Annotated in this window: 56 protein-coding genes (2 of these 56 only partly in view); 22 read left to right on the forward strand and 34 right to left on the reverse strand. The window is 70.2% G+C overall.

What is annotated here, in order from left to right; genetic code table 11:
* Positions 1 to 415, reverse strand: partial view of a cytochrome ubiquinol oxidase subunit I gene (locus ABZX12_RS08485; protein ID WP_355691094.1) — the start only. 986 nt of this gene lie to the left of the window's left edge; the window shows 415 of its 1,401 coding nt (coding positions 1-415); it begins with the start codon at positions 413 to 415; its stop codon lies off the left edge, out of view.
* Between the two features lie 128 nt (positions 416 to 543).
* Here ABZX12_RS08485 and ABZX12_RS08490 point away from each other — a divergent pair, with 128 nt between their 5' ends.
* Positions 544 to 3,231, forward strand: coding sequence for a GNAT family N-acetyltransferase (locus ABZX12_RS08490; protein ID WP_355691096.1), 2,688 nt, complete (start codon positions 544 to 546; stop codon positions 3,229 to 3,231).
* Between the two features lie 31 nt (positions 3,232 to 3,262).
* Here the strand turns inward: ABZX12_RS08490 and ABZX12_RS08495 are convergent, their stop codons facing one another.
* The 4 genes from ABZX12_RS08495 to ABZX12_RS08510 form a co-directional block, all read right to left on the reverse strand.
* Complete coding sequence (locus ABZX12_RS08495) at positions 3,263 to 3,619, reverse strand: hypothetical protein (RefSeq protein WP_355691097.1); 357 nt, start codon at positions 3,617 to 3,619, stop codon at positions 3,263 to 3,265.
* The gene (locus tag ABZX12_RS08500) at positions 3,616 to 4,590 is read right to left on the reverse strand and encodes a hypothetical protein (RefSeq protein ID WP_355691099.1); all 975 of its coding nucleotides are present in this window, start codon (positions 4,588 to 4,590) and stop codon (positions 3,616 to 3,618) included. Before ABZX12_RS08500 ends, ABZX12_RS08495 begins: the two co-directional genes overlap by 4 nt.
* A gap of 119 nt (positions 4,591 to 4,709) precedes the next feature.
* Entirely contained in the window at positions 4,710 to 6,455 is a 1,746-nt protein-coding gene (locus ABZX12_RS08505; protein ID WP_355691101.1) for a GAF domain-containing protein, read from the reverse strand.
* Between the two features lie 47 nt (positions 6,456 to 6,502).
* The gene (locus tag ABZX12_RS08510; protein ID WP_355691102.1) at positions 6,503 to 6,949 is read right to left on the reverse strand and encodes a pyridoxamine 5'-phosphate oxidase family protein; all 447 of its coding nucleotides are present in this window, start codon (positions 6,947 to 6,949) and stop codon (positions 6,503 to 6,505) included.
* A 165-nt stretch (positions 6,950 to 7,114) separates the two neighbouring features.
* Here ABZX12_RS08510 and ABZX12_RS08515 point away from each other — a divergent pair, with 165 nt between their 5' ends.
* Both ABZX12_RS08515 and ABZX12_RS08520 read left to right on the forward strand, forming a co-directional pair.
* A complete protein-coding gene (locus ABZX12_RS08515) occupies positions 7,115 to 7,699 on the forward strand; it encodes a hypothetical protein (protein ID WP_355691104.1) in 585 nt (194 codons plus the stop codon).
* A 16-nt stretch (positions 7,700 to 7,715) separates the two neighbouring features.
* The gene (locus ABZX12_RS08520; protein ID WP_355691105.1) at positions 7,716 to 8,417 is read left to right on the forward strand and encodes a CBS domain-containing protein; all 702 of its coding nucleotides are present in this window, start codon (positions 7,716 to 7,718) and stop codon (positions 8,415 to 8,417) included.
* A 10-nt stretch (positions 8,418 to 8,427) separates the two neighbouring features.
* Here ABZX12_RS08520 and ABZX12_RS08525 read toward each other — a convergent pair whose 3' ends face one another.
* Complete coding sequence (locus ABZX12_RS08525; RefSeq protein WP_355691107.1) at positions 8,428 to 8,712, reverse strand: hypothetical protein; 285 nt, start codon at positions 8,710 to 8,712, stop codon at positions 8,428 to 8,430.
* Between the two features lie 343 nt (positions 8,713 to 9,055).
* Here ABZX12_RS08525 and ABZX12_RS08530 point away from each other — a divergent pair, with 343 nt between their 5' ends.
* Positions 9,056 to 9,382 carry a hypothetical protein gene (locus ABZX12_RS08530; RefSeq protein ID WP_355691109.1) on the forward strand — a complete coding sequence of 109 codons (327 nt, stop codon included), beginning with the start codon at positions 9,056 to 9,058 and terminating at the stop codon, positions 9,380 to 9,382.
* Complete coding sequence (locus ABZX12_RS08535; protein ID WP_355691110.1) at positions 9,379 to 9,606, forward strand: hypothetical protein; 228 nt, start codon at positions 9,379 to 9,381, stop codon at positions 9,604 to 9,606. The genes ABZX12_RS08530 and ABZX12_RS08535 overlap by 4 nt, the downstream gene beginning before the upstream one ends.
* Before the next feature lie 174 nt (positions 9,607 to 9,780).
* On the opposite strand, the gene ABZX12_RS08540 is transcribed toward ABZX12_RS08535, so the two are convergent.
* From ABZX12_RS08540 to ABZX12_RS08565, 6 genes are all read right to left on the reverse strand, one after another.
* Positions 9,781 to 10,500 carry a GAF and ANTAR domain-containing protein gene (locus ABZX12_RS08540; protein ID WP_355691112.1) on the reverse strand — a complete coding sequence of 240 codons (720 nt, stop codon included), beginning with the start codon at positions 10,498 to 10,500 and terminating at the stop codon, positions 9,781 to 9,783.
* Positions 10,493 to 11,425: an ANTAR domain-containing protein gene (locus ABZX12_RS08545; protein ID WP_355691113.1), complete on the reverse strand. Its 933-nt coding sequence runs from the start codon at positions 11,423 to 11,425 to the stop codon at positions 10,493 to 10,495. The genes ABZX12_RS08540 and ABZX12_RS08545 overlap by 8 nt, the downstream gene beginning before the upstream one ends.
* Before the next feature lie 9 nt (positions 11,426 to 11,434).
* Complete coding sequence (locus ABZX12_RS08550; protein ID WP_355691115.1) at positions 11,435 to 13,306, reverse strand: CheR family methyltransferase; 1,872 nt, start codon at positions 13,304 to 13,306, stop codon at positions 11,435 to 11,437.
* Positions 13,306 to 13,935 (reverse strand): chemotaxis protein CheB, encoded by a 630-nt coding sequence (locus ABZX12_RS08555; protein ID WP_355691117.1) that lies wholly within the window; start codon positions 13,933 to 13,935, stop codon positions 13,306 to 13,308. The genes ABZX12_RS08550 and ABZX12_RS08555 overlap by 1 nt, the downstream gene beginning before the upstream one ends.
* Before the next feature lie 83 nt (positions 13,936 to 14,018).
* Positions 14,019 to 16,412 (reverse strand): glycosyl hydrolase family 65 protein, encoded by a 2,394-nt coding sequence (locus ABZX12_RS08560; protein ID WP_355691118.1) that lies wholly within the window; start codon positions 16,410 to 16,412, stop codon positions 14,019 to 14,021.
* Between the two features lie 29 nt (positions 16,413 to 16,441).
* The gene (locus ABZX12_RS08565) at positions 16,442 to 17,194 is read right to left on the reverse strand and encodes a glucose 1-dehydrogenase (RefSeq protein ID WP_355691120.1); all 753 of its coding nucleotides are present in this window, start codon (positions 17,192 to 17,194) and stop codon (positions 16,442 to 16,444) included.
* A 425-nt stretch (positions 17,195 to 17,619) separates the two neighbouring features.
* On the opposite strand from ABZX12_RS08565, the gene ABZX12_RS08570 reads away from it, so the two are divergent.
* The 3 genes from ABZX12_RS08570 to ABZX12_RS08580 are packed head-to-tail and all read left to right on the forward strand — an operon-like array spanning position 17,620 to position 20,008.
* Positions 17,620 to 17,991 (forward strand): VOC family protein, encoded by a 372-nt coding sequence (locus ABZX12_RS08570; protein WP_355691122.1) that lies wholly within the window; start codon positions 17,620 to 17,622, stop codon positions 17,989 to 17,991.
* Positions 17,988 to 18,866 carry a universal stress protein gene (locus ABZX12_RS08575; protein ID WP_355691124.1) on the forward strand — a complete coding sequence of 293 codons (879 nt, stop codon included), beginning with the start codon at positions 17,988 to 17,990 and terminating at the stop codon, positions 18,864 to 18,866. The genes ABZX12_RS08570 and ABZX12_RS08575 overlap by 4 nt, the downstream gene beginning before the upstream one ends.
* A gap of 5 nt (positions 18,867 to 18,871) precedes the next feature.
* Positions 18,872 to 20,008: an acyltransferase family protein gene (locus ABZX12_RS08580; protein WP_355691125.1), complete on the forward strand. Its 1,137-nt coding sequence runs from the start codon at positions 18,872 to 18,874 to the stop codon at positions 20,006 to 20,008.
* 14 nt (positions 20,009 to 20,022) lie between these two features.
* On the opposite strand, the gene ABZX12_RS08585 is transcribed toward ABZX12_RS08580, so the two are convergent.
* From ABZX12_RS08585 to ABZX12_RS08600, 4 genes are all read right to left on the reverse strand, one after another.
* Positions 20,023 to 20,622, reverse strand: coding sequence for a CBS domain-containing protein (locus tag ABZX12_RS08585; RefSeq protein ID WP_355691127.1), 600 nt, complete (start codon positions 20,620 to 20,622; stop codon positions 20,023 to 20,025).
* A 143-nt stretch (positions 20,623 to 20,765) separates the two neighbouring features.
* Complete coding sequence (locus ABZX12_RS08590) at positions 20,766 to 20,933, reverse strand: hypothetical protein (RefSeq protein ID WP_355691129.1); 168 nt, start codon at positions 20,931 to 20,933, stop codon at positions 20,766 to 20,768.
* A gap of 27 nt (positions 20,934 to 20,960) precedes the next feature.
* On the reverse strand, positions 20,961 to 21,278 hold the full coding sequence (locus tag ABZX12_RS08595; RefSeq protein ID WP_355691131.1) for a rhodanese-like domain-containing protein: 318 nt from the start codon (positions 21,276 to 21,278) through the stop codon (positions 20,961 to 20,963).
* 15 nt (positions 21,279 to 21,293) lie between these two features.
* Positions 21,294 to 22,370: an MBL fold metallo-hydrolase gene (locus ABZX12_RS08600; protein ID WP_355691133.1), complete on the reverse strand. Its 1,077-nt coding sequence runs from the start codon at positions 22,368 to 22,370 to the stop codon at positions 21,294 to 21,296.
* A 105-nt stretch (positions 22,371 to 22,475) separates the two neighbouring features.
* On the opposite strand from ABZX12_RS08600, the gene ABZX12_RS08605 reads away from it, so the two are divergent.
* On the forward strand, positions 22,476 to 22,733 hold the full coding sequence (locus ABZX12_RS08605) for a metal-sensitive transcriptional regulator (protein WP_355691135.1): 258 nt from the start codon (positions 22,476 to 22,478) through the stop codon (positions 22,731 to 22,733).
* A gap of 102 nt (positions 22,734 to 22,835) precedes the next feature.
* Positions 22,836 to 25,394, forward strand: a complete 2,559-nt coding sequence (locus ABZX12_RS08610) for a cation-transporting P-type ATPase (RefSeq protein ID WP_355691137.1) — start codon at positions 22,836 to 22,838, stop codon at positions 25,392 to 25,394.
* On the opposite strand, the gene ABZX12_RS08615 is transcribed toward ABZX12_RS08610, so the two are convergent.
* From ABZX12_RS08615 to ABZX12_RS08625, 3 genes are read right to left on the reverse strand one after another with little or no spacing between them, the layout of a single operon-like run.
* A complete protein-coding gene (locus tag ABZX12_RS08615; RefSeq protein ID WP_355691139.1) occupies positions 25,347 to 26,183 on the reverse strand; it encodes a MerR family transcriptional regulator in 837 nt (278 codons plus the stop codon). The two genes, ABZX12_RS08610 and ABZX12_RS08615, sit on opposite strands and share 48 nt — an antisense overlap.
* Positions 26,184 to 26,198: 15 nt before the next feature.
* A complete protein-coding gene (locus tag ABZX12_RS08620) occupies positions 26,199 to 26,960 on the reverse strand; it encodes an ABC transporter permease (protein WP_355691140.1) in 762 nt (253 codons plus the stop codon).
* On the reverse strand, positions 26,957 to 27,733 hold the full coding sequence (locus ABZX12_RS08625) for an ATP-binding cassette domain-containing protein (protein WP_355691141.1): 777 nt from the start codon (positions 27,731 to 27,733) through the stop codon (positions 26,957 to 26,959). Before ABZX12_RS08625 ends, ABZX12_RS08620 begins: the two co-directional genes overlap by 4 nt.
* A gap of 187 nt (positions 27,734 to 27,920) precedes the next feature.
* Between ABZX12_RS08625 and ABZX12_RS08630 the strand changes: the two genes are divergently transcribed.
* Both ABZX12_RS08630 and ABZX12_RS08635 read left to right on the forward strand, forming a co-directional pair.
* Positions 27,921 to 28,349, forward strand: coding sequence for an RNHCP domain-containing protein (locus ABZX12_RS08630; protein WP_355691143.1), 429 nt, complete (start codon positions 27,921 to 27,923; stop codon positions 28,347 to 28,349).
* A 54-nt stretch (positions 28,350 to 28,403) separates the two neighbouring features.
* The gene (locus ABZX12_RS08635; protein ID WP_355691145.1) at positions 28,404 to 29,876 is read left to right on the forward strand and encodes an alpha/beta hydrolase; all 1,473 of its coding nucleotides are present in this window, start codon (positions 28,404 to 28,406) and stop codon (positions 29,874 to 29,876) included.
* Positions 29,877 to 29,882: 6 nt separating this feature from the next.
* On the opposite strand, the gene ABZX12_RS08640 is transcribed toward ABZX12_RS08635, so the two are convergent.
* Positions 29,883 to 30,428 carry a sigma-70 family RNA polymerase sigma factor gene (locus ABZX12_RS08640; RefSeq protein WP_355691146.1) on the reverse strand — a complete coding sequence of 182 codons (546 nt, stop codon included), beginning with the start codon at positions 30,426 to 30,428 and terminating at the stop codon, positions 29,883 to 29,885.
* Positions 30,429 to 30,529: 101 nt separating this feature from the next.
* Entirely contained in the window at positions 30,530 to 31,135 is a 606-nt protein-coding gene (locus ABZX12_RS08645; RefSeq protein ID WP_355691148.1) for a hypothetical protein, read from the reverse strand.
* Between the two features lie 116 nt (positions 31,136 to 31,251).
* Between ABZX12_RS08645 and ABZX12_RS08650 the strand changes: the two genes are divergently transcribed.
* Positions 31,252 to 32,667, forward strand: coding sequence for a PepSY domain-containing protein (locus ABZX12_RS08650; protein WP_355691150.1), 1,416 nt, complete (start codon positions 31,252 to 31,254; stop codon positions 32,665 to 32,667).
* Positions 32,668 to 32,729: 62 nt separating this feature from the next.
* Here ABZX12_RS08650 and ABZX12_RS08655 read toward each other — a convergent pair whose 3' ends face one another.
* Complete coding sequence (locus ABZX12_RS08655) at positions 32,730 to 33,470, reverse strand: MerR family transcriptional regulator (RefSeq protein ID WP_355691152.1); 741 nt, start codon at positions 33,468 to 33,470, stop codon at positions 32,730 to 32,732.
* A gap of 47 nt (positions 33,471 to 33,517) precedes the next feature.
* Between ABZX12_RS08655 and ABZX12_RS08660 the strand changes: the two genes are divergently transcribed.
* Complete coding sequence (locus ABZX12_RS08660; protein ID WP_355691153.1) at positions 33,518 to 33,787, forward strand: hypothetical protein; 270 nt, start codon at positions 33,518 to 33,520, stop codon at positions 33,785 to 33,787.
* Positions 33,788 to 33,805: 18 nt separating this feature from the next.
* Positions 33,806 to 34,828 carry a LacI family DNA-binding transcriptional regulator gene (locus ABZX12_RS08665; RefSeq protein ID WP_355691154.1) on the forward strand — a complete coding sequence of 341 codons (1,023 nt, stop codon included), beginning with the start codon at positions 33,806 to 33,808 and terminating at the stop codon, positions 34,826 to 34,828.
* Here ABZX12_RS08665 and ABZX12_RS08670 read toward each other — a convergent pair.
* Together ABZX12_RS08670 and ABZX12_RS08675 are read right to left on the reverse strand one after the other, a co-directional pair.
* Positions 34,805 to 37,600, reverse strand: coding sequence for an alpha-glucuronidase family glycosyl hydrolase (locus ABZX12_RS08670; RefSeq protein ID WP_355691156.1), 2,796 nt, complete (start codon positions 37,598 to 37,600; stop codon positions 34,805 to 34,807). The two genes, ABZX12_RS08665 and ABZX12_RS08670, sit on opposite strands and share 24 nt — an antisense overlap.
* Positions 37,601 to 37,614: 14 nt before the next feature.
* Positions 37,615 to 39,855, reverse strand: a complete 2,241-nt coding sequence (locus ABZX12_RS08675; RefSeq protein ID WP_355691158.1) for a family 43 glycosylhydrolase — start codon at positions 39,853 to 39,855, stop codon at positions 37,615 to 37,617.
* A gap of 230 nt (positions 39,856 to 40,085) precedes the next feature.
* Here ABZX12_RS08675 and ABZX12_RS08680 point away from each other — a divergent pair, with 230 nt between their 5' ends.
* Positions 40,086 to 41,636 (forward strand): gluconate transporter, encoded by a 1,551-nt coding sequence (locus ABZX12_RS08680; protein WP_355691159.1) that lies wholly within the window; start codon positions 40,086 to 40,088, stop codon positions 41,634 to 41,636.
* Here ABZX12_RS08680 and ABZX12_RS08685 read toward each other — a convergent pair.
* Positions 41,633 to 42,604 (reverse strand): cation diffusion facilitator family transporter, encoded by a 972-nt coding sequence (locus tag ABZX12_RS08685; RefSeq protein WP_355691161.1) that lies wholly within the window; start codon positions 42,602 to 42,604, stop codon positions 41,633 to 41,635. The genes ABZX12_RS08680 and ABZX12_RS08685 overlap by 4 nt on opposite strands.
* A 67-nt stretch (positions 42,605 to 42,671) precedes the next feature.
* Between ABZX12_RS08685 and ABZX12_RS08690 the strand changes: the two genes are divergently transcribed.
* Positions 42,672 to 42,998 carry a metalloregulator ArsR/SmtB family transcription factor gene (locus ABZX12_RS08690; protein ID WP_355691163.1) on the forward strand — a complete coding sequence of 109 codons (327 nt, stop codon included), beginning with the start codon at positions 42,672 to 42,674 and terminating at the stop codon, positions 42,996 to 42,998.
* On the opposite strand, the gene ABZX12_RS08695 is transcribed toward ABZX12_RS08690, so the two are convergent.
* From ABZX12_RS08695 to ABZX12_RS08705, 3 genes are read right to left on the reverse strand one after another with little or no spacing between them, the layout of a single operon-like run.
* Positions 42,995 to 43,657 carry an urease accessory protein UreD gene (locus ABZX12_RS08695; RefSeq protein ID WP_355691165.1) on the reverse strand — a complete coding sequence of 221 codons (663 nt, stop codon included), beginning with the start codon at positions 43,655 to 43,657 and terminating at the stop codon, positions 42,995 to 42,997. The two genes, ABZX12_RS08690 and ABZX12_RS08695, sit on opposite strands and share 4 nt — an antisense overlap.
* Complete coding sequence (gene ureG / locus ABZX12_RS08700) at positions 43,641 to 44,357, reverse strand: urease accessory protein UreG (RefSeq protein ID WP_355691167.1); 717 nt, start codon at positions 44,355 to 44,357, stop codon at positions 43,641 to 43,643. The genes ABZX12_RS08695 and ureG overlap by 17 nt, the downstream gene beginning before the upstream one ends.
* A complete protein-coding gene (locus ABZX12_RS08705) occupies positions 44,350 to 44,904 on the reverse strand; it encodes an urease accessory UreF family protein (RefSeq protein WP_355691169.1) in 555 nt (184 codons plus the stop codon). The genes ureG and ABZX12_RS08705 overlap by 8 nt, the downstream gene beginning before the upstream one ends.
* Positions 44,905 to 44,991: 87 nt before the next feature.
* Here ABZX12_RS08705 and ABZX12_RS08710 point away from each other — a divergent pair, with 87 nt between their 5' ends.
* Entirely contained in the window at positions 44,992 to 45,120 is a 129-nt protein-coding gene (locus ABZX12_RS08710) for a hypothetical protein (protein ID WP_355691171.1), read from the forward strand.
* A 77-nt stretch (positions 45,121 to 45,197) separates the two neighbouring features.
* Here ABZX12_RS08710 and ABZX12_RS08715 read toward each other — a convergent pair whose 3' ends face one another.
* The 5 genes from ABZX12_RS08715 to ABZX12_RS08735 all read right to left on the reverse strand — a co-directional run bounded on the left by ABZX12_RS08715 (position 45,198) and on the right by ABZX12_RS08735 (position 49,926).
* Entirely contained in the window at positions 45,198 to 46,895 is a 1,698-nt protein-coding gene (locus ABZX12_RS08715) for an urease subunit alpha (RefSeq protein ID WP_355691173.1), read from the reverse strand.
* Positions 46,888 to 47,298, reverse strand: coding sequence for an urease subunit beta (ureB, locus tag ABZX12_RS08720; RefSeq protein ID WP_355691175.1), 411 nt, complete (start codon positions 47,296 to 47,298; stop codon positions 46,888 to 46,890). Before ureB ends, ABZX12_RS08715 begins: the two co-directional genes overlap by 8 nt.
* A gap of 11 nt (positions 47,299 to 47,309) precedes the next feature.
* Positions 47,310 to 47,612 carry an urease subunit gamma gene (locus ABZX12_RS08725; protein WP_355691177.1) on the reverse strand — a complete coding sequence of 101 codons (303 nt, stop codon included), beginning with the start codon at positions 47,610 to 47,612 and terminating at the stop codon, positions 47,310 to 47,312.
* 190 nt (positions 47,613 to 47,802) lie between these two features.
* Positions 47,803 to 49,440: a hypothetical protein gene (locus tag ABZX12_RS08730; protein ID WP_355691179.1), complete on the reverse strand. Its 1,638-nt coding sequence runs from the start codon at positions 49,438 to 49,440 to the stop codon at positions 47,803 to 47,805.
* A gap of 102 nt (positions 49,441 to 49,542) precedes the next feature.
* Positions 49,543 to 49,926: a MarR family transcriptional regulator gene (locus ABZX12_RS08735; protein ID WP_355691180.1), complete on the reverse strand. Its 384-nt coding sequence runs from the start codon at positions 49,924 to 49,926 to the stop codon at positions 49,543 to 49,545.
* A gap of 101 nt (positions 49,927 to 50,027) precedes the next feature.
* Here ABZX12_RS08735 and ABZX12_RS08740 point away from each other — a divergent pair, with 101 nt between their 5' ends.
* The 4 genes from ABZX12_RS08740 to ABZX12_RS08755 all read left to right on the forward strand — a co-directional run bounded on the left by ABZX12_RS08740 (position 50,028) and on the right by ABZX12_RS08755 (position 54,066).
* Entirely contained in the window at positions 50,028 to 51,089 is a 1,062-nt protein-coding gene (locus tag ABZX12_RS08740; protein WP_355691181.1) for a substrate-binding domain-containing protein, read from the forward strand.
* A 34-nt stretch (positions 51,090 to 51,123) separates the two neighbouring features.
* The gene (locus ABZX12_RS08745; RefSeq protein ID WP_355691183.1) at positions 51,124 to 51,936 is read left to right on the forward strand and encodes an alpha/beta hydrolase; all 813 of its coding nucleotides are present in this window, start codon (positions 51,124 to 51,126) and stop codon (positions 51,934 to 51,936) included.
* A 24-nt stretch (positions 51,937 to 51,960) separates the two neighbouring features.
* Positions 51,961 to 53,157: an L-2-hydroxyglutarate oxidase gene (gene lhgO, locus ABZX12_RS08750; protein WP_355691184.1), complete on the forward strand. Its 1,197-nt coding sequence runs from the start codon at positions 51,961 to 51,963 to the stop codon at positions 53,155 to 53,157.
* Positions 53,158 to 53,250: 93 nt separating this feature from the next.
* Complete coding sequence (locus ABZX12_RS08755; RefSeq protein ID WP_355691186.1) at positions 53,251 to 54,066, forward strand: amino acid-binding protein; 816 nt, start codon at positions 53,251 to 53,253, stop codon at positions 54,064 to 54,066.
* 1 nt (position 54,067) lies between these two features.
* Here ABZX12_RS08755 and narI read toward each other — a convergent pair whose 3' ends face one another.
* A protein-coding gene (gene narI, locus ABZX12_RS08760) for a respiratory nitrate reductase subunit gamma (protein WP_355691188.1) crosses the window boundary here: on the reverse strand, positions 54,068 to 54,710 show its 3' portion. 71 nt of this gene lie beyond the right edge of the window; the window shows 643 of its 714 coding nt (coding positions 72-714); the start codon falls outside the window, past its right edge; the stop codon is at positions 54,068 to 54,070.

The following is a 54,710-nucleotide window of genomic DNA, read 5'->3' on the forward strand; positions in this document are numbered from 1 at the left end:
ACAGTTGTGTGCCGATGGCAACCAGCCAGATCGACGCCAGGTGCACCTTCTTCGGCAGCCGGTCCCAGCCGAAGATCCAGAGGCCGAGGAACGTCGACTCGAGGAAGAAGGCGAGCAGCCCCTCGATCGCCAGCGGGGCGCCGAAGATGTCGCCGACGAACTTCGAGTAGGCGCTCCAGTTCATGCCGAACTGGAACTCCTGCACGATGCCGGTGACGACGCCCATCGCGAAGTTGACCAGGAACAGCTTTCCCCAGAACTGGGTGAGCTGCCGGTACTTGACCTTCCCGGTCCGGTACCAGGCCGTGTGCAGACCGGCCACGAGCGCCGACAGGCCGATGGTGATCGGCACGAACAGGAAGTGGTAGACGGTGGTGATCCCGAACTGCCATCGGGCAAGGTCGATCGCATCCATGGTCCTCAGCGTCCCGGCAACCGGCGGTGCTGCCGTAGAGGCGAAGGTCCCGGTGGGCCGGGACCCAACGGCACTGGATCGGGTCCCGGGTCCCGCGGTGAGCTGGTGGGGTGTCGAAGGGAGCCGCGATGACGGCGGTGGAGCACCCGGGCGCGGGGTGGGACGTGCTGGCCTCGGACGGGTCGGTGGTGCGGATCCGGCCGGTGCGCGAGGACGACGAGCCGGCGCTGAAGGCGATGAACAGCCGCGTGTCGGACTTGTCGATCTACCTGCGGTTCTTCGGCATCAGCCGGCTGATGGCCGATGAGTACACCCATCACCTCGCCGCCGAGCAGGACGGCCACGTCGCGCTGGTCGCGGAGTACGGCCAGGACGTCGTCGGGATCGCGAGCTACGAGGTCCTCCGGGCGGGCGAGGCCGAGATGGCCTTCCTGCTGCAGGATTCCGTGCACGGCAAGGGGATCGGGACGCTGCTGCTCGAGCAGCTGGTCGCGACGGCCCGGGAGAACGGCATCCAGCGGCTGCGCGCCGACACGCTGGGGGAGAACGCGAAGATGCTGCGGGTGCTCGCCGACTCGGGGTTCGAGCAGGTCCGCAGGCTGGACAGCGGCGTGGTGGAGCTCGTGCTCGACACGGCGTACCACCCGGCGACCTTGGAGCGGATGGCCGATCGCGAGCGGGCGGCCGAGAACCGCTCGCTGCAGCGCCTGTTCTCGCCCCGGACGGTCGCGGTCATCGGCGCCGGCCGGGCGCCTGGCGGCATCGGGCACGAGGTGCTGCGCAACATCGTCGCCGGCGGCTTCACCGGTACGGCGTACGCCGTGAACCCGCGGGCGACGCGGATCGCCGACGTGGCGGCGTACCCGACGATCGCAGCAGTGCCGGAGACGGTCGATCTCGCGGTGATCGCGGTCCCGGCCGAGCAGGTGGCCGACGTACTGGCGCAGTGCGGCACGGCGGGCGTCGGAGGCGCGGTCGTGCTGACCGCCGGGTTCTCCGAGCTCGGCACCGCCGGTCGCGAGCTGCAGCGCGAGATGCTCGCGGTCGCCCGCCGGCACAGCATCCGGCTGATCGGGCCGAACTGCCTGGGCCTGGTCAACACCGCGGCGGAGATCAGGCTGAACGCCACATTCGCCGAGGTCGCGCCGCGGCCCGGTGCGCTGGCGATCGCGGCGCAGTCCGGCGCGGTCGGTATCGCGGTGCTGGAGCACGCCGGCCGGACCGGGCTGGGCATCTCCGAGTTCGTCTCCCTCGGCAACAAGGTCGATGTCAGCGGCAACGACGTCCTGCTGCACTGGTGGGGCGAGCCGCGAACGTCCGTAATCGGGCTGTACCTGGAGTCCTTCGGAAACCCGCGCAAGTTCGGCGGGCTGGCCCGGATGATCGGGCGGACCAAGCCGATCCTGGTCGTGAAAGGCGGGCGGTCGGTGGGTGGCCGGCGTGCCGGGGCCTCGCACACAGCCGCGGCGGCGACGCCGGAGACGGCCGTGGACGCGTTGTTCGCGCAGTCCGGCGTCCTGCGGATGGACACCATCGAGGAACTGGTGGAGACGGCCCGCGTGCTGGCGGTGCCGCCGCTGCCGCGGGGCCGCCGGGTCGCTGTGGTCGGCAACGCGGGTGGCGCGGGGATCCTCGCGGCCGATGCCGCCGGCCGGCTCGGACTCGAATTGCCCGAGCTGAGCGAAAGCGTGCAAAGGCAGCTGGAGGAGGCCGGGGCGGTGGCGAGCGGGAACCCCGTCGACCTCGGCGCGGCCGCGTCGCCGCAAAGCCTGGCTCAGGCGCTGCGGGTGATCATCGACAGCGGTGAGGCCGACAGCGTTGTGGTGAACTACGCGGTGACCAGGGCCGGCCGGGTCGAGGACATCTACGACACCATCGCCGCCGTCGCCGGACCGGCCGACCTGCCGGTCGTCGTGAACTGCGTCGGGGCACCCCACGCCACCCCGGAGATCGCGCTGCCCGACGGGCGGCGACTGCCCGTGTTCCCGTTCCCGGAGAGCGCGGTCCGCGCCCTGGCCCACGCCATTCGGTACGCCGAGTGGCGCGCCCGGCCGCAAGGCGTCGTACCGGGGCTCGGGCGCGTGGACGTGGCCGGCGCCCAGGGTGTGGTGCGCCGGTTCTTCGAGCAGTCACCGGACGGCGGATGGCTGGACCCGCGCCAGGCGAACCAGCTGCTGCGACGCGCCGGACTCTCGGTGATACCGGTGCTGACCGCATCCTCCCGCCCGGAGGCGATCGCGGCGGCGGAGCAGGCCGGGTACCCGGTTGCCCTGAAGACGGCCGCGCCGGGTGTCGTGCACAAGACCGACATCGGCGGCGTGCGGATCAACCTGGCGGACGCGGCGCAGTTGACCGCCGCGTACGACGACGTGACGGCTGCCGCGGGAGATCCGCACGTGGTGGTTCAGGCGATGGCGCCGGGCGGCATGGAACTCGTCATCGGGGCGGTGCGCGACCAGCTGTTCGGGCCGCTGGTGATGGCCGGCAGCGGGGGGACGCTCACCGACCTGCTGGCCGACCGCCAATGGCGTGGCCTGCCCCTGACCGACCTGGACGCGGCCGACATGGTGCGCTCGCTGCGGTGTGCGCCCGTGCTGGCCGGCTACCGCGGCGCGGAGGCGGCAGACCAGGCCGCGGTCGTCGATGTCATCCATCGGATCGCCTGGCTCGCCGAGCAGGTCCCGGAGTTGGCCGAGCTCGACATCAACCCGCTCGTCGCCGGTCCGACCGGTGCGTTCGCGGTGGACGTACGGATCCGTCTGACACCGGCTGTTCCCGAGCCCGACTGGCACGCCCGCCGGATGCGCGGCGACTGATCGGCGCAGGTCCGATGAAGGCCGAGGAGGGTCAGGACGGTTGCCGTGCCGGCATCTGCTCGAAGCGCAGGGCGACGTTGGCCAGGGCGCGGAGGGCGGCGACCGTCTCCGCGATCCGGCGGTGCGAGTCAGCGGGGTGCACGGTGCGGAACAGGTCGTTGCGGAGGTCTTCGAGGGTGTCCAGCAGGTGTTCGATCTCGTCGACGATCACCGCGTCCACCACCCCGCCGGCCATCAGCGGCAGGATGTGGCCGCGGAAGGCGGCCAGGGTGTGCTGGGCCTCGGCCAGGCGACGTTCCTCGAGGAACCAGTTGTCGGTCTGGCTGGATTCGGCGATGTCGGTGAGCTCGGCCTCCCACCGGTCGAGCTCCTGGCGCAGGGTGGTCATGACTGCTCCTTCGGGAGGAAGTCGGCGACCGGGCGGCGGTCGGTCCCGGTGTGGGAGCGGCTGTGGCCGAAGCGGATGATCATGTGGGCATGACCCGGGGCGCCGGTGAGGCGCTGCACCTTGCGGCGCAGGTCGTCGTACTCGAGCGGCTGGTTCAGGAAGGACGCGCTGACGCCGTCGCGGGTCGCGGCGAGCAGTACCCGCTCGAGCGCGGCGCCGGCCGCCACCTGGTCGGTGGGGGCGTCGAACTCGGTGGACAGCACGGCGAGATCTGGATGCTTCTCGAAGGGCCGCTCGACGCGGCTCCGGTCGGTCGGCCGCGTCCCGAGGTCGCGGACGGCAGACGGGTAGCTGGCGGCGCGAGGTCCGAGCGCCGTGCTGGGCACCCCGTCGCCGGTGCGCAGGCCGCCGACCCAGTGCGCGCGTTCGGCGCGGCGCTGCCAGTCGTGGACCTCGCGCAGGTCGGCGTCGAGCACCAGGTCGAGGACGGCGCGGACGTCGTCCTCGCCGAGCCAGGTCAGCTCGGCGCCCTCGGCGTACGCCGCCCGCAGCAGCCGCACGCGGACGTCCTCGGTGAGCGGGATCGCGTCCGAGGGGTTCCGGTCGGTGTGCCGGTACGGGATCTGGACGGCGAGGTCGCGCAGCTCCTCGTCCCGGGCGGCGGTCGGTTCGAGCACGATCCGGGCGAGCAGGTCGGGTTCTTCCCGCGGGTACGGCGCCAGCCCGAACCAGGTGCCGTACCCGAGGCCTTCGGCCGCGCAGCGCAGGTTGAAGGTGGCGGCGCCGGCGGCGATCCGCATCGCCCGGCCGGTCGGGTCCTCGGCGGGAAGCGTGCGGGAGCCGTCCAGGTACACGTCGATCACGTGGCCCTCGACCTCGAACCGCCACGGCTGGGTGTTGTGCATGCTCGGCGCGGCCACGGCGGCCGCGAGCAGGACGTCGACGTCTTTCGCCGGCAGCTGATCGGACACCGGAGGCTCCTCCCACTGGTTTTCCTCCTTCAGGTTCGCCGGTGGGAGGCGAGTGGCGCTGCGGGCAAGAGTCCCGACCTGCCAGGCCGTTAGGTCCTGTCTGGTGATCCAGACAGGGCCTAGTCAGTGGGCGCGGTGAACTCCACGATCGTCCCGCGCGGGTCGTTGCCGGCGAGCCGGACGGTGCCGCCGAGGGACTGGGCCCGTTCGGTGAGGTTGCGCAGGCCGCTGCGCCGGGTGGTGGAGCCGATGCCGATGCCGTCGTCCGAGACGCGCGCGACGACCTGGCCGTCCCCGACGGTGACCTCCACGAGCGCATTCCGGGCGTTGGCGTGCCGGACGACGTTCGACAGCGATTCCCTCACCACTGCGAGGATCTGCGGCCGGACGGAGGCCGGCACGCCGGTGTCGATCGGTCCGGTACAGATCAGCCGCGGACGGAAGCCGAGACCTTCGGCGTACTCCGACACGAGCACCTGCAGGTCGCTGCGCAGTGAACTGGACTCCGGCGCCTGCTGCAGCTCGAAGATCGCGGCCCGGAGGTCGTGGATGGTGGTGTCGATGTCCTCGACCGCACGGCCGAGACGCTCCTGATGCTCGGGGCGGGCCATCCGGTGCATGCCCTGCAGTTGCAGACCGGTCGCGAACAACCGCTGGATGACGAGGTCGTGCAGGTCGCGGGCGATCCGGTCGCGGTCCTCGAGGACGGCGAGCATGTCCCGGTCGCGCTGCGCCTGGGCCCGCTCGAGTGCCAGCGTGGCCTGGCCGGCGAACATCCGGACCAGGTCGGCCCCCTCGGTCAGGCGGCTGCTCGCACCCTGTTCCAAAGCCACCACCAGGAGGCCGCCGGTGTCCGCACCACCAGCCGGCAGCGGCGCGATGGTCGTCCGGCCGAGCGCGGCCGCCTCCGGGAAGTCGGTCAGGCCGCCCGCGTCCTTGAGGACCTGAGCGAGGTCCTCGATGACCACCACCTGTCCGTCGTCGGCGACCACCCGGCGCAGCACGGGCAGATCGGCCGGCAGCCGGCGGCCGACATACCGGGCGTAGTCCGGCGGACCGTCCACCGCCCGCACGACGAGCTCGTCGTGATCGGCGATGAGGACGGCGCACACCTGCGCACGGGAGATCTCGCGGGCTCGCTGGGTGATCAGCTGGAGCGCCTGGTCGGCGTCGAACTCACCGAGCATCAGCTGGGTGATCTCGGCGTTCACCTCGTGCCAGCGCCGACGTTGCTCGGTGTCGGCGTACAACCGGGCGTTGTCGATCACCACACCGGCGGCCGCGGCCAGCGCCGTGACCGTGCGCTCGTCGTCCTCGGTGAAGTCGGCGCCGCCGGTCTTCTCGGTCAGGTAAAGGTTGCCGTAGGCATGTTCCCGGGTCCGGATCGGGACGCCGAGGAAGCTCTTCATCGGCGGGTGGTTCGACGGAAAGCCGTACGAGCGCGGGTGCTCGGCGAGATCGTGCATCCGGATCGGCTCCGGGTGCTCGATGAGCAGGCCGAGGATGCCGTGGCCCTCCGGATACGGGCCGATCGCGGCGATCTCCTCGTCGGTGACGCCGTGCGTGATGAACCGGACCAGGCGCTTGCCGTCCGGCCCCACCACACCGAGTGCGCCGTACCGGGCATCGGCGAGTTCGCAGGCGGCGGTGACGATGCGGTCCAGGGTGCTGTTCAGGTCGAGATCCGCACCGATGCCGACGACCGCGTCGAGGAGCGCGCGCAGGCGTTCCTGGTACTCCATGATCTCGTCGACCCGGCCGAGGAGCTCCTGCAACAGCGCGTCGAGACGTACCCGCGACAACCCGGCGTACTCCAGCGCCCCCTCGTCCCAGGTTCCTCGTCCTGCCTGCGAGTCGCCCACCACCCGCTCACTCTAGGGAATGGTGCGGGCAATAGGAAGCACTTTGCGGTCTAGGCCCCGTCGCGCGGCCGCTTCCCCCAGGGCACGAGACGCCTCCCGTGCACCGATTCGACACCGACCCGGACCAGTCGCGGATCCTCCATCGGCAGCCAGGAGCGCACCGGCAGGGTGCGCCGCAGTTCGGCGGCCTCGTCGTCGCTGACGACGGACAGGTGACCGATCGCGGTCACCGTCCAGCCGACGTGCCGCTCGAGATCCACCTCGTCCGCCTCGAAGGCCACGACGTCGCCCCGTTCCGCGGCCCGGAACTTGTCGCCGCGACCCGAGTTGAACACGACTGTGTCCGCGTCGAGAAGGAAGTTGACCAGCCGGACGGCGGGCAGGCCGCCGGAGGTGTAGACCAGACGTCCGATCGGCACGGACTGCAGCAGCCGCAAGCATTCGGCACGATCGACGATCTCGAGCCGTGAGTGATCGAAGTGGTGGGTGAGGGTCATCGGAGTGCCTTTCCTGGCTGCCTGCAGCAACTCTCGCGAGAACCAGGCGGTGTCGAGTAGGGCCGAAGGTCCCGGACCATCGGGACCTCGCGGTCGGGAGGTTGTCACCGCGGCAGGTGACCTTCGGCCCGTGCGCTCGCGGCAGGTGCGGCGCACGCTGGGCAAATGAGCGTGTTCGGCAGCAGATCGACAGCATTGGCCCGGGAGCCGTGGTTCCGGCAGCACCCGGCGGCGGCCTTGGTCGTCGCGGGGCTGCTGTTCGCCTCGGTCTGGGTCGTGCGCCTGGCCGACGGTGACGCCGTCGACGCGTCGATGCTGCTGTTCACGCTGCCGGTCGCGCTGATCGCGGTGGCGTTCGGGCGGCGCGCCGGCGTGGCCGCGGGCGCGCTGGCTGTGCTGATGGTGGTGACCTGGGTTCTGGCGACCGGCACGGACCTGGGTCCGGTGGGCTGGATCGCTCGCTGCCTGCCAGAGCTGCTGCTCGGGTTCCTGCTCGGCGACGCCTCGGACCGGCTCCGCCGAGCCGAGGCCGAGCGGCGCAAGCTGGAGTCCGGGGCGTTGCTGTACCGCGAGGCGATCGAGATCAACGACTCGCTGGTCCAAGGGATGGCGGCGGCCCGGTGGGCGCTGGAGGCCGGCCGGCCCGACGACGGCCTGAAGACGCTCGAGACCACGATCGGGAAGGCCCAGGACCTGGTGTCCGACCTCATCCGCCAGGCCGGCATGGGCACCTCGATCCATCCGGAGTGAGTGCGTTGGAGGAGCGATGACGCAGCCGATGAAGGTGTCCGACGTGATGACCCGCGACGTGATCACGGTGACCGAGGACACGCCGTACAAGGACGTCGTCGGTGTGCTGGCCGCGCACCACATCACGGCTGTGCCGGTGCTGAATGCGTACGGCGGCGTCGGCGGCGTGGTCTCGGAGACGGATCTGGTCCGTAAGGAGGAGTTCCAGGGAGCCCGCAAGCGTTCGTGGGCACTGCGCCGGCGGCAACGTAGGGCCCGTTCGCGGGCGGCCGGTGTGCGGGTCGCGGAGCTGATGTCGCATCCGGCGGTGACCATCGATCAGACGGCGACGATTCCCGAGGCGGCCAAGTTGATGGCGGCGCGGGGCATCACCCGGCTGGTGGTGACCGACGGTGAGGTGCTGACCGGGATCGTGACCAGGTCCGACCTGCTGAAGACCTTCCTCGAGCCGGACGACCACCTGCTGCAGCGGGTCCGGCGGGACGTGGTCGTCACCACGCTGGGTGACGCCGCGTCCGGCATCGAGCTCGCCGTCCGGGACGGGGTCGTGACACTGTCCGGCCAGGTCGACCGGCGCAGCACCGCGGAGCTCGCCGGGAAACTGACGGCCGAGGTGGACGGCGTGGTCGGCCTCGACAACCAGCTCAGGTGGGCGTACGACGACACCGAGTCGACGCCGGGCATCACGCCGTCACCGGAGCACCGGAGTCGCCCCTGACGCGTCAGGCTCAGGAGTGCCCGGTCGGAACGGGGGAGCGGCTCGGGTACGGGCCGGTGGCGTATCGGTTCACCTCGGCGACGGTGCCGTCGATGTCGCGGATGATGTGGCACAACCCGTTCCATCGGGCCACCTCGACGCCGATGGCGATCAGCCGCACCCGGCTGGGGCCGGACGCGAACGGATCCGGTGAGTCACAGCGGCGCGTGTGCCATGCGCCGTTCTCGTAGTACGTCTCGACATCCGCGTGCAGTTCGGTGCCGTCCTCGGGGGCGGCGGCTTCGTGCGTGCTCATGGGCCTGGTCTCCTGATCGGAGTTCTGACGCAGCCCCAGACCGGGTCAGAGGGGATCGACGGGGTCTCACCAGCACTCTGCAACATCGTCGCCGCCGGGCGGTGGGCCGAAAGTCCCGAGATCGCCGGGCATCGGTCCCGAGCCCCGTCATCTCCGTGACCTGCGTGATCTCCTGAGACGCCCTGAGATCGCTTGTGTTCGCCTGTGTTCGGCGGTGATCGGAGGTGGCGAACGACGGGCGCAGGCAGCAGTCACAGCCTGTTCGGGCCCGGTGCGAGGTGGTACTGTCGGGCCCTATCTAGGGGCCCCGGACCCGGCACCTGCTGCGTGCACAGGGGGTCCTATGTTCGTTTCGTCCGATCGATCGCTGCTTCCCGCGAATGCGGCGTTCCCGTTCGGCGGGACGCGCCGTCGAATGGTCCCGGCCCGGTCGCCGCAATGGGTCGTCGTGTGGGTTCTGAGATCGGTCGTCGATCCGGACTGGATGCCGGCGTCGGCAGCCGCCGAGCTGGTCGAGCGGATCCCGGACCCGGCCGTCCTCCGGCGTGCGCACGCGCAGCTGCGCAGCGTCACCCGGCATCGCAGCACTGTTCGCCAGGCGCGAGCGATCGCCACCCTCAACCTGGCTCTCGACCTGGCTGCCGGCCGGCGCGACGAGGGGCAGGGGTGAGCACGATGACCTCGGTGTACCTGGACCGGCTGGCGCACTCGACCCGCTTCGACGCGTGGCGGACCGAAGAGCTGACGGCCGCGCTGGCGTCGCTGGACGCGGAGATCGACGAGCGATGGTCGCCGCAGCAAGGCGGGCCGAGGGTCCTCAACATCCGGCTCCAGATCTACCGGCAGCGCCTGCAACGCGAGCTGGACCAACGCGCTGCCGACGGGAGCGGGTGATGTCCCACTGAGCTCCGCACTGAGCGTGCGGGTACGCCGGGTCGCCGGACGAGGCTCCTCTCCTCGTCCGGCAACGGAGGGGAGCCCCGGCGAGGTCGGCTTCCGTTCCGCTGCACGGCAACGGCGCAAGTGCAGCGGAACGGGGGCTCGGCTGCGTGGGGACTAGGGCATGTCCTAGCGGGGACGCGTCGTGGTGAGGGCCAGGGAGCCGTCGAGTACGGCGGCCGCGACGTCGGCGAGGCGGCGTCCGTTGTTGCGCGCGTACTGCCGCAGCACCGTGAAGGCGTCGTCGGGACTGAGGCCGAGCCGCTCGGCGAGGAGCCCTTTCGCCTGTTCGATCAGCACCCTGCTGTCCAGGGCGCCCTGCAACTGGTCGGCGCGGGTCTCGTGCAGGGTCGAGTGGTGCGCCTCCACGCCGAGCGCGGCTGTGCTCGCCAGCATCTGCCCGGCCTCGAGCGAGTCCTCGGAGAGGGCGCCGGGCTTGCTCAGAAACATCGTCAAGGACCCGATGGTGCGCCCCGGCAAGGGCATCGGGAAGGCGTGCACCGCCCGGATGTCCTGGTGCCGCGCCGCGGGCGCGAAGCGGGGCCACCGGGTGTCGGCATCGGTCAGATCCGGGCAGTCCACCCGCGAACCACTGCCGTAACTGTCATGAGCGGGTCCTTCGACGACCCGGGACTCCAGCTCCTGCAGGCGGCGTGCCGCGGCGGACGAGGCCGCGACGACGTCGAGGGCGCCGTCGCGGTCGGCGATCATCAGCGCGGAGGCCGTCACGCCGGGCGATTCCGCGCACCGCACCGTGAGCCAGGCGAGGGCGTCGATCAGATTCTCGTCCGTCACGAAGCGGGCGACCAGGTCGTGCACCGTGGCACAGGCGTACTCGGCTTCACTCATCGGAAATTCTCCCCTCCTGCACGTCCAGCCGCAGTCGCTTCTCGACGATCCGCCGGGCCACATCGGTGACCTGTTCGTCGTGCGCGAAGGCCCGGGCCCTGACCAGGGTCAGTGCGTCCTCGACACTGCAGTCGCACTGAGCGGCGACCATCCCGACGGCTTGATGGAGGACCAGCCGGTGGTTGGGCGAGTCGAGTACGTTCGCGGCGCCGGCGGGCTCTCCCTCCGCGAGCAGCCGGGCGAGACACTCCTCGGTCAGGAGCATCGTATGAGTGAGCGCGTCGGCGAACTCCTCGAGTTCACCGACCAGCGGCTCTGCGAACGCCGGGCCGGGCGGATCGAACACCGCGAGCGCGCCGATGCACCGCTCCGGCGGTCCGAGCGGAACGACCGCGAGCGAGCGCACGCCGAGCGCCGCGATCGCGGGCGAGTAGTACTCCCACCGATGCCGCAAAGACTGCGCGGCCACGGCCACCGGCCTGCCGGTGGCGGTGGAGTCGTGGACCGGTCCTTCCCCAAGTGTGAGCTCCAGGTCCTGGGCGGCCGCCGCGACCGGGTCGGAGGAGATCACCGAGGCTTCGATCTGCCGCGAGTCCAGGAGCGTGATCCCGGCACTCCGGGTCCCGAGCAGCTCCGCGACTGCCGAGATCAGCCGCGGACGCTCGGCCTCCAGAGCGTCGGATGAGATCCATCGGCCGAGCCTGCGGATGTGCGCATCGTGCAGTTTGGCGGCTGTCAGATGACGGTCTTCGCTGCGGCGGTGGACGCGGGCCAGCCGCTCGTGGACAGCGCGCATCGCGTCGGGTCCGGTGGTCACCAGCTCTTCGTGCCGCCGGGCGATCGCGGCGGCACGATCCGCTCGGGCGCGCTCGCGCTCGGCCTGCTCCCGAGCGGCACCGATCCAGGCGGACAGCCCATTCACCACGTCGCGATTCTAGTCCTGTTCCCCGGCTTCCTGGAGGTCCTCCATCAGCAGAACCACGCCTTCTGCCTGACCGTCCAGCGGTGAACAGATCACGGAGCACTTGATCCGGCGGCCCCGGCGGTTCACGGCGATCAGGTCGACCGGATCGGTGCGGTGGCCGGAGGTCAGGCAGCGTTGCACGACCTCCACGAGCGCATCCGTCGGTAGCCCGAAGTCGAGCTGGAAGAACGGCTGCCGCTGGACCTCGTCGCTCCGCAGGCCCCAGAGTTCCTCCGCGCCGCGGTTCCAGCTGCGCACCCGGAGTTCTCCGTCGAGCACCACCACCCCGGCGGCCACGCTCGCGAGCACACCCTCGAGGAAGGTCCGGGCCTCGTCGAGCTCGGTACTGCGGATCCGGATCTCCTCGTTCATCGTCTCGAGCTCTTCGTTGCCCGACTGGAGTTCTTCGTTGGTGGTCTCCAGTTCTTCATTCGTGGACTGGAGTTCTTCGTTGGTGGTCTCCAGTTCCTCGATGCTGGACTGGAGCTCCTCGTTGGTGGTCTCCAGTTCCTCGTTCGTGGACTGCAGCTCCTCGTAGGCGGTCTCCAGGTCCTCCCGGTTGCGTTTCACCTCCAGCTGCAGCCGAGTGAGGGTGGTGGTGTCGAGGAACGCCACCGACGATCCGACGACCATGCCGTCGTCGGCGGTCAGCGGCTGCACGATGATGTCGAGGTACTGCACGTCCTGGGCGGACAACCGGCGTTCCACGCCGTTCACCCGGACGGTACGGCGCTCGGATTGCGCCTGCTCGATGAGCGAGCGCAGCTCGGTCGGCCGGTAGGAGACCTCGAGGTCGCGCAGCGGCCGTCCGACGTCTTGGGAGGTGAGCCCGAACTGTGCTCTGGCCTGACTGTTCACCTGGGTGACCGCGCCGTCGAGATCAAGCGCGATCATCGCGTTCGGCGCCGTTTCCAGGACCAGGTCGCGCAGCTGCCGTCTCCGGGCGGCGTCCCGCCGCTCGCCACCCGTCGGCGCGGTCAGCTTCAGCGGGTTGGGCTGATGCGGCGGCTCGGCCCGACCTGCTCGTCGGCGGAACACCCGCTGACGCATGTTGACGACGTCGAACCGCTCGCCGTCGGACAGCAGCATTTCGGCCTTGCCGAGGAACAGGTAGCCGTCCGGGCGCAGGGCGAAGTGGAACCGGTCGATGATCTGCGACTGTGCTTCCACGTTGAAGTACATCAGCGTGTTGCGGCACACCAGCAGGTGCAGCCGGGAGATCGGGGCGTCCCGGGTGATGTCGTGGCGGCCGAAGATGACCCTGCGGCGCAGGTCCGACCGGAAGACGAGACGCGATCCGCTCTGCTCGAAGTACAGCTCGCGCAGATCCTCGGGAAGCGCCTCGAGTGCCTTCTCGGAGTAGGCGCCGGTGCGGGCCTCGCGCAGCGCCTCCTCGTCCACGTCGGTGCCGTAGATCTTGACCCGCCGGGCGCACTCCTCGATGCCCAGGGCCTGCGCGAACATGATGGCCAGCGAGTACGCCTCCTCGCCGCTGGAGCAACCGGCGCTCCAGACCCGGATCTCCTGGTCGGAGTCGGCGCTGCCCAGCAGCTCGGGAATGATCTCCTGCTGCAGATAGGACCAGCTCTCGGTGTCGCGGAAGAAGCTCGTGACGTTGATCAGGATCGTGTTGAACAGGAACCCGAACTCGTCCGCGCTCGTCTCCAGCAGGTCGCGGTAGTCCAGGTACTCCGAGATCCCGACGTCGTGCATGCGCTTGCGGACCCGGCGGGCCAGCGAGGTCCGCTTGTAGCCGGTGAAGTCGAAGCCGCGCGCGTCCCGGATGAAGGCGAGCAACTGCTCCAGGTCGGGGTCCACACCGTCGTCGATGTCGTCCGGCATCACACGCTCCTCGCGTCGACCAGGGCGACGATGACGCCCGCGATCTCGTCCAGCGGCAGCACGAAGTCGACCGATCCGGTGCCGACCGCCGCGTCCGGCATGCCCCGGAACTCCGCGGACTCCGGATCCTCGACGATCACCGTGCCGCCTCGTGACTTGACCGCACTCACGCCCATCGCTCCGTCGCTGCCGGATCCTGTCAGCAGGCAGGCTATCGCCCGCGCACCGTAAGCCCCGGCCACCGACTCGAACAACAGATCGGCCGACGGTCGCACGAAGTGCACCATTTCGCTGCTCGACAACGTGAATTCGCCGTTGCCGCCGACGAGCAGGTGCCGATTGGGAGGCGCCACGTACACGGTGCCCGGCCGTGCCTGCTCACCCGCCTCGGCGAGCTTGACCTCGAGCGCAGTGCGCCGCCCGAGCACATCGGCGATCACGGTCTCGTGGCGCGGGTCGAGATGCTGGACGACCACCACCGGCACCGAGAGGCGCGCCGGGAGCGCGCCGAGCACCAGACCCAGAGCCCGGATGCCACCGGCGGACGACCCGATGGCGACGATGTCGAACGGATCACTGTGCTCCCTCGGCGGGGGCTCCGGCGACTGGTTCATGAGCTCGTGTGACAACTGGGGAACACCTTCCGAGCCTAGCCGATCCGAGGCGTTCGAAGGCGGTACGCCGGTCGCGGAAACAAGGCCTTTCGGGCGCGTCACGCCGGTAGGGTCCAGCGGTGGCTGTCGCCGGGCTTGAGCTGCCGCGTCCGCCCGAAGCAGCGGACGGCGACGGCCGGACCCGGCCCGGGGTCGATCGTGACGGCGACGGTCGTGCTCGTGATCGTGACCGTCGTGCGGTGCCCGCGGTAGCGCAGCACCATCTCGAGTGCGCCGAGTCTGGCGGGCCAGTGCGGCCGGAACCGCAGGACGCCGCCGGTGGTGGTGAGTCCGGTGAAGCAGCGCTGGACGATGTCCGCGGCTCCTGCCATCGCCGCGAGGTGCACGCCCTCGGCCGTGGTGCCGGTGCGGAGCGCGTCGCCGGCGTCGCTGTGCAGGGCCTGCCCGAGGAACGCGAGGGCGCGATCGGGGTCGAGGGCCGCGAGGCCCCACGCGTGGACGACGGCGCTCAGCGACGAGCCGTGGCAGGTCCGGGCGAGGTAGTACTCCACGGTGTTCCGGACGATCTCGGTGCTGAACGGGTACCCGAGCCGCTCCATCAGGGCGCGCAGGTCACGCCGGGGGAGCAGGTACAGCAACATCAGCACGTCGGCCTGCTTGGAGACCTGGTACGTCGTCACGTCGCGTCCCTCGGCTTCGAGGATCCGGTCGAGGCGCCGGATGTCGCCGTACCGGCCCCGGTACTGCGGCCAGTCGAGTTCGGTCAGCTGTTCGTAGCCTTCGAACTGGCTGATCACACCGTCGTGGAAGGGCACGAACATGCGGCGGGTGAGCTCGTCCCAGCGGTTGCGTTCCTCCTGCCGCAGGCCGAGCGACTCGATCAGCTCGGTACGTCGCCAGGCCGGGAGCAGGTCAAGCGCGCGGGCGGCGACGCCGAACAGCCAGACGGCCATGACGTTGGTGTAGGCGTTGTTGTCGATGCCCGGCTCCGCGTGACCCGGGTACGCGGTGTGGAACTCGTCGGGACCCATCACACCGCGGATCACGTAGCGGTCCCGGCTCGCGTCGTACTCGGCGAGCGCCGCGAAGAAGCGGGCGACCTCGACGATGACCTCGGCGGCGTGATCGGACAGGAAGTCGGTGTCGCCGGTGGTCTCGACGTACTGCCACATCGAGTAGGCGACGGCCAGGCCGACGTGCCGCTGCCGGAACGACACGTCGTCGGTCCAGTGGCCGGAGAGCGGGTTGAGGTGCAGGCGCTGGCTCTCCTCGCGCCCGTCGGAGGCGGACTGCCACGGGAACATCGCGCCCTGGAGCCCGATCTGCCGCGCCGCGAGCCGGGCGGCGGGCAGCCGTCGGCAACGGTAGAGCAGGAGTGCACGGGTCAATTCCGGCAGCCGGAGCGTGAGGACCGGGAAGACGAAGAGCTCGTCCCAGAAGACATGTCCGCGGTACGCCTCGCCGTGCAGACCACGAGCCGGTACGCCGGCGTCGACGTCCGGGCTGTGCGGGGACAGGGTCTGCAGCAGGTGGAAGATGTTCAGCCGGAGCGCGGCCAGCGTCCCGTCGTACGCCTCCTCGAGTTCGACGCTGAAGCGCCGCCACAGCTGCGACCAGGCCAGCACGTGACGCTCCAGGAGGTCACCGAGACACGGCGCACTCTGCAGCGCGAGCTCGGTGGCCAGTTGCGGCTCGGAGATCCCCAGGTCGCGCGAGCCGTGGATCGCCGCGATCTTCTCGGCGCCGACCGTGTCGCCCGCCGTCACCGCGACCGTGAGTTCGGAGTACGCCGAGGTGTCGTCGGTGCGGGTGGTCCACCCGTCCAGGATCGAACCGTTCCGGGCAGCGGCGACTCGGGTGCCGACGCAGATCCGGTGCCGTGACTGGGTCGTCGCGGCCGTCACGATGAGGTTGCCGTCAGCAACCATAGGCGCCACGCGGGTCAGGTGCCTCGCGGCCAGCTTGCGGTATCTCTCGACGCCGGCGTTCGTGACGTTGCCGTGCACCGCGGATCCGATCCGGAGCCGGCCCGACCAGTTGACCGCGGTGACGGCGAGGGTCTGCCCGGCCAGGTGCGGGTCGGCCATGCTGACGAAGCGGCGTTCGACGCCGCGGATCTCGCGCCCGGCCAGGTCCCGCAACCGGAAGCGGCGGGTCACCACCCCGCGGCGGACGTTCACTTCCAGATCGTGGTCGAGCACCTCGATGGTGTCGGGCGTCCACCAGTCGCCGTCGTCGGCGGCGAACGTGAGCGGCAGCCAGTCGGGCAGGTTGACCAGGCTCTCGTTCTCGATGGCGGTGTCGCCGATCGTGTCCGTCAGGCGGTTGTAGTAACCGGCCAGGTACGTCCCGGGGTAGTGATGGTCGCCGGCCACCGATCCCGCCCACGCCCCGCGGGTGGCGAAGTACCCGTTCCCGGCGGTGCACAGCGCCTCCCGGCGGCGCTCGTCGGCCGGGTCGTAGCCGCCGAACGCCAGGACCCAGTCGGTCACGGCGCCCGTGTCACGTCCGCGCAGGACCATCAGCGGGCCACGTAACCGCCGTCGATGTACAGCTCGAGACCGGTGACGAACGACGCGTCGTCGCTCGCCAGGTAGGCGACGCCCGCCGCGACCTCCTCCGGCCGGCCGAGACGTCCCATCGGCGTGAGTTGGGTCATCACGTCCCAGAACGGCGTGTTCCGGGTCGAGTCCAGGATCGGGGTGTCGATGAACCCCGGATGGATCGAGTTGACCCGGATGCCGTCGGTCGCCCAGTGCAGCGCGGCGTTCTTGGTGAGGGTCCGGACCGCGCCCTTCGCCGCGTGGTACGCCGGCGACGTACCGAAGCCGCCGCTGGTGCCGAAGATCGAACTGATGTTGATCACCGACGCGTGGCCGGACGCCTTCAGGTACGGCGCGGCGGTGCGCATCCCGAGGAAGACACCGGTCTGGTCGACGTCGATGGTGTGCTGCCAGTCCTTGAGCGTCGTCTCCTCGATCGTCGCCAGATCGCCCATGCCGGCGTTGTTGACGAGGATGTCGATACCGCCGAACGCTTCGGCGGCGAGCTCGCAGACGGCCTGCCAGTCGGCTTCGCTCGCGACGTCGTGACGGGCGAACCGGGCCCGTGCCCCGGAGTCCCGCAGGCCTTCGGCCACGGCCTCGCCGGCATCCACCGCGATATCGGTCAGCAGCACGGCCGCACCTTCGGCCGCGAGCCGCCAGGCGGTCACCTCGCCGATGCCGCTCGCCGCACCGGTCACCAGCGCGACCCGATCATCAAGCCTGCCCATGTCATCGGTCCCTTCCGGTAGCTCCTACGGCTTCAGGCTCGCAACGGTCCGGCCGCGCGGGCAGGTCCGTTGGACCCCGAAGCCGGGACATAGGTCCCTGTCGCACGGCTTGGGGGCGAAGGTCCCGGGCCGGTCGGGACCTTCGGCCCTTCGACAGGCCCAGCGCCGGCAGTGCACTGGAAGTGGCGAGGAGGACCCGGCGGAGCCCCGGTCCCGCGAGCGGGTCACCGCAACGGACGCCGAGGCTTCGGACCACCAGGGAACCGGATCCTCCTCGTCATGTTCGGCCCTGTCCGACGGGCACCGAACAACGTGTCGGAGAGCGGGTTCAGGGGCGCGCCGCTCCAACCACCGGGCGCCGTACGACCGTCACCTCACCGGCCGCACGGCGCCCGATCGGCGGTGCGCTGTTGGGGGTGGGTTCGATGACGAATCCGGTGATTCACTTCGAGATCGGCGGGCGCGATCTCGCGCGGATGACGGCGTTCTACGGTGAGCTGTTCGGCTGGAACCCGCAGCCGGCCGGGCCGGAGTACGCGCTGGTCCCGCCGGGCGCGGACGGGGCCGGGGTCGGCGGCGGTCTGCTGCAGACCAGTGGCGACATGCCGCCGTACGTCACCGTGTACGTCGCGGTCGACGACCTGCGGGCGATGCTCGACCGCGCCGCGGCGCTCGGCGCCAAGACGGTGGTCACGCCGACCGCGATCCCGGGGATCGGCGAGTTCGCGATGTTCGCGGATCCGGACGGCAACATCATCGGTTTGCTTCATCAGCAGGCCGAGGCCGCGGCGTCATGAAGCGCCGGGCCACGATCGCGGTCGGGGTGGACGGGAGCTGGGCCGACAACGGCGCCGTGGACTGGGCGCTGCACGAGTCGGAGCTGACCGCGGCCCCGATCCGGGCGGTGCACGTGATCGACGACCGCCCTCCGCTCGGGGCGTACTTCGACTTCCCCGGCGCCGACGCCGCGGCCAACGCTCTGGTCCGCGAGGTCTGTGCGTATCTCGATCATCACGACCGTCCGGGCCTGCACACCGGCGTGGTGCTCTCCGGTCCGCCGGCGCACACGTTGGCGGGTGCCGCGGGCCGCGACCGGATGCTCGTGATCGGGCGGCACGGCCACGGCGTCCTCAGCCGGTTGTTCATCGGGTCCACGGCCGAGGCCGCGGCACACGAGTCCGAGACCGCTGTGGTGGTCGTACCGCCGAAGTGGCGGCCCGGTGACCCGCAGGCGCCGGTCATGGTCGGCGTGGACCGGCTCGATCGCTGCGCGGCGGCCGTCGACTTCGCCGTCCGGTTCGCCGCCGAACGGGACGCTCCGATCCGTCTGGTGCACGTCTGGGACGTCTCCCGGACGTCCACCCGCGACGAGGCGGCGGTGCTGCCCGCGGCCGAGATCGCGCGGATCCACCACAGCCGGCACGTGGACGAGATCCTCGGCCGGTGCCGCAGCGAGCACCCCGGCGCTAGGTTCCGGACGGAGCTCAGACGCGGTCAGCCGGTCGCCGCCCTGATCGACGCCGCCACCGACGCCGGTGCCCAGCTGCTGGTTGTGGGCGGACGTGTGCACGGCCGCGTCCGAGCGCTCCTACCGGGTGGAACCGCCCACGGCATCCTGCTCCGCGCACCCTGCCCGGCCGCGTTCGTCCATCAGCACGAGAGGCTGTACTAGAGGAGGTGCTCGACCACCGGTCCCCGACGCGCCTGATCTATCTGGACAACCTCAAGGTCGTCCTGATCGCCGTGATCATCGCGCTCCACGCGGTCCTCGGGTACGCCGGGATCGTCGAGGCGTGGACGTACTCCGAGCTGCGTGAGGTGACGCTGAACCCAGTGGTCGAGATGACCCTGCTCGTGCTGGTGAGTCCGTTCGGGTTCTTCCTGATCGCGTTGCTCTTCCTGGTGGCCGGGCTGCTGACACCGCCGTCGTACGACCGCAAGGGCGCGCGGCGGTTCGTCACCGACCGGTTGCTGCGCCTCGGCGTACCGTTCGTCGTCTACGTCTTCGTGGTGCAGCCGAGTCTCGTGTACGCGGTCGCGCATCCGCTGGGGCACGCGCCAGGTTCCTTCTGGGACGAGTATCTCGGGGCGAAGCGGCAGATCGACACCGGACCGTTGTGGTTCGTCGGTGTGCTGCTGATCTACTCGCTCGGTTACGCCGCCTGGCGCCGTCGGGGGAGCGCACATCGCGCCGCACGAGGGATCACGCTGAAGACTCTGACCCTGACTGCGCTCGTCGTCGCGCCGCTGTCGTTCGCCGTCCGGCTGGTCTACCCGTACGGCTCGGAGAGCGGCTTCTCCGACCTGAACCTGTGGGAGTGGCCGGCCTGCGTGGCGGTGTTCGCGTTGGGCGTCGCCGGCTCGCGGGAGGGCTGGCGCGAGGTGGTCCCGGCAGACACAGCTCGGCGGTCCCGTGTGCTGACTTTGTTCGCGGGCGGCGCGATGGCGGCGTTGCTGCTTCTCGCCGGCGCATTGGACGCCGTGGAGGAGGTGCTCGGGGGCCTGCACTGGCTCGGGGGTCTCTTCGCGGTCGTCGAGGCGTTCCTGACCGTCTTCGGCTCGGTGTGGCTGTTGAGCGTGGCGCAGCACCGGCTGGCTCGGCAGTACCGGTGGGGCCCGGCGCTCAGCCGGAGCGCCTACGCGGCCTTCATGCTCCAGACCGTCTTCCTGCTCGCGCTCGCCGTGGTTCTGCGCCCTGTCGACCTCCCCGCCGAGATCAAGGCGCCGATAGTCGCCGTCGGCGGTATCGGCGCCTCGTTCGGCGCTGCCTGGCTCCTGATCAAGAAGGTGCCAGGCGTTTCACGGATCCTCTGACAGCGGGACTGCCGTCAGAGGGTGCTCAGGCGGCTCACTTGTACGCCGATGACGCCGCGGACCGTGCCGGCGAGGACTTCGGCGAGGTGGCGTTCGCGAGGGTCGCTCGGGCCGATCACCGTGACGATGCCGTCCTGCACCTGGACCTGCCAGTCCGGTCCTTCCGGCCGCAGCAGCTCGGTCACCTCGGCCTGAACGCGGCGGTCGCGACCGGCGAGCAGGTGGACCACGTCACTGCGGCTGATCATCCCGACCACGCGGTCGTGCTCGACCACCGGCAGGCTCTTGACCATCGTCGAGCGCATCAGGTCGATCGCCGCCTCGAGCTCCTCGTCGGGCCGCACCGTCACGACCAGGTACGTCATGACCTCGGCGACCCGGCGCGGCGGCGTCGGGCCCGGCAACCGTACGACGGTGACCGGGACGCGGTCGCTGATCAGGTTCTCCTCCTCGACCAGGTCGGCCTCGCTCACGATCCCGACCAGCGCACCGTGCCGGTCGAGCACCGGCAGCGCGGTGATCTTCGCCTCGTCCATGAGCTGCAGCGCCGTCGAGATCGGGGTCTCCGGTGCCACGGCGACAACCTGCTTGGTCATCAGCTCCCGGATCAGCATCGCCCTCACCTTCCTCCGTCCACCAGATCTTGCGCTCAGCGTCCCCCGCACTGTGGCGTACCAGTAGGGCGAGAGGTCCCGCCGCGCGAGGTACGACGACCCTGGAATGCGGCCGACGAACCGGACGTCTGCGTTCTGTCCGGTCAGCGGCCGAGGAGTCTGCCGAACCAGCTGCCGCCGCTGCGCTCGGCCTTGGGGTGGCCGGGGCACCACTGGTCGGCGGGGACCATCGCCTTCACCTGGGCGACGTGCTGGCCGCAGCCTGCCCAGGTCGTCTTGGCGCAGGTCTTGCAGTTTACGGGTCGGCACATGGGTTCTCCTTCGTTGTGAGTAACACGTCAGGCATCCGGCCCGACGAGGTGCGGGCCTGCCTTGGCCGCGTTGTCGAATTGGTCGTCGACAGCGACGGGTTGGTGTCCGGCGGCGTGGAGGATGGAGGCGGCGATAGAGGCGCGGTACCCGGCGGCGCAGTGCACCCAGACTTCGCCGGGTGGGATCTCGGCCAGTCGCCGGACGAGTTCGTGGATCGGGATGTTGACCGCGTCCTGGATTCGGGCGGCGTGGTGTTCCTCCGCGCGCCGGACGTCCAGGACGATGACGTCGCGGTGGTGGCGGACCTGCTCGAGATCCGCGAAGGTCGCGGTAGGGAAGGACACCGGGGCGTCGAGACTCTACTCCCGCGGACCGCCGGTCGCGTGTGCGGCGGGCCGGTCGATCCCGATCCGGACGAGCTCGCGCTGTGCCTGTGCAACGTCGGCCGCCGTCTGGCCGAGCAGGGTGAGTGGGGTGCCCCATTCGATGAGCCAGCCGAGGTAGGTCGAGAACGAGCCGTCGAGTCCGAAGTTAAGTGTGCCGGGTGCGTGCCCGGCCGCGAAGGCCGTGCGGGTGCGCAGGTCGACGACCCATTCGCCGGCGTCGATCCGGCGTCGTAGTTCGGTGGCGTCGGCTTGCTCGGGCAGGGAGAGGTCGGGCGCGCCGGGGCCGGCGGCGTTGGCGGGTGCCATGTGCACGTAGTACGCGGGCCAGGCGCCGAGCCCGGCCAGCAGATCACGAACGTAGTCCTGCTCGTTCTGGGTCAGAACTGGATTGGCGCGTTTCTCCTGCCCGATGGTGGATTCGGTGGCTTCGGACTGGGTCGCGGAGCAGAACGAGCCGAACCCGTGGGTGGGGAAGACGCCGGTCGTGTCGGGCAGGTCGTCGGCGAGTTTGTGGGCCGAGGCGTGCTGGTGGCGGACCAGGGTGTGGGTGTGTTGAGGGCCGAGCAGGTCGGGGCGTCCGGTGGCGCCGTACAGCAGTGAGCCGCCGGTGAACACGGCGGCCGGTTCGCCGTCGTGCTGGCTGAGTGCGTAGGACAGGTGGGTGAAGGTGTGTCCTGGGGTGTGGATCGCCCGGATCCGCATCTGGGTGCCGATGTCGATGGCGTCGCCGTCGCGGATCGGGGTGCGGTCGAAGCTGACCTGGTCGTCGGCGTTGACCAGGTAGGTCGCTCCGGTGGCCTGTGCCAGTGCGAGGCCGCCGGTGACGTAGTCGTTGTGGATGTGGGTCTCGAAGACGTGGGTCAGCCGGACCCCGTCGGTCTCGAGCAGGTCGAGGACGCGGTCGATGTCGCGCTGCGGGTCGACGACGAACGCCACCGTGCCGTCGTGCACGAGGTAGCTTCGGTCGCCCAGCGACGCGGTGTCGATGACCCGAACGGTCACGCCGGGGAGTGGTGCGGCGTGGTGCTGGTCGGCGGCGGTGTCTGGCATCGAGGGTCCTTTCCCGGATCGCATCCCCCTCATCTGTCGTCACCGTAACATATCCCCCCAGGGGGATGTAGACTGAGGACTCCGACGCTGGAAGAAGGAGTATCGATGGAGCTCGAGGCCGCCGAGATCAAACCTGTCATCGCGCGGATGAAGCGCGCCCACGGACACCTGGGCAGTGTGATCCGGATGATGGAGGAGGGGGCCGACTGTGAAGCGGTCCTCACCCAGTTGGCCGCTGTCAACAAGGCGCTGTCCCGCGCCGGCTACGCCGTCGTCGCGACCGGCCTGCAGCGCTGCCTGACCGACGAGGACAGCGACGTCGACGTGGCCAAGATGGAGAAGCTCTTCCTCGCCCTGGCCTGACGTCCGGCCTCGCGCAGCCGGGGGCCGTCCGGCCCCGATGTCGGGCCGTTGGGCTCTGTCACGGCGGCGCCACGAGCCCGACGCTCGTGGGGGGAGGTGGTCATGCCCGGTGTGGAGACATCGCATGTCCGCGGCTTGCCGGTGGCGGAGGCGGCGCGACGGCTCGCCGCCGACGGTCCGAACGAGTTGCCCGCACCCCGCCGTACGGCGGCCTGGAAGCTGCTGGCCGGCCAGCTGACGCATCTGTTCGCGGTGATGTTGTGGGTGGCGGCCGCGCTCGCCCTGGCCGGCGGGCTGGCGCCGCTGGCGATCGCGATCGTCGTGATCATCGTCCTGAACGGTGTCTTCGCGTTCGCCCAGGAGTACCGCGCCGACCGCGCCGCCGAGCGCCTGCGCGATCTGCTGCCGGTCCGGGCGCAGGTGATCCGCGACGGCGAGGTCAGGTCTGTCGACGCGACCCAACTGGTCCGTGACGACCTGGTCCTGCTCGGCGCCGGAGCCCGGGTGTCGGCCGATCTGCGCCTGGTCACGGTGCACGCCCTGGCCGTCGACGAGTCGATGCTCACCGGTGAATCGGTCCCGGTCCGCCCGGGCAGCGGCGACGAGGTGTACGCCGGAACGTTCGTCGTACAGGGCGAAGCCGAAGCGGTGGTGACCGCGGTGGCCGGCGGGACCCGGCTGGCCGGGATCCAGTCACTGACCGAGAGCGCGGTACGTCGCCCGAGTCCGCTGACGATCGAGCTGCATCGCCTGATCCGGGTCATCGCCGTCATCGCCGTGACTGTCGGCGCCTCGTTGACGGTGGTGTCGCTCGTGCTGGGTCTGAGCGCCACCAAGGCGTTCCTGTTCGGGGTCGGGGTGATGGTGGCGCTGGTTCCCGAGGGCCTGCTGCCGACCGTCACGCTGTCGCTGGCACGCGGCGCGCAGCGGATGGCGCACGGCAACGCGCTCGTACGGCGGTTGGACGCGGTCGAGACGCTCGGCGCGACGACGTTCGTCTGCACCGACAAGACCGGAACGCTGACGTTGAACCAGATGGAGGTCCTCGACGTCTGGACGCCGCACGGATCCGTGGTGATGCACGGCGACGGCTACGACCCGGACGGCTCGGCCGACGGCGGCCCTGCCGCGATCGACGCGGCCGCGCGGGCCGCCCGGTCGGCCGTCGCCTGTGTTCGCGGCCGTGCGGTGCGGTCGAAGAACGGGTGGGCGGCGGAAGGCGATCCGATGGAGGTCGCGCTGGACGTCCTGGCGCGGCGCCTCGGGGTGGCGCCGGTGCGTCCGGAGACGATCACGCACCGGGTCACCTTCACCAGCGAGACGCGGTACAGCGCCGTGGTTGCCGATGGCAACACGATGGTGATCGGCGCGCCGGACGCGCTGCTGCCGTACTGCCGCACGAACGGCGCCGCCGCGTCGGCGGTCGGCGATCTGGCCGGTCAGGGCCGGCGGGTGCTCGCGGTGGCGGAAGCGTCGGGGGTGCTCGTTCGCGACGGTGACCTGGATCTGCGGCCGGACGCGCTCGACCTGCTGGCCGTGGTCGGCCTCGAGGACCCGCCACGACCGGACGTCCACACCGCGCTGACCGCCTGCCGGCAGGCCGGAGTCCGGATCGCGGTCGTCACCGGTGACCACGCGGCGACCGCGGAAGTGATCGCGCGCGAGGTCGGCCTGCTCGGGCCCGGCGGGCTCGTGGTGTCGGGCGAGCAGTTGCCCGCCGACGACGGGCCGCTGGGTGAACTGCTCGACCGCGACGACGGCGTGGTGGTCGCCAGAGTGACACCCGCCGACAAGTTGCGGATCGCCCGGGCGCTGCGGGCACGCGGTCATGTCGTCGCGATGACCGGGGACGGCGTCAACGACGCACCGGCGCTCCGCGAGGCCGACGTCGGCGTCGCGATGGGCGCCTCGGGCAGTGACGTGGCCCGCGCCGCGGCCGACCTGGTGCTGCTCGACGACCACTTCGCGGGCATCGTGACCGCGATCCGGCTCGGCCGGGCCACGTTCTCGAACGTCCGGCGTTTCCTGACCTACCACCTGGCCGACAACGTCGCCGAGCTGGCGCCGTTCGTGGCCTGGGCGCTGTCCGGCGGCTCGGTGCCGCTGGCGATCGGCGTACTGCAGGTGCTCGCGCTGGACATCGGCACCGACGTGCTGCCCGCGCTCGCGCTCGGCGTCGAGCAGCCCGGCCCGCGGGTGCTCGACGGCCCGGCGCGGCATCGCCGGCTGGTGGACCGCGGTCTGCTGACCCGGGCGTTCGGGGTGCTGGGGATGACGGAGGCCGTGGTGGCGATGTCGGCCTTCCTGCTCGTCCTGCGCGGCCACGGATGGACCTTCGGGACCGAGCCGTCGGCGGCCGCGCTCGCGGTCGCCTCCGGTACGGCGTTCGCGGTGATCGTCATGATGCAGATGGCCAACGCGCTGGCCTGCCGGAGCGAGCGCAGCACGATCGTGGAGATCGGCCTCACGACGAACAGGCCGCTCCTGCTCGCGCTCGTCGTCGAGCTCGGCCTGCTGATGGTGTTCCTCGGCGTCCCGCCCGTCGCGCACCTGCTGGGCGGCAGCTGGCCGTCGTACCAGGGCTGGCTGTTCGCTGCGGCCGGCGCCCTGGTCCTACTGCTCGTCGACAGTGCCGCCAAGCTGGTCCGCCGGCGTCGATGACGGTCGAGAGCTCAGCTCGTCGACTCTGCCGGCCGGGACGCGTTCGATGCGGGTCCAGCCTTTCCATCCTCGCTCCTCCAGCAGCGCCAGCACCCGTTCCGCGCCGGGGGAGGCCTCGAGGACGGCGCTGTCCATCAGCGTCACGAGGTTGTCGTCGAGTCCGTACGAACCGGTCTCACCGGCCTGGACGGCGGCGACCATGATGCGCTCCAGGGTGTCGACGATCTCCACGATCCGCGGGTCGTCCAGGGGCCGGTCGAGGGCCTCGTTCACGATGCGGTAGAGCTTCAGCATCTCGGGATGCCGCAACGCCTCGTGCTTCTTCACGATCACCGCGTCGATTTGCTCCGGGACCTGGGCCGCGACCATGATCCAGGCGTCCCGCTCCATCTCGACGTACTGTTCCTTCATGCCGAGATCGCGCAGCCGGTCGAGGTAGTCCACGACGCTCTGCGGCAGGGCCAGCTGGTCGCCGGCGGCGAGTTTGGCCAGACGCTTGCGGGTGGCCTGCAGCCGCCGGACTTCGGCGCGTAGTTCCTTGTCGATCTCCTCGACGCCGCCGGAGAACTCCTCCGGGGCGGCGTCGAGGAGCTCCTGCACCCGCGCCAGCGGTACGCCGGCATCGGCCAGCGTGCGGATCCGGATCAGGCGGACGACCGCGGCAGCGTCGTAGGAGCGGTACCCGGACCGGTCACGGCCGGGCTCCGGCAGCAGCCCGATCTTGTGATAGTGCCGGACCGCGCGTACCGTCACGCCGGCGTACGCCGCGAGCCGGCTGATCGTGAGCATGCGTCACAGCCTGCCTTACGCGACCTTGCGGCGATAGGCGGCGATTGCGACGACGTACGCCACCACCAGGACGCCGACGCACCACGCCAGCGCGGTCCAGATGTCGTCGCCGACCGGCTGCCCGGCGAACAGCCGGCGGATCGTGTCGACGATCGACGTCACCGGCTGGTGCTCGGCGAACCAGCGCACCGGTCCGGGCATCGTCTGCGTGGGCACGAAGGCCGAGCTGACGAACGGCAGGAAGATCAGCGGGTACGCGAACGCGCCCGCACCCTCGACGGTGGATGCGGACAGCCCGGGAATCACGGCGATCCAGGTCAGGCCCAGCGTGAACAGGAACAGCATGCCGGCGACCGCGAGCCAGTCCAGCACGCCCGCGTCCGAGCGGAAGCCCATGAGCAGCGCGACCCCGACGACGACCACCAGGGAGATCAGGTTCGCCACCAGGGAGGTGACGACATGCGCCCAGAGCACGCCGGACCGGCCGATCGGCATCGACTGGAACCGTTCGAAGATCCCGCTCTTCAGGTCCATGAAGATCCGGAACGCGGTGTAGGCGACGCCGGACGCGACCGTGATCAGCAGGATCCCCGGCAGCAGGTAGTTCACGTACGCGCCGGCCCCGGTGTCGATCGCGCCGCCGAATACGTAGACGAACATCACCATCATCGCGATCGGCGTCAGCACGGTGGTGATGATCGTGTCCGGGCTGCGGGTGACGTGCCGGAGCGTCCGGCCGGTCAGCGCACCGACGTCGCTGAGGAAATAGGCGCTCACGGCCGGGCCTCCTTGCTGGTGACGGCGAGGAAGACTTCCTCGAGGGACGGCTGCTTCTCGACGTACTCGACCTTGGCGGGCGGCAGGAGCTGCTTGAGCTCGCCGAGGGTGCCGGCGACGATGATCCGTCCGTCGTGCAGGATCGCGATCCGGTCGGCGAGCTGCTCGGCCTCCTCCAGGTACTGCGTGGTGAGCAGCACCGTCGTCCCGTGGCCGGCCAGCTCCTGGACCGTGTGCCAGACCTCGATCCGCGCTTCCGGATCGAGTCCGGCGGTCGGCTCGTCGAGGAAGATCACGGGTACGTCGCCGATCAGGCTCATCGCGATGTCCAGCCGGCGGCGCATCCCGCCCGAGTACGTCGCCGCGCGCCGGCCGGCCGCATCGGTGAGCGCGAAGCGGCGGAGCAGCTCGTCGGCGACCGCGCCGGGGTCCGGGACGTGCCGCAGTTTCGCGACCAGGACGAGGTTCTCCCGGCCGGTGAGGATCTCGTCGACGGCGGCGAACTGGCCGGTCAGGCTGATCGACCGCCGGACGTCGGCCGGCTGCGTGGCGACGTCGAAACCGTTGACCTCGGCCGTGCCCGCGTCGGCCGCGAGAAGGGTCGAGAGGATCCTGATCGTGGTGGTCTTGCCTGCGCCGTTCGAGCCGAGCAGGGCGAAGATGCTGCCGCGCGCGACGTCGAGATCCACGCCGCGCAGCACCGGTTTCTGTCCGTACGACTTCTGCAGGCCCTGTACGTGGATCGCCGGGCCGGCGGTCGATGTCACTGTCATACCGGAAGCGTGCAGGGTTGACCCTGCGTCAAGGTCAAGCCGTCGCGACCCGGCTGTTATTCGATTGACGATGCCGGCGACGGACTGGTCTGCTGTCAGGACGTGCGCCGGATGGGCCGGCGCGGACCGGAAGGAGGAAGGCCATGTCTGTCCTGTCCCGTAGCTTTGCTCTGAAAGGTCTTTCGGTTTGGCATTCGCACGTTCGTTCAGCTGTGAACACTGCGGCGTAGAGGTTTCTCTCGACGCCCCTGGAACCACCCATCGCAACCATTGCCCGAGTTGTCTGTGGTCGCGGCACCTCGACCGCAACGTACCGGGCGATCGCAAGGCCGACTGTGCCGGCGGCATGGAGCCGATCGCGGTCACGGTCCGCGGCGAGGGCCGCTGGGTCCTCATCCACCGATGCACCAACTGCGGCCGGCTCCGGCTCAACAAGACCGCCGGTGACGACAACGTCCTGCTCCTGATGCGGCTTGCGGCGCTCCCGCTGACGATGCCGTTCGTCCCGTTCGCCGCCGAGCCCGGCACCAACGGGAACGGCAACGGTTCGCAGCCGGCCGCTCGCAAACCGAGAGCGCGCAAGGCCAAGGCGGCCGTGCAGCCCGACGGTACGTGATGCAGACGGGTCTGGGCGGTGCCGGTCGCCCAGACCTGCTGCTTTACTGAGGACGTGCGTCCGTCGGGTGCGGCCGCGGTGCTGGTGGCCGCGGTCCTTGGACTGGCCTCGTGTACGTCGTCACGTCCGGACGAGACGGTGTCCATCGAGTGGGGGGACTGCGCGGGCGTCACCGACGTACACGCAGCGAAGCTGCCTGCGGAGCGGTCCGCCCGGCTCGAGTTCCGCTGCGGTGCGGTGGACGTCGACCTCGACCCCGCCCATGCGGAGGCCGGAACGCTCGCGGTCCAGCTCATCCGGATCCGTCAGTCGGGTGGTGCCGGGAAGGAGCCGCTGCTGCTGATCGCCGGCGGTCCCGGTCAGTCCGGGGTGGAGTACGCCGTAGTCGCGGCCGGGCTGCTGCCGGAGGCGCTGCTGGAGCGGTTCGACCTGATCGGCTTCGATCCCCGCGGCGTCGGCCGTTCGCAGCAGATCCGGTGTGGGCACAAGGATTCGGACCCGCCCGGGTTGCCGGATCTCCTGACTCCCACGGGGTACGCCCGGGCTGCGGACACGATGCGCGCGAGGACCGCCGAGTGCGCGACGGCACTGGGGTCCAAGGCGGCGCTGTTCAGCACAACCGCGACCGCGGTCGACATCGACCGCATTCGCTCGGCCCTCGACCGGCCGGCGCTGACGTACCTCGGCTGGTCCTACGGAGCCAAGCTCGGCGCGGAGTACGCCCGCCTGTACCCGGACAAGGTGCGCGCGGCCGTCCTGGATGCCCCGAGCAACCCACGGACGACCTGGATCGAGACCGTCGAGCGTCAGGTCGCGGGCTTCGAGGACGCCTTCGACCAGTTCGCCGCCTGGTGCGCGAGCCAGGACAGGTGCCGTGCCCTCGGCGCCACCCGCGGCTTCGTCACCGACCTGGTTCGCAGGGCCGAGAAGTCGCCCATCCCGAGCGGGAGGCCGGGCGACGACGTTCCGACGTACGGTACCGACGTGCTCGACGCGGTGGTCGGCGCGCTGTACGACGACGCGCGCTGGCCGGATCTCGCTGACGGGCTGGTAGAGGCCACGGCCGGCGACTCGGGCACGCTGCGGGACCTGGCCGACGCGGCCCGCAGCGGGGAGGATACCGCGGACGCGCAGCTCGTGATCAACTGCAACGACAGCGCGCCCGGGCCGACCGAGACCGAGATCAGGGTGGCCGGGGCGCGCTTCGCCCAGCAGTACCCGCTGTTCGGGGTGTGGCTGTCATGGTTCTTGTTCGGGTGCACGTTCTGGGAGCCGGACCGGCACACCCTGCAGCCGCCGGTCGCTGCCACCGAACACCCGATCCTCGTGGTCGGCACCCGCCACGACCCGGCCACGCCGTACAGCGGAGCGGTGGATATGGCGTCCAGCCTGGGTACTGCGCAATTGCTGACCTGGGAAGGCCAGGGCCACGGCGCGGTCGGGCGCAACGAGTGCATCACCCGGCTCGTCACCGACTACCTGGCCACCCTGACGGTCCCGCCCCGCGATACCCGCTGTCCGGCCTGACCGGGGTCAGGTGCTGAGCAGGGTGGCGAGGGTGGTGCGGGCCCGGGCCACCCGGGACCGGACGGTGCCGACCGGGCAGCCAAGCTGGGCGGCGGTCTGGGCGTACGGAACGCCGGCGAGTTGGGTGAGGACGAAGACCTCGCGGCGGTCGCCGGGGATCTTGTCGAGCAGCTCGGTCAGCGCGATGCCGTCGTCGAAGCCGGGCAGGTTCCGCGGCTGGCTCTGCTCGGCGGCGAGCTGCCAGTCGTAGCGGGAGATTCTCGGCCGGGCAGCCCTGCGGCGCAGCTCGTCGGCGACGGTACGCCGGGCGATCGACAGCAACCACGTCCGCGCCGACGAGCGTCCCTCGAAGCGGTGCAGGCTCTGCAACGCCCGCAGGAACGTCTCCTGAGTGAGGTCGTCGGCCGCGTGCGGGTCGGCGCTCAGGTGCGCGACGTACCGGCGGACGTCGCGGTGCAGCGCGCGGATGAAGTTGTCGAGGGCATCGAGGTCGCCGTCGCGGGCCGCGAGGGCCAGGTGGGTCGAGGTTTCGTCGAGCAAGGCAGAAGCCATGGCTTGAGTCCTTCGGGAAGTCCAGGATCCGGCGGCGCACGGCAGCGCGCGTCGCCGGTGAGCGGAGGGCCGGGCAGTAGCTGCCCGGATGGGTCGTGCTGTCAGAAGGCAGCGGCTCCGCGCGGCGGACCTCTCGAAGTGACGGCATGGCCGAGCAGCAGGTCGGTGTACGCCGTGGGGGAGTGGCCGGCCTGGATCCGCGGCCGGTGCGCGGTGATCCGTGGTGACGCGAGCAGGCGCAACGGCAGCAGGACCAGGCCGGCGACGGATCGCAGGACGGCGAACGCGGCCCGCTCGCCGTACGCGAGCCACAGGCCGCACAGGAGCGCCGCGAGCAGGTGGGCCGCGAGCATGCCGAGCGACGACGTCCCCGTCATCTGGCCCGTCATCTGGCCCGTCATGTGGTCGTGCATCGCGGGTGATGCCGTCATCGACTGCGCCATCGATGGCGTCGTCGATTGGGCCAGGGTGAACACGGTGTGCAGCGCCGCCTGGGCGACCAGCGTGGCGAGCACGACGAACGGTACGTCGCGCTCGCCGTCGGCCACGATCCACGCGGCGGTCGCGATCGACCCCGCGCCCCCGACCACGGCCCACCACGGGACCGCCGTACCGGACATCACGACGTGGCCGAGGGCGGCGAGCAGCACGCAGGTGGCCGCGAACATCGCGGCCCGTGCGGCTCGGAACCCCAGGCTCTCCTGCATGGCGCACCCATGGTCGCATCCCGTCCAACCGTGTGTTCCACGCCACATCCCGCGGAAGGAACCGGGCGGACCGGCGAACCGACTCCTGTTCCGGACCGTGCGGAGAAGGAGTGGACGTGAGCGCAGTACAGGAGCTGGAGGCCCCGGCGAAACGGGCCGGCGGCGGCAGTCCGCGGGGGACCGGGCTGTTCCGGGCGTTCTGGCGGTGGCACTTCTACGCGAGCTTCCTGGTGATCCCGGTGCTGCTGATCCTCGCCGCGACCGGGCTGATCTACCTGTTCCGGTTCCAGCTCGAACCGGTGCTGCACGCCGGCCTGATGAAGGTCGACCAGCCCGCCGGCCTGGTCGCGCAGCCGTACGAGACCCAGCTCGACGAGGTACGGCGTGCCTTCCCCGACGCGACCGTGGTGTCGATGACCGAGCCGTCCGCGCCGAATCGCTCGACGGTCTTCTCGGTCGACACCGCGGACGGCTCGCGGGACGTGTTCGTCGATCCGTACGAAGGCAAGGTGCTGGGCTCGCTCGACCCGGACCGGACGTTGTCCGGCGCCGCGATCCTGCTGCACGGTGAGCTGATGGCCGGCCGCTGGGGCGACTACGTCATCGAGATCGCTGCCTGCTGGGCGATCGTGATGGCGTTGACCGGCTACTACCTGTTCATCCGCGGCCGGGTCGCGCGAGCGCGCCGGCGAGCCGCTGGTGCGGCGGGCGCCGTACTGAGGTCGCGGCACGGTCGCACCGGCGCGGTCCTCGGTCTCGGGCTGTTGTTCCTGGTCGTGTCCGGCCTGCCGTGGACCGGCTTCTGGGGCGCGAAGACCCAGCAGTTCGCGACCCGACAAGGGACATCGTTCTGGGCCGAGGACCCCGGCGCGCTGTCGAACCCGACGTCGACCCTGGACGAGTCGCTGCCGCACAGCCACTCGGTGCCGTGGGCGCTCGGCAAATCCGAAGTGCCGCGCTCGGACCCGTCCAATCGGAACCGGTCGGTGGCCACGGTCGACACCGCGATCGCGGTCGGCGAACGCAACGGGCTACAGCGCCCGATGACGATCGCCCTGCCGACCGGCGACGAAGGCGTCTTCTCGGCGATCGGCTACGCGTTCAGCGACCCCGGGAAGGAACGGACGCTGCATGTCGACCGGTACGGCGGGGGCGTGGTGTCGACGTACGGGTATGGCGACTACCCGACGCTGGCGAAGGTCGTTGCCCAGGGCATCGCTCTGCACGAGGGCCGCCGCGTGGGCGTCGTGAACTTCTGGCTGACCACAGCCTTCTGTCTCGGCGTCATGTTCATGTGCGTCACTGGCCCGCTGATGTGGTGGCGGCGCCGCCCGAAGGGAAACAGCCTCGGCGCACCCCGCGGCCGCCTCCCGCTGCGAGCGACGCCGGGCCTGGCTGTCCTGGTTGTCGCGCTAGGCCTCTTCCTACCCCTCTTCGGCCTGACCCTCCTCGCCGTACTCCTCCTCGACCACTTCGTGCTCCACCGCGTCCCGGGCCTGCGCACGTGGTTCAACGCGACACCTCGAGGCTGACACCGTCGGCGATCCGGTACGGGTGGGTCGAGACCAGCGCGCCGGCCACGCGGCGGAGCCGGTCATCGGCGGGTGCGCAGGCCGTGGCGGATGAGGGTGTCGAGGCGTTTCCAGGCGGGGGAGGACTCGTTGATCGAGGACTGTACGAGTTGGGGGAGTGTCGCCAGGTCGTCCGGGGGCTCGTTCAGGTCGGTGGTGGGGTAGCGGGCGAGGGACGCGGTGACGATGCGGTCGGCGAGGTCTGCGAGTGCGGGGTCGGCGGGGTCCAGGTCGTGTGCGTGGTCGTACTCGAGGTAGAGCCGGCGGAGTTCCGGGTCGTTCTGGGCCTCGGACTGGTCGGCGAAGTAGCGGCGGGCGGTGTCCGGGTAGGTCGCGAAGGTGAGGATCCACAGGTCCCGTTCCAGCGCGACCCAGCGATCGGAGAAGCCGAGGTCGTGGAGTCGCAGGAGGTGCTGTTCGACCTCGGGTGGCAGGAACGGGCTGTTGCCGGCAGCAAGGCGCTGCAGGCGGGACAGGGTGGCGGTCAGCCGTTCGATGCGCGCCGTCAGCTCGGTCACCGCGGCGGAGGCCGCGTCCTGGAGCTCGGCCGGTGATCCGGCGGACAGCCTGGCGATCGTCGCGAGCGGCAGGCCGGCTTCGGCCAGGGTGCGGACCTTGACCAGATCCACGAGGTCCTGGGCGGAGTACCGGCGGTACCCGGACTCGTCGCGCGGCGGTTCCGGGAGCAGCCCCTTGTCGTGGTAGACCCGGATCGTCTTGGTCGAGACGCCGACGTACCGTGCCAGCTCGCCGATGGTGATCACGACACCAGCTTGACCCTTCCCCTAGGGCAATGTCGCACGATGCCGGTATGACGAGTTTCGATCGGGAGACCCTCCGCGCCCTGGCCGACGAGGGCAACGAGCGCGCCCAGGACCGGCTGGCGGACCTGGCCGACGAGCGCGACGACGTCGAGGAACTGAGCGAGCTGCTGGACGAGGGCTGCCTGCACGCCGGCGAGCTGCTGACCCGCCGCGCGGCCGCCGCCCGCGACCTGCGGGAACTGCAACGCATCGCCGACGCCGGGTACGACGAGGCAGGTGAGGTGCTCGACCGGCTGCTGACCGGCGAACCCGGCTGATCCAAGTATCGTGGCGGTATGAGTGCGCAGCGGCGGCCGACGATGTACGACGTGGCTGCCCTGGCGGGGGTTTCGCATCAGACCGTCTCGCGGTACTTGCGGTCGGATCCGGCCGTGCGGGCGGACACGGAGGTGCGGATCAAGGCCGCGATCGACGAGCTGGGGTACCGGCCGAACCTGATGGCCCGCGCGATGCGGACACGGAGTACCGGGGTGGTCGCGATCATCCTGCCGGGGTGGACCGGGCCGGAGCGGACCGTCGCCGCGGCGTGCGACGAGGCGCAGCGGCTCGGGTACCAGGTGGAGATCGTGATCGGTGTCGACGAGGACCCGGCCGCGTTGAGCCGGCTGGCCGACGAGATCCTCGGACGCGGGCAGGTCGACGGCGTGCTGTCCGTGACGCCGTTGACCGGCACCACGAACAGCGCGGGCGTCGTCGTACAGACTGCCGAGTTCGACCACCGGCTGCATGCCGTCGAGGCGGTCGCGGCGGACGAGGCGACGATGGAAGAGATCCTGGAGCGGCTCGCCGCGCTCGGGCATCGCGACGTCTTCCACGCCGCGGGACCGCAGGACTGGAAGTCGGCCCAGCTGCGCAAGTCCGGGTACCTGAAGGCCTGTGACCGGCTCGGGCTGCGGTCGCACGGCGTGTACGACGGTCCGTGGCATCCGGAGACGGGCGCCGAGGCGGTGCGGTCGTTGCCTGTCGACACGCCGGTCACGGCGGTGGTCGCGGCGAGCGATCACATCGCGGTCGGGGTGCTGCGCGCGGCGTTCGAGCGTGGCTGGCGCGTGCCGGACGACTTGAGCGTCACCGGCTGGGACGACCTGACCCTCGTACGGTACGGAACCCCTGCGCTGTCCACCGTCCGCGTCGACCGCGAAACCTCCGGCCGGCACGGCATGCGCCGCCTGATCGCCGCGATCCGCAACGAACCCGAGCCGGCCCCGCTGCCCGCGGCCCCGACCGAGATCGTCTTCCGCGAAACCACCGTCCCACCGCGCCGCCGGGTGGGCTCAGGTGAGGACGAGCGCGCCTAGGTGCCAGAACCGGTCGGGTTCGCTGTCCAGGACCAGGTCGGCGGTGCGGCCTGTGGGGCCGCCGTCGAGGTCTGCGTGGAGCCAGGTGAAGATGCCGCCGGGCAGGTCGGGGGAGGCGGCAAGGACTTTGTTGCCCTCGGCGATGATCGTCGGGGGACAGTCCGGGCCGCCGTCGCCGACGAGTGCGGAGAGACGGACCGGCCCGGGCGGCAGCGTGATCCGTAGTGTGCGGGCCGGGTAGTCCCCACAGAAGTCCCGGCGCAACGCATCCCACGTGTTCCCGCGGTCCCGACTCTGCGGCGCCGTGCCGACCCATCCATAGCCGAGCGTCGTGTTCCAGATGGTGCTGGGGGAGACCCGCGCGTAGCCCGTCACCAGCGGGCTGTCGGCGGTCCCGATGTCCAGCGCGAGATGACACTGCGCGGCGTCCGGCGTGACCACGAAGGTCTGGTGCCGCGAGCTCAGCGCCGTCTGCGCTGGAGTGATGTCGATCGACAGATCCACGTGATCCGCGATCAACGGCGGCGTGACGGGCAGTACGACGGTGGCCGCCGCGCCCGGTCCGACGGTCGCACTCGCCGTACCGGCCTGCCATCGCGAGTCCACCGGATGCACCGTCGCCGCGAAGGACCGCGACGTGCTGTTCGCGTTGGTGACCTCGACCGGGAGGTTGTTCGCCTTCCCGCCGAACAGCAACTGGCCGCCCGGATACCCGAGCTGTAACCAACCCGTTCCGCTCGACACGATCCGTGAGAACCCGTAGAAGTAGGACACGATCGTGTCCCGCCAGCGTTCCGCCTCGATCACCTGCGCATCGAAGGTGGCGGCGATGTCGGCGTGCCGCGCCTGATCCACCCGGCCCGCGAGCCGCTCCCACGCTCGCCGGAACGCCACCGCCTTGTCGTAGCCGTCGAAATGGCTGTCGTAGATGTGCTGGATGACGGTCTTCCCCGAGTGCAGCCGGTGCGTGTACGGCACCCAGTGCATGAACAGCAGCAGCTCGTCCGGGCACTTCTCCAGCGAACTGTAGATCTCCTGCCACGGCGGGGCGAACATCGAAGTGAATCCGGTCGTGGTCCGGTCGAATCCGGTGCCTTCGGCGGTGGTGTGGTGCGACAGGTTCTGCGTGGTCGTCGGCGCCGGCGCGAAGTGCGCGCCGAGCGGGTACGTCAGATAGCCCATGCCCAGTGGCGACGTGTAGCTCTCGTACGTCTGCCACGACTGCAACATGACGGCCTTCAGCACCGACCTGAGCTGCGGGTCGCCGCCGAACGTGAGCTCGATCCACTCCGACACGATCTCGTCCGCGGACAGCCGCGGGTTCCAGGCCAGTCGCGCGAACCCGTGCGTGTTCGCGGCGCCGAGCTGATAACCGGTCCAGTCCCGGTCGTCGCCGAGATTGATCACCCCGGCCAGGCCGACGTTCTCCTGGTCGTACGCAACTCCGGTCACGATGTCCGCGACGGTCGACGCCTTGCCGGTGTGCGTCTGGAATCCCAGGATCGACTTCCACTCCGGGACCAGGTAGCAGAGGTGTGTCGAGTGTCCGGTGTACTCCTGCGTCACCTGCAGCTCGATCATCTGGTTGGTGTGCGGCAACCCGCCGAACAACGGGTTCACCGGCTCCCTGACCTGGAAGTCGATCGGCCCGTTCTTCGTCTGCACGACGGCGTTGCCGTGGAACTGCCCGTCGAGCGGATGGAAGACGCGGTACTGGTACTCCGCCCAGTCGTCGAACCCCTCGTGGACGAAGGACCTCCACACCAGCCGCCCGTCGTACGGCGCAAGCCGGTCGGCGAGCATGTTGGCGCCCTCGGCATGCGTGCGCCCGTAGTCCAGCGGGCCCGGCTGGCCCTCGGAGTTCGCCTTCACGAGGAACCCGCCGAAGTCGGGAATCAGCCGGTAGATCTCGGCGATCTTGTCCTGCCACCACTGCTGCACCCGGGGGTCGAGCGGATCGGCGACGGTGATCGGTGACGGCTGGTCCTTGGTCAGTGTGATCGGCGCGGCGTAGTTGGCCGACAGCCACAGCCGCACACCCCACGACCGCAGGACGCCGGCCAGCGCCGCCAGCCCGGGCAAGCGCTCGGAGCGCAGGAACTCGACGCTGGCGTTGACGTTGTTGACCACAGTGTGGTTGATCCCGACCGACGCCAGGATCCGGGCGTAGTCGACGTACCGCTCGCGGAGTCCGGGGAGCTCGTCCCAGGCGAAGATCGACTTGCCGGCGTACCCGCGTTCGATGCTGCCGTTCAGGTTGTCCCAGTGGTTGAGCATGCGCAGCGGGGCGGCCGGCCGGTCGGTCAGGTCCAGCCGGTCGAGCGGGCGGCGGCGCTGCAGTTGCTGCAGGAACCGGAACGCGCCGTACAGCGCTCCGCTCTCGCCGGACGCGGTGATCTCGAGCCGATCGGCGCGACGCTTGATCGTGAACCCCTCCGGACCAAGGGCACTGTCCGCACCGGCGCCGACGACAACCGCGCCGTTGCCGATCTGGTCGCGCACCGGTATCGATCGCCCGAGCAGCCCAGACAGTCCACGCGCCAGCTCGGCGCCCGCGGATCGCAGTACGGCGTGGTTGCCGAGCACAACGACATGGGTGAACGCGGCACGGTACCGGGACAGCAGCGCGCTGTCGTCGACGAGCCGGTAGCGCAACCAGAGGTCGTAGCCGTCTTCGTTGGGCGGTACGGCGAACGCGACGCCCGGCAGGAGATTGGCGGCCAGCGCCCCGGCTGCACCGCCGGCCAGCAGCGTGCGGCGAGTGATCGTCATCGGCTGCTCCCTTGTCATGACTGGTACGTCCGCACGTAGTCGAACCGGGCTGTCGTACCGGTGCCGCCCATCGAGATCAGACCGAGCTTCAATGGTCCGGCGTCGGCGGGCAGGTACCAATAGCTGCCCCACTGCCAGTGCCGGCCGTCCAGACTCGTCGCTGCCTGGAACAAGTGCTCGCCGGTGACCGGCTGGGTGGTGTGGCGCAACCGCAGCCACATGGTGTCGGCGCTCGGCCCGAGCTGGATCGCCTCGGCCCAGGGGGTTGCGTCTGCTCCAGGCCACAGGAACGCCTGCTGTACGGCGCCTGTGCGCGTCGGTGCGAGCTGTAGCGATTGTGTTCGCGAGGCCCACGCGATCAGGCCGGCGCGGGCATTGCCGGTGCTGCCTGCGAACGGCAGCGACAGCCGGGTCTCGACGGTGTAGTCACCTTGCGGGGCGTCGCGGAGCAGGACGGTGGCGAGGTTGTCTTCCTTGCTGAGGTCGTTGGCTTGGGTGTCCCACACCAACTGACCGTTCTCTAGGCGGCCTTGGTTCGGTCCGGTCCATTGCCAGCGCGAGTCCACGGTGTCGAACTCGTCGCTGAATCCAGGCAGGAGTTTGCCGATCCGCGGGTCCGGGGCCTTGTTGGTGACCGGCTCGTAGAGCTTCGTCATGGCGAGGTTGTCGCCTTGCGCCGAACCTGTCAGGCCGATCTGGGCGGGGCCCGCAAGCCCGTTCGCGAGCCGGATGTCGAGTTCGCCCAGCGCGTTGTCGCCGAGTGCGGGCGCGACCTGCACGGTTGCCCGGTCGCCGCGTACTTCGACGCTCACGGAGTGCCAGGTGTCGTACCGGAAGCCCTGATAGAGCGGGGTCTCTGCGGTGCCGGCGAGCTTTCCGCCGACGCGCTGTTCGACGCGGAGCGAGCCGCGAGACGGATCGAGCCAGGCGACGGAATAGTTGCGCGGCGAGTGGTAGGCGAAGACGAGTCCTGCCTTGCCGGTCGACGTCCGCAGATCGCCTTCGACGCGGTAGTCGGCCGGTCCGCCGGTCTGGCTCACCAGGAGTGACGAGGCGTCGGCGGATTCGGCGTACCCACCGCTCGACGCGTCCTCACCGATCGTCCAGTCGCCGCTGAGCGCGCGCCAGTCGGACAAGTCGCTGAACGAACTGCCGACGGCCGGCGTCGCGGCGGGCGCGGGCTGCGGCTGGTCGGAGGTCCACAGGCCGGCGCGGACCGTCGGCCAGCCGCCGACCCAGTCGAGGCGGTCCATGGACTGCGGCCGGCCGCCCCAGGTGTGGTCGGCGCGGATGTCGGAGTTGACGAGATTCCACTGCTGCCCGGCGCGGTCCACCGTGACCGCGTTGTGCCCGGTCGCGGAGAGCGAGTTGCCGTTGAACGAGTTCACGATCGTGCCGCCGGGCCGCGCGGCGGTGAGCGATACGCCGTTCTCGTCCACGAACGGACCGGTCGGCGAGGTCGAGCGGCCGACGAGCACCGGGTAGCCTCCGCCGCCGACGTTGCCGATGCAGCAGCCGTAGCCGGAGTAGAACAGGTAGTACCAGGGGCCGCGCTTGGTCACCCAGGTGCCTTCGCCGCGCTCACCGGCGACAACCTGCTGCGACGTACCGACCGTACTGCGGCCGTCGGGCGCGAGCCGTACCACGTGCAGCCCGCCGCGGCGGAACGAGCCGTAGTACAGGTACTTCGTGCCGTCGTCGTCGATGAACATCATCGGGTCGATCTCCATCACCTCGCTGTCGGCGACGAAGTCCACGACCGGATGGCCGATGTCCTTCCACGGGCCGGCCGGCGAGTCGGAGATCGCGAGCCCGATCGCGGCGCCGAGCGGCGTCGAGCTCGGTGCGGAGTAGTACATGTAGTACTGGCCGTCGACGTACCGGACGTCCGGCGCCCAGTACCCCTTCTGCGGCCAGGGCGCCCACTCCGGATGGTTCCCGGCGCTGAACGCGTCGCCGAGGAACTCCCAGTGCACGAGGTCGGTGGAACGCACCATCGGGATCAGGTGCTGCGGACCGCCGTTGTCGGCGTTCTCACGAGTCAGGCTGGTGTTGGTGGCGTAGGAGTACCAGGCGCCGTCCTTGGCGCGGATCAGCCCGACGTCGGAGAACGCCTGGGCGATGTCGCTCATCAGCGGATTCGTGTAGGCAGGTTGTTGCCGGGGCGCCGCGCCGACCGGCGGCAGTCCGACGACGGCGATCAGCACCGCCGCCAGGCCGGCGAGGAGCAGACGGAACGACACGGTTCGGTGCATGACAGCAGGTCCTCACTGGGCGGGGGAGGTCTGACAGAGATCAGTGCTGCTCCGCGAGCGGATCGCGGCGCCGTGTTATCGATCACCCAGACCGTAAGTGATCGATAACATCCCCGCAAGGCCTCATCGCGCGGAGCTTTCGCGGCCGCGGATCGCGCGTCGGCAGGTGTGGTCCGGGGTGCGGTGGGACACTGCGTAAGGGCGGGGTCACGAAAGGAAGCGGTGGAGCCATGCGTATCGCTGACGGAGTAGGTCTTCCGCTGCTGGCTGAGGCGGACGTCAACGCGCCGTGGAACGCGCACGACACCCGGGTGCTGATCGTCGCCGTGCTGGGGATCGGCATCATCGTGGCGCTGATCGTCGCGTTCAAGGTGCACGCGTTCCTGGCCCTCACGATCGGGGCGCTGTTCGTCGGCCTCGCGTCCGGGATCGGCGCGGGAGCGGTCACCAAGTCGTACGAGAACGGCGTCGGCAGCGTCCTCGGGTACGTCGGCGTACTGATCGCGCTCGGCGCCATGGTCGGCAAACTGCTCGCCGACTCCGGCGGCGCGGACCAGGTGGTCGACACGCTGCTGCGCGGCAGAGCCGGCGGGCTGCCGTGGAAGATGGCGCTGATCGCGTTCATCATCGGCATCCCGATGTTCTTCGAGATCGGCCTGGTGCTGCTGATCCCGGTCGTGGTCCTCGCGGTCCGGCGCACCGGTGCCCGCGCCATGCTGCTCGGGATCCCGGCGCTGGCCGGCCTGTCCGTCCTGCACGGTTTCGTGCCGCCGCACCCGGGTCCGCTGGCCGCGATCGGCGTCCTCGGCGGCAACGTCGGCATCACGCTGGCGCTCGGCCTGCTGGTCGCGATCCCGACGGTGATCGTCGCCGGGCCGGTGTTCGGGCGGCTGGCGGCGCAGTGGGTGCCGATCGGGGCCGCCGGCGCGGCGCTCGAGGTCGGCGCCGGGCATCAGCAGGCCGAAGTGCACCCGGGCGGTTCGTCCGGTGCCTCGGCCGGCTCGGCCGGTACCGGATCAACTGGTGCCGGCTCGGTCGGGTCTGCTGGGTCTGCTGGGTCTGCTGGAGACGCGGTGCTGGACGGGGACGTGCCGGCCGGTGCGGTGCGGACCCGAACGCCGAGCTTCACCGCGACGATCGTGACGGTCCTGTTCCCGGTGGCGCTGATGCTGATCAAAGCCGCGTCCGACGTCTGGATGAGCAAGGACAACCCGCTCTTCCCCGCCCTGCAGTTCATCGGCGATCCGGTCGTGGCGCTGCTGATCGCCGTCCTGCTCGCGATGTACACCTTCGGCACCGCGGTCGGTTTCGGCGTCCCGGAGCTCAGCCGGAAGATCGGCGAGAGCCTGCTCCCGATCTCCGGCGTGATGCTGATCGTCGGCGCCGGCGGCGGGTTCAAACAGGTCCTGGTGGACGGCGGGACCGGTACGGCGATCGCCAAGATCGCGATCGCGGCGAACCTGTCGGCGCTGCTGCTCGGCTGGATCGTCGCGGTCCTGATCCGGCTCGCCACCGGCTCCGCGACAGTCGCGACGGTCACCGCCGCGGGCATCGTCGCGCCGCTCGCGACCGGCGAGAGTACGACGTACCTGGCCTTGGTGGTGCTGGCGATCGGCGCCGGTTCCCTGTTCTTCTCGCACGTCAACGACGCCGGGTTCTGGCTGGTCAAGGAGTACTTCGGCATGACCGTCGGCGAGACCATCAAGACCTGGTCGGTGATGGAGACCATCATCTCGGTGATGGGCCTGGCGATGACACTGCTCTTGTCCGCCTTCGTCTAGCGCGTCACGGGCTGCCAACGGCTGATGAGGTCGTGGGCCGGCGACGCGTCCCGGGGGAGCGGCTCGGCATGGATGGTCGCTGCGGCCAGGTGAGGTACGGCGTCGATCAGGGCGCGCTCCACCTGGTGGCTGAGATGGTGCGCGTCGACGAGCGACGTACTGGACTCCACGGTGATCCGCGCTTCGGCGCGCAGGGTGTGGCCGAGCCAGCGAAGGCGGACGCCGGTCACGTCGAGGACGCCGGGAACGGCGCGGGTGACCTGCTCGGTCCGGTCGACGAGCGCGGGATCGACCGCGTCCATGAGGCGGCGGTACACCTCGCGGGCAGCGTCCCGCAGCACGAACAGGATCGCGACCGTGATCACCAGGCCGATGATCGGGTCCGAGAGCGGGAAGCCGAGCCAGGCGCCGACGGCGCTGAGCACGACGGCCAGGCTGGTGTACCCGTCGGTGCGGGCGTGCAACCCGTCCGCGACCAGCGCGGCCGAGCCGATCCGGCGCCCGGTGCGGATCCGGTACTGCGCGACGAGCTCGTTCCCGGCGAACCCGACGACACCAGCGACCGCCAGCACCCCGACCTGGCGGACTTCGGCGGGATGGACGAGCCGTGTGATCGCCTCGTATCCGGCGTACGCCGCCGAGGCCGCGATCAGCAGCACCACGACCACGCCGGCCAGGTCCTCCGCGCGCCCGAATCCGTAGGTGTACGAGCGGGTCGCGACGCGGCGCCCGGCCAGGAACGCGATCGCCAGCGGGATCGCGGTGAGCGCGTCGGCGTAGTTGTGCAGGGTGTCGCCGAGCAGGGCGACCGACCCGGTCCGGACGACGATCACGGTCTGGATCGCAGCGGTGAGGAAGAGTCCGGCGAAGCTGAGTTGGAGACAGCGGATGCCTTGCCGGCTGGTCTCGAGCGCCGCGTGGCCATGCCCATGACCATGCCCATGACCATGCCCGTGTGATGTCTTCACCTTGCGCATACTACCTGCGCAAGCATGCAGGTACGCAAGTATGCAGGCAGCGGTTAGGCTCGGCGGTATGCACTCGTCGATCGAGGACTTCGAGATGCCGAACGAGGAGCAAGTGCACCTCGCCGCGGAGTCGTTCCGGCTGCTCGCCGACCCGACCCGGATCAAGGTTCTGTGGGCATTGCTCCAGGGCGAGTCGTCGGTCGCCTGCCTCGCCGAGCTGGCGGGCGCCGCGCCCACCGCGGTCAGCCAGCACCTGGCAAAGCTCCGCCTGGCCGGCCTGGTCAAGGGACGTCGCGAAGGCACGTTCGTCTACTACTCGGCGGCCGACCACCACGTGCAGCGCCTGCTCGATCAGGCGTTGTTCCACGCCGAGCACCTGGATCTGCCGGACTAGCTCAGCAGCGTGCTCAGGTGCTGCTCGTGGATCAGTTGCCGGGCGATCGAGCCGGGGCGTTCGAGCTGCAGCGTCTGCGGTGCCTCGGGAAGGCGGAAGCCGAGGGTGGTCACGGTGTCGAGGCAACGATTCGCGCCCATGACCGCCCAGCCCGTGCGCGCTTCCGGGGCGAGGTCGAGGTCCTCGGCAAGGAGCAGTTCGTCGGCGAGCCAGGCGCGGGTCGAGGTACGCAAGGTGCCGCCGGTCTCCCCGTGCCGGCCGAGGACGAGCGACTCGCGCAGGTGTGCCGTGCAGCCGGCGTCAAGACGGGCGGTCGTGGTACGGGTGACGTCGGCGCCGGCCGAGACGACGAAGGGTTCGGCGTACCACTGCAGGCTGGCCCCGTCGGTCAGCCGGATGTCGACGTCCCACCGGGCGGACCCGCCACGCATGCCGTAGGCAACGGTTCCGGCGGTCTCCACGATCTCCAGCCGTACGGCGCCGGAGACCGCGATCTCGATCCGTACGTCGTCGCCGGCGAGCAGCAACGCGCCCGCGGCGACCAGCGCCACCCGCACCACGCCGGCCGCGCCGGGCAGTTGCCGGGGTGACAGGTGATCCGTGGTCAGCAGGCAGCGGTCGCGGACCGGGTCGGCGACAACCTCAATGCGTGTGGACATGGGTGATGACTTCGCCGTTCTCCCCGACGTGCGAGTGCGGGGCCATCGGGCCGGGATCAACGGGCGTGTGGTCGCCGGTGCGGACCGCGGACGCCATTGACCGCACCCAGTCCTTGAGCCGGGCGACCGATGCCGCGTCGGTGCGGGAGAGCGCGATGACGGGTTTGCCGTCGCGGGCCTGCTCGGCGTCCTTCACCATCTGCCCGACGTCGACCCCGACGTACGGTGCGAGGTCGGTCTTGTTCACGATCAGCAGGTCGGCGCGCGCGATCCCGGGACCGCCCTTGCGCGCGACGTCGCCGCCGCCGGCGACGTCGAGGACAAAGATCTGTGCGTCGACGAGCGCGGGGGAGAAGGTCGCGGTGAGGTTGTCGCCGCCGGACTCGACCAGGACGACGTCCAGCGGGGCGAAGTCGCGTTCGAGGTCCTCGACCGCGATCAGGTTCGGGGTGACGTCGTCGCGGATCGCGGTGTGCGGACAGGCGCCGGTCTCGACGGCGCGGATCCGTGCCGGGTCGAGGACGCCGGCCGCCCTGAGCATCCGCGCGTCCTCGTCGGTGTAGATGTCGTTGGTGATGACGCCGAGCCGGAGATCGGTGGACAGTTCACGGCACACGGTCGCGATCAGCGAGCTCTTCCCGGTGCCGACCGGGCCGGCGACACCGAGCCGGAACGAGCGCGTCTCAGGCAGATCAGGCATGGAACAACCTCATTCTCTCGATGGCGTGGTTGTGCGCGAACACGTCGATCAGGGGAGCGCCGCCGGCCGGCACGGAATGCGGGTCGGTGAGCGGTGCGACGTCCTTGACGAGCCGCTCGATGTCGTCGTGGAGGCTGGCCAGCCAGGTCGCGGCGTCGGCCGGATCCACGGGCAGCAGCTTGAGCGACGCCGACATCACGGTCTGCGCCTCCTCGTACGCGACGGTCCGCGCCAACTGTTCCGCGGACAGCCCGGTCACCGCACCGACTACCCCAAGTACCACGGGCCGAGCGACCTCACCGTCGTCCGGCAGATACGCGCCGACCTCCGGCCAGACCCGCCGAGCCAGCCGCAGCAGCAACCGCCCCTGCCGTCGCGCCACCCCCCGCGCCACCTGACTAGGCACCCGAGCCGCCCAAGCGTCCTCAATCACCCCAACCCACACACCCCCACCACCCCGCGGCGGCCCACCTCCGGCCGCCCGGACCGCCCTCACCCCCTCCCGCCCAGCAGCTTGTTCGTCGACTCGTGGAGGGTGGCTGGACATTTGGTGCCGTTCTTCACGACTCGGCGAATCGGGGGAGGACCAATGCACACGACTCGGCGAGACAGGCGTTGCAGATTGGAGGGCGAGGTGGCGGGTGACCACGGCCGCTGCGGCCTCGACCCGGGTGACGGTGCGGAGGCGGTCGCGGGCGTAGGTCGCGACGTCGGCGAGTTGTTTGCCGTCGGCACCCAGACCTGCACGCACGGCGGGCTCTAACCCGGCCGACTGGGTGTGGCCGCCGGTCGGAAGGCGACCGTCGGCCAGCATCAGCGCAACCAGTTCGGCGTTCCCCATCAGAACATCGCGTACAGCTGGGCCAGCGGAAGCACCGACGCCGGCGCCGGCTCGACCAGCTCGCCGTCGACCTTGATCGCGAACGTCTCCGGGTCGATGTCGATCGCCGGCAGCGCGTCGTTGTTCTTCAGGTCCGCCTTCGTGACGCCGCGCGTCGGCCGGACGCCGAGCAGCTCCCGGCGCAACCCGAGCCGCTCGGCCAGTCCGTCCTCGAGCGCCGCCGGGGACACGAACGTGTACGAGAGATCCGCACCGACCGCGTCGCCGAACGCGGGCCGCATCAGCACCGGCTGCGGCGTCGGGATCGACGCGTTCGGGTCGCCGAGCGCGGCCCAGGCGATCGCGCCGCCCTTGATCACCAGGCTCGGACGCACCCCGAAGTACCGCGGGTCCCAGAGCGTCAGATCGGCGAGCTTGCCGGGTTCGACCGAGCCGACGACGTGGTCGATGCCGTGCGCGATCGCCGGGTTGATCGTGTACTTCGCGACGTACCGGCGGACTCGTTCGTTGTCGGCGACCTCGCCGAGCGGGCCGCGGCGGTGCTTCATCACGTGCGCGACCTGCCAGGTCCGGGTGATCACCTCGCCGATCCGGCCCATCGCCTGCGCGTCCGACGAGGTCACCGAGAGTGCGCCGAGGTCGTGCAGGATGTCCTCGGCCGCGATCGTGGTGGCCCGGATCCGGGACTCGGCGAACGCAAGATCCTCGGGTACGTCGGGGCTGAGGTGGTGGCAGACCATCAGCATGTCGAGGTGCTCGGCGACGGTGTTGACGGTGTGCGGCAGGGTCGGGTTCGTGGAGCCCGGGATGACGTGCGGGTACGACGCGATCGACAGGATGTCCGGCGCGTGCCCGCCGCCCGCGCCCTCGACGTGGAACGCGTGGATCGACCGCCCCGCGATCGCGCCGAGCGTCGACTCGACGTACCCGGCCTCGTTCAGGCTGTCGGCGTGCAACGCGACCTGCAGACCCCACTCGTCGGCGGCACGCAGAGCGGAGTCGATCGCGGCCGGGGTCGAGCCCCAGTCCTCGTGCACCTTGTACCCGGCGGCGCCGGCCAGTGCCTGTTCGGCGAGAGCCTCGGCGCTGACCGTGTTTCCCTTGCCGAGCAGGAGAATGTTGAGCGGTACGGCGTCCAGCGCGCGATGTATCTGCTCGAGATGCCATGCGCCGGGCGTGACCGTGGTGGCCTTCGAGCCCTCGCTCGGCCCGGTGCCGCCGCCGACGATCGTGGTGATCCCTGTCGCGAGCGCCTCGTGCAACTGGGAGGGGGACAGCAGGTGGACGTGCGAGTCGATCGCGCCGGCCGTCAGGATCCGTCCCTCGCCGGCGATCACGTCGGTCGACGGCCCGATCCGCAGGTCGGGATGGACGCCGTCGGCGATGTCCGGGTTACCGGCCCGGCCGAGCGCGACGATCCGGCCGTCGCGCAGGCCGACGTCGGCGCGGACGATGCCCCACCAGTCCATGACCAGCACGTTGGTGATCACGGTGTCGGGCGCGCCTTCCGCGCGTGTCGTCATCCCTTGCGCCATCGACTCGCGAATCGATTTGCCGCCGCCGAACACCACCTCCTCCCCGCCGACGGTGAAGTCCTGCTCGACCTCCACCCACAGATCGGTGTCACCCAGCCGCACCTGATCGCCCACCGTCGGCCCGTACAGCGCGGCATACGCGGCGCGCGAGATCTCAACCACGGCTCACCTCGCCTGGCGTGGCTTGGGTGTCAGGCTTCAGCTGGATCCCGGGGACACGACGGTTGCCGCGCAACGTCACCAGGTCGACCTCGCGGGAGGTGCCGGGCTCGAAGCGCCGCGACGTACCTGACGGGATGTCCAACCGGAAACCACGGGCAGCCTCGCGGTCGAACTGGAGCGCCGCGTTGGCGTCCGGGAGATGCAGGTGCGAGCCGATCTGGATCGGCCGGTCACCGGTGTTCACGATCACCAGTCGCAAACGCTCGTCGTCGGTGCGATCGGCGTTCAGGCGAATGGTGCCCGGCCGAACACGAACGGCTCCGGGTGGTGTGGTCGGGGCCGGGAGCGGGGATGCTTTGTCCGCGCCCTGTCCTTCCTTGCTAAGTCTATCGTCGTCGGCCATGGAATCTGCCTTCAAATGATCGGGCTGTGGATAGTCACGAGCTTGCGGCCGTCCGGGAACGTGGCTTCGACCTGGACGTCGTGCAGGAGTTCGGAGACTCCGGGCATGACCTGGTCGCGGGTCAGGACCGTGCGGCCGGACTCCATCAGGTCGGCGACGCGGGCGCCTTCGCGGGCGCGTTCGATCACCCAGGTGCTGAGCAGGGCGACGGCTTCGGGATGGTTGAGCAGCACTCCCCGGGCCAGCCGGTCGCGAGCGACCATGCCGGCCACGGAGAGCAGCAGCTTGTCGACGTCGGCGGGACTGAAGTTCATCGGTGTGGTCGCAAGGGTTGCGCCCTCGCTGACGCGATGGCGCAACCGCCGCTGGCTCCCTTCAGGATTGGGGCTGATCGGCAGCTCGACAGTACGTATACGTCTGCTCGCCGGTGAACCAGCCGCCGGTCAGGCGTGTGGCCGCGGGCGGCGGACGAATACCTCCTGTCGAGCTGCAGAGTTCCACGGGCTAGTGGGCTGGTAGGACGTGGTCGGCGACCTTGTCGGTGCTCAGGCACAGCGAGCAGACAGCTGCGTCGTGGGTCGCACACGCGGTCATGTCCGGGCGTTCGTATTGCTGCCGGCACACGTGGCACGTCAGCACCTCGCCGGACGGATTGCCGTGCTCGTCATACATCGGCAGGTCCAGCCCGTCGTCGGTCCGCCGCAGGTAGTACTTGCCGCGCGTGATCGCGGCCAGCAGCGGCGGCAGGACGAGAGCCAAACCGATCGCGACCAGCGGCGAGTAAGGCTTGATGCCCGCGCCGAGCCCGCCGAAGAACACCAGAATCGACACGCCGGCGGCCAGTGCCATCGACACGAAGCCGACCGGGTTCACCGCGTACAGCATCCCGCGCCGGAACTCGGGAGCCTTCGGAGACAGGCCCAGCAGGTACTTGTTGAAGACGATGTCGGAGGCAACGACCACGATCCACGCCATCCCGCAGTTCGCGTAGAACCCGAGGATTGTGTTGAGGAAGTCGAACATGTTCGCCTCCATCAGCACCAGCGCGATCACCAGGTTGAACCCGAGGAACACCAGCCGGCCGGGGTAGTGCCTGGTCAGCCGGGTGTACGAGTTCGTCCACGCGAGCGACCCGGAGTACGCGTTCGTCACGTTGATCTTGACCTGGCTGATGACGACCAGGACGACGGCCAGCGTCATCGCCAGCCACCCGGGCAGGAACCCGCGGTAGATCTCCAGGAACTGGTGCACGGGCTGGTTCGCGATCGCGGACGAGTCGGCGACGTTCGCGATCAGGTAGACGGCCAGGAACAGGCCGATCACCTGCTTCAGCGCCCCGAAGATCACCCAGCCCGGTCCGGCCAGCAGCATCGCGGTCCACCACCGGCGCGAGTTCTCCGGGGTCTTCGGCGGCATGAAGCGCAGGTAGTCGATCTGCTCAGCGATCTGCGCGATCAGCGACAGGCACACCCCGGCGGCCAGCAGCATCGAGCCGAAGTCCGCGTCCGGGCCGTAGTCGAAGAACGTCCCGACCGACGACGGGTGCGACACGAGCAGGTAGCCGAACGGCAGCACCATCAGGATCAGCCAGAGCGGTGTCGTCCACACCTGCAGCGTGGACAGCACTTTCATGCCGTAGATGACCAGCGGGAAGATCACCAGCGTCGAGACGGCGTACCCGAGCCAGAGCGGCACATGCAGCCCCAGTTGAAGGCCTTGCGCCATGATTGAGCCTTCGAGCGCGAAGAAGATGAACGTGAACGACGCGAAGATCACGTTGGTGACGACCGAGCCGTAGTACCCGAAGCCGCTGCCGCGGGTGATCAGGTCGAGGTCGATGTTGTAGCGCGCGGCGTAGTACGCGAGCGGCAGGCCGGTCGCGAAGATCACCACCGCGAAGATCGCGATACCCCACAGGGCGTTGGTGGTTCCGTACGAGATCCCGATGTTCGCGCCGATCGCGAAGTCGGCGAGGTAGGCGATCCCGCCGAGGGCCGAGACGGCGACCACGCCGGTCGACCATTTCCGGTAGCTGCGCGGCGCGAACCGCAGCGTGTAGTCCTCGAGCGTTTCCCGGGTGGCTGCGGTCTGTCCCGGTCGCAGATCGGTGGTGCGGCGGTCGAGCGAGGGTTCAACAGTCATGGGCGGAACTCCTGCGGCACCTTCGGGCGAGCGGTGCTCCGGCGGACCGGCGACGCTGCCGGCGGGGATGCACCCGAATGGAAGGAACCTAGGAACGCCGTGTTACCTGCGTGTTGCCGAGCTGCTACGTTCCTGTATTTCCATCTGGAAATACTTTGAAAGCATCACCTCGAGACCGCGCTGGGCCTCGGCGAGACGATCGGCGACCGTCGTGCCGACGGGGGAGAGTGCGGTGACGACCCGCCGCTTGTCACTGGCATGGACGCGGCGCAGCACCAGGCCGCGCTCGACCAGCTTGTCGACGTGGCGGGTGAGGCTGGCGGCCGGCAGTACGGCGGACTGGGCGAGCACGGACATCGCCTGTCCGGGCTCCTCGTGGAGCGCGGCCATGATCCGCCACTGCTCCATGGTCAGCCCGAACTCGGCGAGCAGTGGCTGCAGGCCCAACTCGAACTGGCGCTCCATCCGCTTCAGCAACAGCAGCATGCCGCACCTCCTCCTCGGTTCGGGTGGTGGGAAATATAACCGGCGGCTCGCGGTTCCGCCGCATTGTCGGACAGACTTGGCCCGGACCGGAGGAGGTGACTGTGCGGCGTAGCGAGGTGCTGCCGATCGCCTTTGTGGTGCCGATGCAGGGGCCTACCGGGATCTACGGGCCGTCCTGCCACGCCTGCGGGCAGCTCGCCGTCGAGCAATTGAACGCGCGGAACGGGATCGCCGGCCGACCGGTCGAGCTCGTGCACGTCGATGCCGGCCGGTCGCCCGAGGTGGTCGCCGAGGACGTGGGCCGGCTGGTCGACGCGGGCCGGGTCGAGGCCGTGGCGGGCTGGCACATCTCGGCCGTCCGGGTCGCGCTCACCCGGCGGATCGGTGGGCGGGTCGTGTACGCGTTCGCGGCGATGCACGAGGGCGGCGACGACACGCCCGGCGTGTTCATGCTCGGCGAGCGCCCGGTCAACCAGCTGCTCCCGGCGGCGCACTGGCTGCGCGAACACCACGGTGCCCGGCGCTGGGTTGTCGTCGGCAACGACTACGTCTATCCCCGGGTGACCGGCTCGGTGGCGCAGGAGGCCTTGCAGGACGGCGGATCCGAGATCGTGCACGCCGAGTACGTCCCGCTCGGTACGTCGGACTTCCGGCAGGTGATCGACGGGCTCGGGGCGACCGGCGCCGACGGCGTGATCATGCTCCTGATGGGGCAGGACGCGGTGCATTTCAACCGCCAGGTCGCGGCCGGCGGACTGAGCGAGCGACTGCTCCGCCTCAGCCCGGCGATCGAGGAGAACACCCTGCTCGGCGCCGGCCCGGCGGCGAACCACGGCGTCTACGCGGCCGCGGCGTACTTTGACAAGCTGACGACGGTCGAGAGCAGCGAGTTCGCGCGGGACTACTACGCCCGCTTCGGGCCCTTCGCGCCGGCGCTGAACGCGGTCGGCGAGTCCTGCTACGAGGCGATCCGGTTCCTCGCCCGCCTCGGCGAGGTCAGCGGCACGATCGCGATGTCGGCCGCCCTGCCGAGCGGCCATTTCTACGACAGCCCCCGCGGTCTGCTGCGCCTCGACGGCAATCTGGTCGATCAGGACGTGTACCTGGCGGTCGCCGACGGTCTCGAGTTCCGGATCCAGGAGCAGATCGCCCGCACTGGCTAACCGTTGTGAACCACCTCAATGGTTAGGGTGGGATATGGACGTCGACGAGCGGTTCGAGTGGGAAGGCCGATCGATCGCGTGGGGCCGTGCCGGCAGTGGTTCGCCGGTGGTGTTCTGTCACGGGACACCATTCTCCTCGCGTGTCTGGTCGCGGTACGCCGACGCGCTGAGTGCCGATTTCACGGTGCACCTGTGGGACATGCCAGGGTACGGCGAATCGTCCATGCACCCGGATCATGCGGTGGACTTCGGAGCACAGGCCAAGGCGTTCGCGGCGTTGCTGGAGCACTGGGGACTGGACAGGCCGCACGTAGTCGCGCACGACTTCGGCGGCGCGGTCTCGCTGCGCGCCACGCTGGCCGAGAAGGCGGCGTACGCGTCGTTGATGCTCGTCGACGTGGTGGCGATCCCGCCGAGCGGTTCGCCGTTCTTCCAGTTCGTGAAGCGGTACCCGACGACGCTCGACGAGCTGCCGCCGTACATCCACGAAGCGATCCTCCGGGCTTATGTGAGTGCCGCGAGTCATCGCGGTCTGCGGGACCACGAGCTGGCCGAGCTCGTCGCACCGTGGTGCACGGATGCCGGACAGCCCGCGTTCTACCGGCAGATCGCGCAGTACGACGAGGAGTTCCTGGCCGAGAACGAGCGCGAGCTGGGCGATCTGGCGATCCCCGTGAAGGTGCTGTGGGGCCGCGACGACGCCTGGATCCCACCGGCGACCGGCCGGCGGCTGGCGGAGCTGATCCCCGGAGCGTCGTACGCCGAGGTGCCGGACGCGGGCCACCTGGTGCAGTACGACGCGCCGGTCGCGCTGGCGACCGAGCTGCGGGACTGGCTGTATTTCTGACCGGTTTCGCGGCTCTTTTCACAGGTGACGAGATCTGCGGTGGTGGTCGGCGGCGGGATCGTGGGGCTGGCTGTGGCGCGAAGCCTCCAGCGGCTCGACCCCGGTACGCCGGTGATCGTGCTGGAGAAGGAGCCGGCGGTCGGAGCGCACCAGACCGGGCACAACTCGGGCGTGGTGCACTCGGGGCTCTATTACCGGCCGGGGTCGCTGAAGGCGCGGTTCGCGGTGGCCGGTGGTGCGGCGCTGCGCGAGTACTGCGCGGAGAAGGGCATCCCGCTCGACGTCCCGGGGAAGCTGGTCGTCGCGACCACCGACAGCGAGCTGCCGCAGCTCGACCGGTTGTTCGGGATCGGCCGCGAGAACGGGGTGCCCGTACGCCGCCTGAGCCTGGACGAGGTCGCCGAGCGGGAGCCGCATCTGCGGGTGAAGGGCGCCCTGGCGGTCGACTCCACGGGCCGGGTGGACTTCAAGCTCGTGGCGGCCGCGCTCGCCGAGGACGTGCGGGCGGCCGGCGGCGAGATCCGGACCGGCGTGTCCGTGACGACTGTCGAGAACGCGGGCTCGGTGGTGCGGGTTCGGACGGCGGACGACGCGGTCGAGGCCGATCGGGTCGCGGTGTGCGCCGGGCTGCACAGCGATCGGCTGGCGCGCGCGTCCGGCCTCGAGCCCGGCGTGCGCATCCTTCCGTTCCGCGGCGAGTTCAGCGAGCTCGTGCCCGGGCGGGAGCATCTGGTGAAAGGGCTCGTCTACCCGGTGCCCGATCCCGACCTGCCGTTCCTCGGCGTGCATCTGACGCGGGGTATCGACGGCAGCGTCCATGTGGGGCCGAACGCCGTGCCTGCGCTGTCCCGCGAGGGGTACTCGTGGTCGCGGATCGTCGTCCGGGACGTCTGGGAGTCCGCGACGTACCGCGGGTCCTGGAAACTCGCTCGCAGGTACGCCCGGACCGGCGCGAAGGAGATCGTCCGCTCACTCACCGGCCGTGCGCTGGTCCGCGAGGCGCGGCGGATGCTTCCCGAGCTTCAGGTCGCCGACGTACGGCGGTCCGGTGCGGGGGTTCGCGCGCAGGCCGTGACCCGGGACGGCAAGCTCGTCGACGACTTCCTGTTCCTCCGCGACGGTCGCGCGCTGCACGTCCTCAACGCGCCTTCACCGGCCGCAACCGCCTGCCTGGTCATCGGCGACCGAATCGCCGAAGAACTCTCCGCCGACCGAGCCTGACCGAACGGCGTCCCGCGCGTGACCGGCCTGATCGAGCCGTGATTTCACACCGGCGCAACAGCCGGGCAATCTGGGCCCGGGACGCTGTCAGGCATGGATTCGTTACGGACGACACTCACCGGTGGAACGGCCTGTGAGGTGTGTGGACGGTTGCCCCACCCGCGGCGCCTCCGCCTGACGTTGGCGAAACTCGTGGCGGTCGCACCCGTGGAGCTCGCCCTGCACGCCGTCGTGCTGGCGGCGCACCCGCCGTACCTGATCTCGGTGGCCGTGCTCGCGACCGCGACGACGGCGCTGGTGATCTGGGTGGTGGAGCCGTCGACGATGCGGCTGCTGCGGTCCTGGCTGCACGCCCCGAGGGTCCGTCCACGGCACGGGATCGGAACCTTGTGGCGGATCCGTGTCACGCTCGACGACCGGGCGGGAGCGCTGGAGAGTCTCACCCGGCGGCTCGCGGTGCTCGATGCGAACATCCTGGGGCTGCACGTCCATCCGATCGACGACGGTGTCCGCGACGAGTTGGTGGTTTCGACCCCGGACGACGTGACGGCGGCCGACCTGGAGATCGCCGTGGAGTCGGGCGGCGGGCGGGAGACGCACGTCTGGCCGACGACCGCGCTGGCGCTGGTGGACGGGCAGACGAAGGCGCTCAGCCTGTCGGCGCGTGTGGTCGCGGACCCGGCGGAGTTGCCGCACGCGGTCGCGGAGCTGCTCGGCGCGCGGCTGGTCACCGACCGGGTGACGCTCGCCGGTCAGCTTCCCGGCGACGCGACGGTGCTCAAGGTGCCCTCGCCGTGGACGGGCCTGTTCGTGTTCAGCCGTCCGGGCGAGCCGTTCACGCCCGCCGAGTCGGCCCGCGCACACCGCCTCGCCGAGCTGGCCGAGGCGGCGCAGACCAGCACGCGATGAGTCAGCGGGCGTCCCAGCCGCGCCGGGGCGAGTGCGTCGTCGGCCGGGCGTCGCGGCTGCGGTAGACGATGTACGGACGGGTGAGGTAGCCGAGGGGCGCGCTGAAGACGTGGACCAGGCGGGTGAACGGCCAGAGCGCGAAGAGCGCGATCGCGACGAGACCGTGGAGCTGGAAGGTCAATGGAGCCTCAGCCATCAGATCCGGGTGCAGATCGAAGCGGAAGATGCCGCGGAACCAGATCGACACGCCTTCGCGGTAGTCGTAGTCCCCGACCAGGTTCGCGACCACCGTGTTGGCCAGACCGAGCAGGATCACCGTCGCCAGCACGACGTACATCAGCTTGTCCATCCGCGTCGTGGCGGAGAAGACCGGACCGACCGTACGACGGCGATAGATGAGGATCGTGAGGCCGACAAGCGTGCAGAACCCGGCGATCGCGCCGATCGACACCGCGAAGAAGTGGTACAGCCCCTCGGAGACGCCGACGGCGTCGGTCCAGGACTTCGGGATGCCGAGTCCCATCACGTGCCCGAGGAACACCGCGAGGATGCCGAAGTGGAACAGCGGGCTGCCCCAGCGCAGCAGCCGGTCCTCGTACAGCTGCGACGACCGCGTGGTCCAGCCGAACTTGTCGTACCGGTAC

This window comes from Kribbella sp. NPDC003505 (assembly GCF_040610875.1).
Lineage (GTDB): Bacteria > Actinomycetota > Actinomycetes > Propionibacteriales > Kribbellaceae > Kribbella.

Bases quoted from the DNA above. Each gene is read 5' to 3' on its own strand.
- ABZX12_RS08645 (WP_355691148.1), bottom strand. From the start codon at position 31,135: ATGCAGGAGAGCCTGGGGTTCCGAGCCGCACGGGCCGCGATGTTCGCG.
- ABZX12_RS08525 (WP_355691107.1), bottom strand. From the start codon at position 8,712: ATGAGCACGCACGAAGCCGCCGCCCCCGAGGACGGCACCGAACTGCAC.
- ABZX12_RS08690 (WP_355691163.1), top strand. From the start codon at position 42,672: ATGCACTCGTCGATCGAGGACTTCGAGATGCCGAACGAGGAGCAAGTG.
- ABZX12_RS08745 (WP_355691183.1), top strand. From the start codon at position 51,124: ATGGACGTCGACGAGCGGTTCGAGTGGGAAGGCCGATCGATCGCGTGG.
- ABZX12_RS08550 (WP_355691115.1), bottom strand. From the start codon at position 13,306: ATGCCGGACGACATCGACGACGGTGTGGACCCCGACCTGGAGCAGTTG.
- ABZX12_RS08705 (WP_355691169.1), bottom strand. From the start codon at position 44,904: ATGTCCAGCCACCCTCCACGAGTCGACGAACAAGCTGCTGGGCGGGAG.
- ABZX12_RS08680 (WP_355691159.1), top strand. From the start codon at position 40,086: ATGCGTATCGCTGACGGAGTAGGTCTTCCGCTGCTGGCTGAGGCGGAC.
- ABZX12_RS08515 (WP_355691104.1), top strand. From the start codon at position 7,115: ATGAGCGTGTTCGGCAGCAGATCGACAGCATTGGCCCGGGAGCCGTGG.
- ABZX12_RS08675 (WP_355691158.1), bottom strand. From the start codon at position 39,855: ATGCACCGAACCGTGTCGTTCCGTCTGCTCCTCGCCGGCCTGGCGGCG.
- ureG (WP_355691167.1), bottom strand. From the start codon at position 44,357: ATGCCTGATCTGCCTGAGACGCGCTCGTTCCGGCTCGGTGTCGCCGGC.
- ABZX12_RS08510 (WP_355691102.1), bottom strand. From the start codon at position 6,949: ATGACCCTCACCCACCACTTCGATCACTCACGGCTCGAGATCGTCGAT.
- ABZX12_RS08540 (WP_355691112.1), bottom strand. From the start codon at position 10,500: ATGAGTGAAGCCGAGTACGCCTGTGCCACGGTGCACGACCTGGTCGCC.
- ABZX12_RS08695 (WP_355691165.1), bottom strand. From the start codon at position 43,657: ATGTCCACACGCATTGAGGTTGTCGCCGACCCGGTCCGCGACCGCTGC.
- ureB (WP_355691175.1), bottom strand. From the start codon at position 47,298: ATGGCCGACGACGATAGACTTAGCAAGGAAGGACAGGGCGCGGACAAA.
- ABZX12_RS08625 (WP_355691141.1), bottom strand. From the start codon at position 27,733: ATGACAGTGACATCGACCGCCGGCCCGGCGATCCACGTACAGGGCCTG.
- ABZX12_RS08610 (WP_355691137.1), top strand. From the start codon at position 22,836: ATGCCCGGTGTGGAGACATCGCATGTCCGCGGCTTGCCGGTGGCGGAG.
- ABZX12_RS08730 (WP_355691179.1), bottom strand. From the start codon at position 49,440: ATGACTGTTGAACCCTCGCTCGACCGCCGCACCACCGATCTGCGACCG.
- ABZX12_RS08725 (WP_355691177.1), bottom strand. From the start codon at position 47,612: ATGAACTTCAGTCCCGCCGACGTCGACAAGCTGCTGCTCTCCGTGGCC.
- ABZX12_RS08735 (WP_355691180.1), bottom strand. From the start codon at position 49,926: ATGCTGCTGTTGCTGAAGCGGATGGAGCGCCAGTTCGAGTTGGGCCTG.
- ABZX12_RS08640 (WP_355691146.1), bottom strand. From the start codon at position 30,428: ATGGCTTCTGCCTTGCTCGACGAAACCTCGACCCACCTGGCCCTCGCG.
- ABZX12_RS08565 (WP_355691120.1), bottom strand. From the start codon at position 17,194: ATGGGCAGGCTTGATGATCGGGTCGCGCTGGTGACCGGTGCGGCGAGC.
- ABZX12_RS08585 (WP_355691127.1), bottom strand. From the start codon at position 20,622: ATGCTGATCCGGGAGCTGATGACCAAGCAGGTTGTCGCCGTGGCACCG.
- ABZX12_RS08605 (WP_355691135.1), top strand. From the start codon at position 22,476: ATGGAGCTCGAGGCCGCCGAGATCAAACCTGTCATCGCGCGGATGAAG.
- ABZX12_RS08660 (WP_355691153.1), top strand. From the start codon at position 33,518: ATGACGAGTTTCGATCGGGAGACCCTCCGCGCCCTGGCCGACGAGGGC.
- ABZX12_RS08590 (WP_355691129.1), bottom strand. From the start codon at position 20,933: ATGTGCCGACCCGTAAACTGCAAGACCTGCGCCAAGACGACCTGGGCA.
- ABZX12_RS08520 (WP_355691105.1), top strand. From the start codon at position 7,716: ATGACGCAGCCGATGAAGGTGTCCGACGTGATGACCCGCGACGTGATC.
- ABZX12_RS08755 (WP_355691186.1), top strand. From the start codon at position 53,251: ATGGATTCGTTACGGACGACACTCACCGGTGGAACGGCCTGTGAGGTG.
- ABZX12_RS08615 (WP_355691139.1), bottom strand. From the start codon at position 26,183: ATGCTCACGATCAGCCGGCTCGCGGCGTACGCCGGCGTGACGGTACGC.
- ABZX12_RS08570 (WP_355691122.1), top strand. From the start codon at position 17,620: ATGACGAATCCGGTGATTCACTTCGAGATCGGCGGGCGCGATCTCGCG.
- ABZX12_RS08495 (WP_355691097.1), bottom strand. From the start codon at position 3,619: ATGACCACCCTGCGCCAGGAGCTCGACCGGTGGGAGGCCGAGCTCACC.
- ABZX12_RS08575 (WP_355691124.1), top strand. From the start codon at position 17,988: ATGAAGCGCCGGGCCACGATCGCGGTCGGGGTGGACGGGAGCTGGGCC.
- ABZX12_RS08530 (WP_355691109.1), top strand. From the start codon at position 9,056: ATGTTCGTTTCGTCCGATCGATCGCTGCTTCCCGCGAATGCGGCGTTC.
- ABZX12_RS08490 (WP_355691096.1), top strand. From the start codon at position 544: ATGACGGCGGTGGAGCACCCGGGCGCGGGGTGGGACGTGCTGGCCTCG.
- ABZX12_RS08670 (WP_355691156.1), bottom strand. From the start codon at position 37,600: ATGACGATCACTCGCCGCACGCTGCTGGCCGGCGGTGCAGCCGGGGCG.
- ABZX12_RS08665 (WP_355691154.1), top strand. From the start codon at position 33,806: ATGAGTGCGCAGCGGCGGCCGACGATGTACGACGTGGCTGCCCTGGCG.
- ABZX12_RS08600 (WP_355691133.1), bottom strand. From the start codon at position 22,370: ATGCCAGACACCGCCGCCGACCAGCACCACGCCGCACCACTCCCCGGC.